The organism is Escherichia sp. KTE114, from assembly GCF_000407765.1.
Classification (GTDB): Bacteria; Pseudomonadota; Gammaproteobacteria; order Enterobacterales; family Enterobacteriaceae; genus Escherichia; species Escherichia ruysiae.
The window spans coordinates 2,409,130-2,466,800 of record NZ_KE136626.1; the positions used below are offsets into that span (position 1 = coordinate 2,409,130).

At 53.8% G+C, this 57,671-nt stretch carries 44 protein-coding genes, 1 tRNA gene and 3 pseudogenes (2 of these 48 only partly in view); 25 read left to right on the top strand and 23 right to left on the bottom strand.

Features of this window, described 5'->3' with window-relative positions:
• The 4 genes in view from siiEA to cueR are tightly spaced (at most 3 nt apart) and all read left to right on the top strand, a layout consistent with a single transcriptional unit that may run on beyond the window.
• Nucleotides 1-12,353, top strand: the 3' portion of a protein-coding gene (siiEA, locus tag WC5_RS09575; RefSeq protein ID WP_016231611.1) for a BapA-related adhesin SiiEA. 8,125 nt of this gene lie to the left of the window's left edge; 12,353 of the gene's 20,478 nt are visible here — the last part of the coding sequence; its start codon lies off the left edge, out of view; its stop codon occupies nucleotides 12,351-12,353.
• A 3-nt stretch (nucleotides 12,354-12,356) separates the two neighbouring features.
• Nucleotides 12,357-14,519, top strand: a complete 2,163-nt coding sequence (locus WC5_RS09570) for a type I secretion system permease/ATPase (protein ID WP_000739038.1) — start codon at nucleotides 12,357-12,359, stop codon at nucleotides 14,517-14,519.
• A complete protein-coding gene (locus WC5_RS09565; protein WP_001014327.1) occupies nucleotides 14,516-15,691 on the top strand; it encodes an HlyD family type I secretion periplasmic adaptor subunit in 1,176 nt (391 codons plus the stop codon). Before WC5_RS09570 ends, WC5_RS09565 begins: the two co-directional genes overlap by 4 nt.
• The gene (cueR, locus tag WC5_RS09560; protein ID WP_001026750.1) at nucleotides 15,688-16,095 is read left to right on the top strand and encodes a Cu(I)-responsive transcriptional regulator; all 408 of its coding nucleotides are present in this window, start codon (nucleotides 15,688-15,690) and stop codon (nucleotides 16,093-16,095) included. Before WC5_RS09565 ends, cueR begins: the two co-directional genes overlap by 4 nt.
• 4 nt (nucleotides 16,096-16,099) lie before the next feature.
• On the opposite strand, the gene WC5_RS09555 is transcribed toward cueR, so the two are convergent.
• The 3 genes and pseudogenes from WC5_RS09555 to WC5_RS26165 all read right to left on the bottom strand — a co-directional run.
• Complete coding sequence (locus WC5_RS09555) at nucleotides 16,100-16,303, bottom strand: hypothetical protein (protein WP_000650965.1); 204 nt, start codon at nucleotides 16,301-16,303, stop codon at nucleotides 16,100-16,102.
• On the bottom strand, nucleotides 16,300-16,722 hold the full coding sequence (locus tag WC5_RS09550) for a hypothetical protein (protein WP_016231612.1): 423 nt from the start codon (nucleotides 16,720-16,722) through the stop codon (nucleotides 16,300-16,302). The genes WC5_RS09555 and WC5_RS09550 overlap by 4 nt, the downstream gene beginning before the upstream one ends.
• A 117-nt stretch (nucleotides 16,723-16,839) precedes the next feature.
• A pseudogene (locus tag WC5_RS26165) lies at nucleotides 16,840-17,223 on the bottom strand (YadA C-terminal domain-containing protein); the annotation flags it as partial.
• Between the two features lie 1,424 nt (nucleotides 17,224-18,647).
• On the opposite strand from WC5_RS26165, the gene WC5_RS09540 reads away from it, so the two are divergent.
• A complete protein-coding gene (locus tag WC5_RS09540) occupies nucleotides 18,648-19,010 on the top strand; it encodes a hypothetical protein (RefSeq protein WP_001001641.1) in 363 nt (120 codons plus the stop codon).
• Nucleotides 19,011-19,194: 184 nt separating this feature from the next.
• On the opposite strand, the gene WC5_RS09535 is transcribed toward WC5_RS09540, so the two are convergent.
• Nucleotides 19,195-19,653, bottom strand: a complete 459-nt coding sequence (locus WC5_RS09535; protein WP_000571574.1) for an NfeD family protein — start codon at nucleotides 19,651-19,653, stop codon at nucleotides 19,195-19,197.
• Nucleotides 19,650-20,567 (bottom strand): SPFH domain-containing protein, encoded by a 918-nt coding sequence (locus tag WC5_RS09530; protein WP_000904498.1) that lies wholly within the window; start codon nucleotides 20,565-20,567, stop codon nucleotides 19,650-19,652. The genes WC5_RS09535 and WC5_RS09530 overlap by 4 nt, the downstream gene beginning before the upstream one ends.
• A 145-nt stretch (nucleotides 20,568-20,712) precedes the next feature.
• Between WC5_RS09530 and fetA the strand changes: the two genes are divergently transcribed.
• Nucleotides 20,713-21,390, top strand: a complete 678-nt coding sequence (fetA, locus tag WC5_RS09525; RefSeq protein WP_001157544.1) for an iron efflux ABC transporter ATP-binding subunit FetA — start codon at nucleotides 20,713-20,715, stop codon at nucleotides 21,388-21,390.
• A complete protein-coding gene (fetB, locus tag WC5_RS09520) occupies nucleotides 21,377-22,156 on the top strand; it encodes an iron efflux ABC transporter permease subunit FetB (protein ID WP_001295323.1) in 780 nt (259 codons plus the stop codon). The genes fetA and fetB overlap by 14 nt, the downstream gene beginning before the upstream one ends.
• Nucleotides 22,157-22,337: 181 nt before the next feature.
• Here the strand turns inward: fetB and cnoX are convergent, their stop codons facing one another.
• Genes cnoX through tesA form a run of 3 tightly spaced genes read right to left on the bottom strand, consistent with a single transcriptional unit; the run spans nucleotide 22,338 to nucleotide 24,675 of the window.
• A complete protein-coding gene (gene cnoX, locus WC5_RS09515) occupies nucleotides 22,338-23,192 on the bottom strand; it encodes a chaperedoxin (protein WP_001295322.1) in 855 nt (284 codons plus the stop codon).
• Nucleotides 23,193-23,252: 60 nt separating this feature from the next.
• A complete protein-coding gene (gene ybbO / locus WC5_RS09510; protein ID WP_000148956.1) occupies nucleotides 23,253-24,062 on the bottom strand; it encodes an NADP(+)-dependent aldehyde reductase in 810 nt (269 codons plus the stop codon).
• Nucleotides 24,052-24,675 carry a multifunctional acyl-CoA thioesterase I/protease I/lysophospholipase L1 gene (tesA, locus tag WC5_RS09505; protein WP_024192212.1) on the bottom strand — a complete coding sequence of 208 codons (624 nt, stop codon included), beginning with the start codon at nucleotides 24,673-24,675 and terminating at the stop codon, nucleotides 24,052-24,054. The genes ybbO and tesA overlap by 11 nt, the downstream gene beginning before the upstream one ends.
• On the opposite strand from tesA, the gene ybbA reads away from it, so the two are divergent.
• Nucleotides 24,646-25,332: a putative ABC transporter ATP-binding protein YbbA gene (gene ybbA, locus WC5_RS09500; RefSeq protein ID WP_001110581.1), complete on the top strand. Its 687-nt coding sequence runs from the start codon at nucleotides 24,646-24,648 to the stop codon at nucleotides 25,330-25,332. The genes tesA and ybbA overlap by 30 nt on opposite strands.
• A complete protein-coding gene (gene ybbP, locus WC5_RS09495; protein ID WP_000561863.1) occupies nucleotides 25,329-27,743 on the top strand; it encodes a putative ABC transporter permease subunit YbbP in 2,415 nt (804 codons plus the stop codon). Before ybbA ends, ybbP begins: the two co-directional genes overlap by 4 nt.
• Nucleotides 27,744-27,867: 124 nt before the next feature.
• On the opposite strand, the gene dinQ is transcribed toward ybbP, so the two are convergent.
• The 3 genes from dinQ to allS all read right to left on the bottom strand — a co-directional run bounded on the left by dinQ (nucleotide 27,868) and on the right by allS (nucleotide 30,437).
• Nucleotides 27,868-27,951, bottom strand: coding sequence for a damage-inducible type I toxin DinQ (gene dinQ, locus WC5_RS26025; RefSeq protein WP_349808740.1), 84 nt, complete (start codon nucleotides 27,949-27,951; stop codon nucleotides 27,868-27,870).
• Between the two features lie 396 nt (nucleotides 27,952-28,347).
• Nucleotides 28,348-29,442: a tRNA 2-selenouridine(34) synthase MnmH gene (gene mnmH / locus WC5_RS09490; RefSeq protein ID WP_001158161.1), complete on the bottom strand. Its 1,095-nt coding sequence runs from the start codon at nucleotides 29,440-29,442 to the stop codon at nucleotides 28,348-28,350.
• Nucleotides 29,443-29,510: 68 nt separating this feature from the next.
• Nucleotides 29,511-30,437, bottom strand: a complete 927-nt coding sequence (allS, locus tag WC5_RS09485; protein WP_000460123.1) for an HTH-type transcriptional activator AllS — start codon at nucleotides 30,435-30,437, stop codon at nucleotides 29,511-29,513.
• Nucleotides 30,438-30,666: 229 nt separating this feature from the next.
• On the opposite strand from allS, the gene allA reads away from it, so the two are divergent.
• The 9 genes from allA to glxK all read left to right on the top strand — a co-directional run bounded on the left by allA (nucleotide 30,667) and on the right by glxK (nucleotide 41,250).
• Entirely contained in the window at nucleotides 30,667-31,149 is a 483-nt protein-coding gene (gene allA, locus WC5_RS09480) for an ureidoglycolate lyase (RefSeq protein ID WP_000776382.1), read from the top strand.
• Nucleotides 31,150-31,226: 77 nt separating this feature from the next.
• A complete protein-coding gene (allR, locus tag WC5_RS09475; RefSeq protein ID WP_000141275.1) occupies nucleotides 31,227-32,042 on the top strand; it encodes an HTH-type transcriptional repressor AllR in 816 nt (271 codons plus the stop codon).
• A gap of 89 nt (nucleotides 32,043-32,131) precedes the next feature.
• Nucleotides 32,132-33,913 (top strand): glyoxylate carboligase, encoded by a 1,782-nt coding sequence (gene gcl, locus WC5_RS09470; RefSeq protein WP_010349523.1) that lies wholly within the window; start codon nucleotides 32,132-32,134, stop codon nucleotides 33,911-33,913.
• A 12-nt stretch (nucleotides 33,914-33,925) separates the two neighbouring features.
• The gene (hyi, locus tag WC5_RS09465) at nucleotides 33,926-34,702 is read left to right on the top strand and encodes a hydroxypyruvate isomerase (protein ID WP_000943548.1); all 777 of its coding nucleotides are present in this window, start codon (nucleotides 33,926-33,928) and stop codon (nucleotides 34,700-34,702) included.
• A 99-nt stretch (nucleotides 34,703-34,801) separates the two neighbouring features.
• Entirely contained in the window at nucleotides 34,802-35,680 is an 879-nt protein-coding gene (gene glxR, locus WC5_RS09460; protein WP_000765821.1) for a 2-hydroxy-3-oxopropionate reductase, read from the top strand.
• A 168-nt stretch (nucleotides 35,681-35,848) separates the two neighbouring features.
• Nucleotides 35,849-37,303 carry an allantoin transporter gene (locus WC5_RS09455; RefSeq protein ID WP_000401081.1) on the top strand — a complete coding sequence of 485 codons (1,455 nt, stop codon included), beginning with the start codon at nucleotides 35,849-35,851 and terminating at the stop codon, nucleotides 37,301-37,303.
• A 59-nt stretch (nucleotides 37,304-37,362) separates the two neighbouring features.
• Entirely contained in the window at nucleotides 37,363-38,724 is a 1,362-nt protein-coding gene (allB, locus tag WC5_RS09450; RefSeq protein ID WP_000006874.1) for an allantoinase AllB, read from the top strand.
• A gap of 56 nt (nucleotides 38,725-38,780) precedes the next feature.
• Nucleotides 38,781-40,082 carry a uracil/xanthine transporter gene (locus tag WC5_RS09445; RefSeq protein WP_010349519.1) on the top strand — a complete coding sequence of 434 codons (1,302 nt, stop codon included), beginning with the start codon at nucleotides 38,781-38,783 and terminating at the stop codon, nucleotides 40,080-40,082.
• 22 nt (nucleotides 40,083-40,104) lie between these two features.
• Nucleotides 40,105-41,250, top strand: a complete 1,146-nt coding sequence (gene glxK / locus WC5_RS09440) for a glycerate 3-kinase (RefSeq protein WP_000706364.1) — start codon at nucleotides 40,105-40,107, stop codon at nucleotides 41,248-41,250.
• Nucleotides 41,251-41,378: 128 nt separating this feature from the next.
• On the opposite strand, the gene allE is transcribed toward glxK, so the two are convergent.
• From allE to allD, 3 genes are read right to left on the bottom strand one after another with little or no spacing between them, the layout of a single operon-like run.
• Entirely contained in the window at nucleotides 41,379-42,164 is a 786-nt protein-coding gene (gene allE / locus WC5_RS09435; protein ID WP_000540971.1) for a (S)-ureidoglycine aminohydrolase, read from the bottom strand.
• A 10-nt stretch (nucleotides 42,165-42,174) separates the two neighbouring features.
• The gene (gene allC / locus WC5_RS09430; protein ID WP_010349517.1) at nucleotides 42,175-43,410 is read right to left on the bottom strand and encodes an allantoate deiminase; all 1,236 of its coding nucleotides are present in this window, start codon (nucleotides 43,408-43,410) and stop codon (nucleotides 42,175-42,177) included.
• A gap of 21 nt (nucleotides 43,411-43,431) precedes the next feature.
• On the bottom strand, nucleotides 43,432-44,481 hold the full coding sequence (allD, locus tag WC5_RS09425) for an ureidoglycolate dehydrogenase (RefSeq protein ID WP_000703922.1): 1,050 nt from the start codon (nucleotides 44,479-44,481) through the stop codon (nucleotides 43,432-43,434).
• 316 nt (nucleotides 44,482-44,797) lie between these two features.
• On the opposite strand from allD, the pseudogene WC5_RS0122305 reads away from it, so the two are divergent.
• The 4 genes and pseudogenes from WC5_RS0122305 (at nucleotide 44,798) to WC5_RS09410 (ending at nucleotide 49,449) form a co-directional block, all read left to right on the top strand.
• Nucleotides 44,798-46,464 (top strand): annotated as a pseudogene (locus tag WC5_RS0122305) (acyl-CoA synthetase FdrA).
• Nucleotides 46,465-46,473: 9 nt separating this feature from the next.
• Nucleotides 46,474-47,733, top strand: coding sequence for a YlbE family protein (locus WC5_RS09420; RefSeq protein WP_000495411.1), 1,260 nt, complete (start codon nucleotides 46,474-46,476; stop codon nucleotides 47,731-47,733).
• Nucleotides 47,734-47,743: 10 nt separating this feature from the next.
• The gene (locus WC5_RS09415; protein WP_010349514.1) at nucleotides 47,744-48,559 is read left to right on the top strand and encodes an oxamate carbamoyltransferase subunit AllH family protein; all 816 of its coding nucleotides are present in this window, start codon (nucleotides 47,744-47,746) and stop codon (nucleotides 48,557-48,559) included.
• Nucleotides 48,556-49,449 carry a carbamate kinase gene (locus WC5_RS09410; RefSeq protein WP_016231618.1) on the top strand — a complete coding sequence of 298 codons (894 nt, stop codon included), beginning with the start codon at nucleotides 48,556-48,558 and terminating at the stop codon, nucleotides 49,447-49,449. The genes WC5_RS09415 and WC5_RS09410 overlap by 4 nt, the downstream gene beginning before the upstream one ends.
• Nucleotides 49,450-49,575: 126 nt before the next feature.
• On the opposite strand, the gene purK is transcribed toward WC5_RS09410, so the two are convergent.
• The 4 genes from purK to ppiB form a co-directional block, all read right to left on the bottom strand.
• Nucleotides 49,576-50,643 carry a 5-(carboxyamino)imidazole ribonucleotide synthase gene (gene purK, locus WC5_RS09405; protein WP_000815577.1) on the bottom strand — a complete coding sequence of 356 codons (1,068 nt, stop codon included), beginning with the start codon at nucleotides 50,641-50,643 and terminating at the stop codon, nucleotides 49,576-49,578.
• Nucleotides 50,640-51,149, bottom strand: a complete 510-nt coding sequence (purE, locus tag WC5_RS09400; RefSeq protein WP_010349513.1) for a 5-(carboxyamino)imidazole ribonucleotide mutase — start codon at nucleotides 51,147-51,149, stop codon at nucleotides 50,640-50,642. Before purE ends, purK begins: the two co-directional genes overlap by 4 nt.
• 116 nt (nucleotides 51,150-51,265) lie before the next feature.
• Entirely contained in the window at nucleotides 51,266-51,988 is a 723-nt protein-coding gene (lpxH, locus tag WC5_RS09395; RefSeq protein ID WP_000212272.1) for a UDP-2,3-diacylglucosamine diphosphatase, read from the bottom strand.
• Nucleotides 51,989-51,990: 2 nt separating this feature from the next.
• Nucleotides 51,991-52,485 (bottom strand): peptidylprolyl isomerase B, encoded by a 495-nt coding sequence (gene ppiB / locus WC5_RS09390; protein ID WP_000256002.1) that lies wholly within the window; start codon nucleotides 52,483-52,485, stop codon nucleotides 51,991-51,993.
• Nucleotides 52,486-52,658: 173 nt separating this feature from the next.
• Here ppiB and cysS point away from each other — a divergent pair, with 173 nt between their 5' ends.
• Nucleotides 52,659-54,044: a cysteine--tRNA ligase gene (gene cysS / locus WC5_RS09385; RefSeq protein ID WP_000912345.1), complete on the top strand. Its 1,386-nt coding sequence runs from the start codon at nucleotides 52,659-52,661 to the stop codon at nucleotides 54,042-54,044.
• A 41-nt stretch (nucleotides 54,045-54,085) separates the two neighbouring features.
• On the opposite strand, the gene WC5_RS09380 is transcribed toward cysS, so the two are convergent.
• The 3 genes from WC5_RS09380 to folD all read right to left on the bottom strand — a co-directional run bounded on the left by WC5_RS09380 (nucleotide 54,086) and on the right by folD (nucleotide 55,805).
• The gene (locus tag WC5_RS09380) at nucleotides 54,086-54,616 is read right to left on the bottom strand and encodes a metal-dependent hydrolase (protein ID WP_001143526.1); all 531 of its coding nucleotides are present in this window, start codon (nucleotides 54,614-54,616) and stop codon (nucleotides 54,086-54,088) included.
• 108 nt (nucleotides 54,617-54,724) lie between these two features.
• On the bottom strand, nucleotides 54,725-54,937 hold the full coding sequence (ybcJ, locus tag WC5_RS09375) for a ribosome-associated protein YbcJ (protein ID WP_000190295.1): 213 nt from the start codon (nucleotides 54,935-54,937) through the stop codon (nucleotides 54,725-54,727).
• Nucleotide 54,938: 1 nt separating this feature from the next.
• Entirely contained in the window at nucleotides 54,939-55,805 is an 867-nt protein-coding gene (gene folD / locus WC5_RS09370; protein WP_000729175.1) for a bifunctional methylenetetrahydrofolate dehydrogenase/methenyltetrahydrofolate cyclohydrolase FolD, read from the bottom strand.
• Between the two features lie 260 nt (nucleotides 55,806-56,065).
• Here folD and WC5_RS09365 point away from each other — a divergent pair.
• Nucleotides 56,066-56,142 (top strand) — tRNA-Arg (locus tag WC5_RS09365).
• A gap of 15 nt (nucleotides 56,143-56,157) precedes the next feature.
• On the opposite strand, the pseudogene WC5_RS0122315 reads toward WC5_RS09365, so the two are convergent.
• Nucleotides 56,158-56,316: pseudogene (locus tag WC5_RS0122315) on the bottom strand (integrase); the annotation flags it as partial.
• 94 nt (nucleotides 56,317-56,410) lie between these two features.
• Here WC5_RS0122315 and emrE point away from each other — a divergent pair.
• Nucleotides 56,411-56,743, top strand: coding sequence for a multidrug efflux SMR transporter EmrE (gene emrE / locus WC5_RS09360; protein WP_001070440.1), 333 nt, complete (start codon nucleotides 56,411-56,413; stop codon nucleotides 56,741-56,743).
• A gap of 396 nt (nucleotides 56,744-57,139) precedes the next feature.
• Here the strand turns inward: emrE and WC5_RS09355 are convergent, their stop codons facing one another.
• Nucleotides 57,140-57,671 carry the 3' portion of a hypothetical protein gene (locus WC5_RS09355; RefSeq protein ID WP_000987172.1) on the bottom strand. Its footprint extends 146 nt past the window's final position, so the window shows 532 of its 678 coding nt (coding positions 147-678); the start codon falls outside the window, past its right edge — the gene reads right to left on this strand; the stop codon is at nucleotides 57,140-57,142.

Consider the following 57,671-nt stretch of genomic DNA (forward strand, 5'->3'; position numbering starts at 1 on the left):
TGTTGAACGGCCTGGCGTACAGCGCCACCACCGATAGTGCTGGCAACTGGAGCGTTACCGTGCCGGCTTCGGCAGTCGGCGCATTGGGCGAGGCTGTGTACCAGATTAGCGCCAGCGCCACCGACAGCGCGGGCAACAGCGGTGCTACCACCCATACGGTGAATGTCGAATCCCTCCTGCCTGGGGTAATCATTAATACCGTTTCGGGCGATGACATTATCAACGCCGCTGAAATCGCCGTTAACCAGACCATCAGTGGTCAGGTCACGGGAACGGCGCAGGCGGGGAATACGGTGACGGTCACGCTTGGTGGCAACCAGTACATCGCAACCGTGCAGCCAGATTTAAGCTGGAGCGTCAGCGTGCCTGCGGCAGATTTGCAGGCGTTAGGTAACGGTGAGCTGACCATCATCGCCTCGGTCACCAACACTACAGGCAATACCGGCACCACAACGCACGACATCGTGATAGACGCCAACCTGCCAGGTTTGCGCGTCGATACCGTAGCAGGCGATGATGTGGTCAATATTATCGAACACGGTCAGGCACTGGTGGTAACCGGCAGCAGTACCGGACTGGCGGTGGGCGCGGCGTTGACGGTAGTCATCAACAGCGTCACCTATGGCGCAACGGTATTAGCCGATGGCACCTGGAGCGTGGGCGTTCCGGCGACGGATGTGGGGAACTGGCCTGCGGGGACGGTCGATATTACGGTTTCAGGCACCAACACCGCCGGAACAACAACCAGCATTAGCCATCCGGTCACGGTCGATCTCGCTACTGTGGCGATCACCATCAACACTCTTTCTACTGACGATGTGATTAACGCCGCCGAAAAAGGCAGTGATTTACAGCTCTCCGGCACCACCTTCGGCGTGGAAGCGGGGCAGACCATTACCGTTATCTTCGGTGGCAAAAGCTACACCACCACGGTGGCAACGGGCGGGAGCTGGGGGCTGACGGTTCCGGCTGCGGATCTCGCGGCTTTACCGGACGGCACAGCAAACGTACAAGCCAGCGTCAGCAACGTAGCAGGCAACATCGCCCAGACAACACATGCTTACAGCGTCGATGCCACCGCGCCCTCCGTCACCATCAACACCATCGCCACGGACGATATTCTTAACGCCGCCGAAGCGGGTACTGCGCTGATCATCAGCGGCACCAGCACGGCAGAAGCCGGGCAGATGGTGACCGTGACGCTAAACGGCGTCAATTACAGCGGCAATGTGCAGGCAGACGGAAGCTGGAGCGTCAGCGTCCCGACTGGCGATTTAGCCAACCTCACCGTCAGCTCCTATACGGTGAGTGCGGCGGTCAGCGACAAAGCCGGAAATCCGGCCTCGGCAACGCATAATCTGGCGGTGGATATGCTTGCCCCGGTCGTGACTATCAACACGGTAGCGGGCGATGACATCATCAATGCCACTGAACACAGCCAGGCGCAGATTATCAGCGGCTCGGCAGCGGGTGCGACGACGGGTAATACGGTTTCCGTTACCATTGGCACGACCACCTACACCACCGTGCTGGACGCCAACGGCAACTGGAGCATCGGCGTGCCTGCCAGCGTGATTTCCGCACTGGCGCAGGGCGATGTGACCATTACCGCCACGGTTACCGACTCCGCAGGCAACAGCGGCACGACTTCGCACATTGTCAACGTGGCGCTCGGCGCGCCGGTGCTCGGTATCAACACCATCGCCGTCGATGACATTATCAACGCCACGGAGAAAGGCGCGGATCTGGCGATTTCCGGCAGCAGCAACCAGCCTGCGGGCACGCAGGTAACCGTTACGCTCAACGGGCAAAATTACACCACCACTGCCGATGCTTCCGGTAACTGGAGCGTGACCGTTCCGGCGTCTGCGGTTGGTACGCTTGGTGAAGCGACTTATACCGTGACCGCCGCCGCAACCGATGCTGATGGCAACAGCGGTTCCGCCAGCCATAACGTGCAGGTTAATACCGCGCTGCCGGGCGTCACCATTAACGTTGTGGCGACGGACGATATTATTAACGCTGCCGAAGCCGGGGCAGCTCAAACTATCAGCGGTCAGGTTACAGGCGCGGCGGCAGGCGACACGGTAACCGTAACGCTGGGTGGCGAGACTTACACGGCGACAGTGCAGGCCAATTTAAGCTGGAGTATTAATGTTCCGGCAGCCGCGCTACAGGCGTTGGGTAACGGCGAGCTAACGATTTCTGCGTCAGTCACTAATAGCGTGGGCAATACTGGCAGCGGTACGCGCGACATTACCATTGACGCTAATCTGCCAGGTCTGCGGGTCGATACGGTCGCTGGCGATGATGTGGTGAATATTATCGAGCACGGGCAGGCACTGGTGGTAACCGGCAGCAGTTCTGGTCTGGCAGCGGGTGCCGTACTTACGGTTTCGATTAATAGCCAGAACTATAGCGCAACGGTTTTAGCCGATGGCACCTGGAGCGTCGGCGTTCCGGCGGTGGATGTCAGCGCCTGGCCTGCGGGGACGGTCACGATTACGGCGAGCGGTAGCACCACAGCCGGAAATCCGGTGAGCGTCACGCACCCGGTCACCGTCGATCTCACGGCGATCGCTATCAGCATTAACACCATTACCGCCGATGATGTGATCAACGCCGCCGAAAAAGGCGCGGCGTTAACGCTCTCCGGCAGCACGTCCGGCGTGGCATCAGGGCAAACGGTCACCGTCACCTTTGGCGGCAAAAACTACACTGCAATCGTCGCGGCAGATGGTTCCTGGAGCACCACGGTTCCGGCGGCGGATATGGCAACCCTGCGTGATGGCGATGCCAGCGCACAGGCCAGCGTCAGCAACGTTAACGGCAACAGCGCCACCACCACCCACGTTTACAGCGTCGATGCCAGCGCGCCAACGGTGTCCATTAACACCATTGCGGGCGACGACATTCTTAACGCCACCGAAGCCGGAACGGCGCTGACCATCACCGGCAGCAGCACGGCAGAAGCGGGGCAGACGGTCACCGTCACGCTCAATGGCGCAAACTATACCGGCACGGTACAAACGGACGGTAGCTGGAGCGTCAGCGTGCCGCCAGCCGACTTAAGCGCCCTGACCGCCAGTAACTACACCGTCAGCGCGGCGGTGAGCGACAAAGCCGGAAACCCGGCCTCGGTTAATCACAACCTGACGGTGGATACTTCCGTTCCGCTCGTCACCATCAACACGGTGGCGGGCGATGATGTGATCAACGCGACGGAACACGCCCAGGCGCAGATTATCAGCGGTTCCGCCACTGGCGCGGCAACCGGTAGTACCGTCACGGTGACTATTGGCACAAACACCTTCACCACCGTGCTGGATGCCAGCGGTAACTGGAGCGTCGGCGTACCGGCGAGCGTTGTCTCGGCACTGGCGAACGGCACGGTCACCATCAACGCCAGCGTCACCGATGCCGGTGGTAACAGCGGCAGCGCCACGCATCAGGTGACGGTTAATACCGGGCTGCCGACCATTACCTTTAACGCCATCAGCGGCGATAACGTGCTGAATGCCGATGAAAAAGGCCAACCGTTGACCATCAGCGGCGGCAGTTCGGGGCTGGCGACAGGCGCACAGGTTACCGTCACGCTCAACGGTCATAACTACAGCGCCACCACCGACGCGGCGGGCAACTGGACCTTAACCGTTCCGGTCAGCGATCTGGCGGCTCTAGGCCAGGCCAACTATACCGTCAGCGCCAGCGCCACCAGTGCAGCAGGCAACACCGCCAGCGGCCAGGCGAATTTACTGGTCGACAGCGGCCTGCCGGGCGTCACCATCAATACTGTGGCGGGTGACGATATTATCAACGCCGCCGAAGCCGGGGCCGATCAAACCATCAGCGGACAGGTTACCCGCGCCGCCGCAGGCGATACGGTCACTGTGACGCTGGGCGGCAATACTTACACAGCGCAAGTTCAGCCCGATTTAAGCTGGAGCGTCAGCGTTTCGGCAGCCGATCTCCAGGCGCTGGGCAATGGCGATTTAACCATTAACGCCTCCGTCACTAACGCCAGTGGCAACACGGGTAGCGGCACGCGCGACATCACTATTGACGCCAACCTGCCAGGTCTGCGGGTGGATACCGTCGCGGGCGATGATATCGTCAACAGCATCGAACACGGGCAGGCGCTGGTGATCACCGGCGGCAGCAGCGGTTTGAATACAGGCACCATGCTGACAGTCACCATTAACAGCGTGGCTTATTCCGCCACGGTACAGGCAGATGGTAGCTGGAGCGTCGGTATTCCGGCGGCAAACGTCAGCGCCTGGCCTGCGGGGCAGTTAAACATTGAGGTAACAGGGCAAAGCAGCGCCGGAAACCCGGTAAGCGTCAGCCATCCATTTACCGTTGATTTAACGGCGGTGGCTATCAGCATCAACACCGTTGCCAGCGACGACGTAATTAATGCCGCCGAAAAAGGCACCGATCTGACCCTTTCCGGCAGCACCAGCGGGATTGAAAGCGGGCAAACCGTTACCGTCACTTTTGGCGGCAAAACCTACACCGCAAGCGTCGCCGCCAACGGGAGCTGGAGCGTAACGGTTCCGGCAGCAGATCTGGCAACTCTGTCAGACGGCGCGGCGAACGTGCAGGCCAGTATCAGTAGTGCGAGCGGCAATAATGCGTCGGCGACCCATGCGTACAGCGTCGATGCCAGTGCGCCGACGCTCACCATTAACACCATCGCCAGCGACGATATTCTTAACGCCACGGAGGCCGGAAGCCCGCTCACCATCAGCGGCACCAGCACCGCCGAAACCGGGCAGACGGTGAGCGTCACCCTTAACGGCGTAACCTACACCGGTAATGTACAGGCGGACGGTAGCTGGAGCGTTAGCGTCCCTGCGTCATCACTTGGTGCGCTGACCGCAAGCAATTACACCGTCAGCGCCACGGTCAACGACAAAGCGGGCAACCCCGGCAGCGCCAGCCATAATCTGGCGATAGACACCACCGCGCCGGTTCTCACCATTAACACCGTGGCGGGCGATGACATCATCAACGACGCCGAACATGCGCAGGCGCTGGTGATTTCCGGCACCAGCAGCGGCGGGGAAGCGGGCGATGTGGTGAGCGTTGTGCTCAACGGCAAAACATACACCACCACCCTGGATGCCTCCGGCAACTGGAGCGTCGGAGTACCGGCGGCGGATGTGACGGCGCTGGGTAGCGGTGCGCAGACCATCACCGCCAGCGTCAGCGATCGGGCAGGCAACAGCGACGACGCCAGCCGCACCGTGACCGTCAGCCTCAGCGCGCCAGTGATTAGCATTAACACCATCGCGGGCGATGATGTGATCAACGCGACGGAAAAAGGATCCGATCTGGCGCTTTCCGGCACCAGCGATCAGCCTGCGGGTACGGCGATCACCGTCACCCTGAACGGACAAAACTACAGCGCCACCACCGATGCCTCCGGCAACTGGAGCGTCACCGTTCCTGCCTCGGCGGTCAGTGCGCTGGGTAACGGTGAGTTAACCGTTAACGCCTCGGTGACCAACGGCGTTGGTAACACCGGCAGCGGTACGCGCGATATCATCGTTGACGCCAGTCTGCCTGGTCTGCGGGTCGATACCGTTGCGGGCGATGATGTAGTCAATATCATCGAACACGCTCAGGCGCAGGTGATCACCGGCAGCAGCTCCGGCTTTGCGGCAGGCACGGCGCTGACGGTGGTGATTAATAACCAAACTTACGCCGCCACAGTGCTGGCGAATGGCACCTGGAGCGTCGGCGTTCCGGCGGCAGATGTCAGTAACTGGCCTGCGGGAACGCTGAATATTACCGTTAGCGGCGCGAACAGTGCCGGAACGCAAACCAGCATTACCCATCCGGTGACCGTTGATCTCACTGCCGTCGCCATCAGCATTAACGCCATTACCAGCGATGATGTGATTAACGCCGCCGAAAAAGGTGCGGCGTTAACGCTTTCCGGCAGCACCTCCGGCGTCGAAGCGGGGCAAACCGTCACTGTGACCTTTGGCGGTAAAACCTACACCACCACGGTGGCGGCAAACGGTGGCTGGAGCACCACCGTTCCGGCTGCGGATATGGCGACTTTGCGTGACGGCGATGCCAGCGCCCAGGTGCGGGTGACTAACGTTAATGGCAACAGCGCCACGGCAACGCATGAATACAGCGTCGATAGCGCCGCGCCAACCGTCACCATCAACACCATTGCCAGCGATAACATCATCAATGCCAGCGAAGCGGCGGCGGGCGTAACGGTGTCCGGCACCAGCACTGCGGATACGGGGCAAACGCTCACCGTTACGCTTAACGGCACTAACTACCAGACCACGGTGCAGGCAGACGGCAGCTGGAGCTTAACGCTACCTGCCAGTGCTTTAACCACGCTTGCTAATAACAGTTACACGCTCACCGCAACGGTCAGCGATCTGGCGGGTAACTCCGGCAGCGCCAGCAAAGGCGTAACCGTCGATACCACCGCGCCGGTGATCAGCTTTAATACCGTGGCGGGCGATGACGTAATTAACAGCGTTGAACACACTCAGGCGCAGATTATCAGCGGCACCGCCACGGGCGCGATAGCGGGCGACCGCCTGGTGGTGACCATCGCCGGGCAGCAGTATGTCACCAGCACCGATGCCAGCGGCAACTGGAGCGTCGGCGTGCCAGCCAGCGTGATTTCCGGCCTTGCGGACGGCACGGTGACCATCAGCGCCACCATCACCGATAGCGCAGGCAACAGCAGCACGCAAACGCATAATGTGCAGGTGAATACGGCGGCGGTGTCGCTCTCGGTCAGCACCATCAGCGGCGATAACCTTATTAATGCCGCCGAAGCAGGCAGTGCGCTGACCCTGAGCGGCACCGGCACCAATTTTGCGACAGGCACTGTGGTGACCGTGCTGCTTAACGGCAAAGGCTACAGCGCCACCATTCAAAGCAACGGGAGCTGGAGTGTGAACGTGCCTGCGGCGGACGTCGCGGCACTGGCGGATGGCACCAGCTACACGGTTAGCGCCTCCGCCCAGGACAGCGCCGGAAACAGCGCCACGGCCTCGCGCAGCGTGGCGGTGGATCTCACCGCGCCGGTTATCAGCATCAACACCGTTTCGACGGACGACCGACTCAATGCTGCCGAACAACAGCAGCCGTTAACCCTTAACGGCTCGACCAGCGCGGAAGTGGGGCAGACGGTCACCGTGACCTTTGGCGGCAAAACCTATACCGCAACGGTAGCCGCCAATGGTACCTGGGCGCTGAACGTACCTGCGGCGGATCTGGCAACGCTCGGACAGGGCGCACAGACCATCACCGCCAGCGTGAACGATCGCGCCGGCAACCCCGGTCAAACCACGCACGCCCTGACCGTTGACACCGCTGCGCCGACGGTGACCATAGCCACCGTGGCGGGCGACGATATTATCAACAATGCCGAGCAGCTTGCCGGGCAGACCATCAGCGGCACCACCACCGCCGAAGTGGGTCAGACGGTCACTGTCACCTTTAACGGTCAGAGCTGGACCGCAACGGTCGCCAGCGGTGGAAGCTGGTCGGTATTTATTCCGGCGCAGCAGTTTGCCGGATTAAGCGACGGTAGCTACACCATTAGCGCGACGGTCAGCGATCAGGCCGGAAACCCCGGCAGCGCCAGCCGTGGCGTTACTCTGAACGGTGACGTCCCCACCGTCACCATCAACACCTTCGCGGGCGATGATGTGGTGAATGCGGCGGAACACGGCTCGTCGCTGGTGATCAGCGGCACCACCACCGCGCCGGTCGGGCAGACGCTGACTCTGACCTTAAACGGCAAAACCTACACCACCACCGTGCAGACCGGCGGTAGCTGGAGCTACACCCTCGGCAGCGCCGATGTCACCGCGCTGGCAGACGGCAACGCCTACGTGATTAACGCCTCGGTGAGCAACGCCATTGGCAACACCGGCAGCAGCGATCACACCATTACCGTCGATCTCAGCGCCCCGGCGATGGGGATTAATATCGATTCCCTGCAAGCCGACACCGGGCTTAGCGCCAGCGACTTTATCACCAGCGTCAGCCCGGTAGTGGTCAATGGCTCGCTCACCGCCGCGCTTGCCAGTAACGAGACGGCGCAAATCAGTATCGACGGCGGCGCAACCTGGAGCACGCTCACCGTGACCGGCACGACCTGGCGCTATAACGACAGCCGCACGCTGACTGATGGCAATTATCTCTATCAGGTGCGGGTGATTGATGCGGCGGGCAACGTCGGCGCGACTGACAGCCAGAATGTGGTGATCGACACCATCGCGCCAGATCCAGCGGTGAAAACCATCGCTATCAGCGCGATCACCACAGATACGGGCTTGATCACTAACGATTTTGTCACCAGCGACACGACACTGGCGGTGAGCGGTTCGCTGGGGGCGACGCTGGCTGCCGGTGAGTTCGCGCAAATCAGCATCGACGGCGGTACAACCTGGCAGAATCTTTCCGTAAGCGGTTTGACCTGGACGTACCTTGACGGGCGCACGCTGACCGATGGCAACTACAACTATCAGGTGCGGGTTATCGACACCGCCGGAAATATCGGCGCGACCGCCAGCCAGATTGTCACCGTTGACACCAGCGCGCCGCTGGCGAGCAAAACCATTGCCATTGCGGGCATCAGCGATGATACCGGCTTAAGCAGCAGCGATTTTGTTACCCGTGACACGACGCTGACCGTGCGCGGGACGCTCGGCGCGGCGCTGGCGGCAGATGAACGGGCGCAAATCAGCCTCGATGGCGGCGTCACCTGGACTACATTAACCGTCGTTGGCACCAACTGGAGCTATGCCGATGGTCGCACACTGACCGACGGCACCTGGAACTACACGGTGCGGGTAGTGGATCTGGCGGGGAACGTCGGGCAGACCGCGACGCAAAACGTGGTGGTCGATACCACCAGTCCCGAAGCGGCGAAAAGCATCACCATTACCGGTATCAGCGATGACACCGGCGCCAGCAGCAGCGACTTTATTACCAGCGATACCACGCTGACCGTGCGTGGCGTGCTGGGCGCGACGCTTGGTGCTAATGAGTTCGCGCAAATCAGTACCGACAACGGCGCAACCTGGGTGAACGTGACGCTGGCGGCAGACGGCCTGAACTGGACATACGCGGATGGGCGCACGTTGACTAACGGCACGACCACCTGGCAGGTGCGGGTGGTCGATCTGGCAGGCAACGTAGGCGCAACCGGTAGCCAGACGGCGCAAATCGACACCGTTAACCCGGCGCAGGTGTTGACCATCGCCAGCATCAGCACCGACACGGGGAGTTCAGCCACCGATTTTATCACCAGCGATACCACGCTCACACTGACCGGTTCGCTGGGGGCGGGGCTTGCCAGCGGCGAAGTGGCGCAGATTAGCCTCGACGGCGGCGCGACCTGGACTACGCTCACCACTAACGGCACGCAATGGACTTACACCGACAGCCGCACGCTGACCGACGGTAGCTATGTTTATCAGGTGCGGGTACTGGATCTGGCGGGAAATACCGGCCCGGTGGTGTCGAAAACGGTGGTGGTCGATACGATTAACCCCACCGCCACGCCAACTATTGTGTCGTATACCGATGATGTCGGGCAGCGGCAGGGGACGTTAAGCAGTTCGCAGGCTACCGACGACACCACGCCGCTGTTAAACGGCGTGCTCTCCGCTCCGCTGGCCAGCGGAGAAGTGGTTTACCTCTATCGCAACGGCTTATTGTTAGGCGCGGTGACGATGGTCGGCGCACTGAACTGGACCTACAGCGACAGTGGGCTGGTCAGCGGTGCCTATACCTACAGCGCGCGAGTGGTGGATCTGGCGGGGAATATCACCTCCTCTAGTGATTTTGTTCTGACGGTTGATACCTCTATTCCGACGACGCTTGCGCAAATCACCAATCAAACCACGCGCGACACTACGCCGATTATCAGTGGCGTAATCACTGCCGCACTTGCCAGTGGGCAGTATGTTGAAGTGGTGATCAACGGTAAAACCTACACCTCGCAGCCGGGCGGCGCGGTGGTGGTCGATCCGGCGCACAACACCTGGTATGTGCAATTGCCGGATACCGATGTGCTGGCGGCGTCCGCTACCGCCTATAACGTCACCGCGCAGGTGAAAAGCTCGGCGGGCAACGGCAACACCGCTAACGTCAGCAATGGCACGGTGACGGTCAACGCGGCAATTGATTACACGCCAGCCTGGACGACCGCCAATAAAACGACTGCCTGGGGGCTGACCTACGGCCTCGACACGCACGGGATGTGGACGGTGCTGGCCAACCAACAGGTGATGCAATCTACCGACCCGCTTACCTGGTCGAAGACCGCCCTGACGCTGTATCAGAGCGGCAACAATTACGCCACCAGTTCCATTGCCGATTACGACCGTAACGGTACGGGCGATCTGTTTATTACCCGTGATGATTACGGCACGGGCTATATCAACGGCTTTACCAATAACGGCGATGGCACCTTCTCCAGTGCCATTCTGGTCGCCGTTGGCACCCTGACGTGGTACGGCTCTATTGTGGCGTTTGATAAAGAGGGCGACGGCTATCTCGATTTCTGGATTGGCGACGCCGGGGGGCCAGACTCTAATACCTTCCTGTGGAATAACGCGGGCACCCTGGTAGGCAACTCTACCGTTGCCAACAACGGCGGGAGCGCCACGGTGGGCGGGGCGGTGACGGGATATCTTTCACTCAACGAGGGTTCTGGCGTTGATCTTAACAACGACGGCAGGATTGACCTGGTTCAGCACACCTTCAACCTGAACAACTATTACACGCTGTCTTCGCTTATCAGCCAGGGAAACGGCACGTTTGTCTGGGGACAAAATACCATCAACACCTTCCTCAGCACGGCGGGCAGCGGCGGCAACTCAACGTCTGTCTCCATGACGTGGGCGGATTTTGACGGCGACGGCGATATGGATCTCTTCCTGCCCGCCAGCCAGGGAAGAACTAACTACGGTTCCCTGTTATTCAACACCAACGGCGTGCTGGGAAGTCCGGTGGCAGTGGGGGCAACGGCAACGACCTATGCCAGCCAGTTTAGCCTGGCGGTGGACTGGAACCATGACGGCCTGATGGATATCGCCCGTATTGCCCAGACCGGACAATCCTACCTTTACACCAACGTTGGTGGTGCCAGTAACTGGACGCAGTCGGCTCTCGGCGGCAGCCAGAGCGGCACCACCAGCGGCGTGGCGGCAATGGACTACGACTGGGATGGCGCGGTGGATGTACTGGTAACCAAACAGTCGGGCAGCGTGTTCCTGATCCGCAACACCAACACGGTGAGCTACGGCACTTCGCTGCACCTGCGCATCACCGATCCTAACGGTATTAACGTCTATTACGGCAATACCGTAAAACTGTACAACTCGGCAGGTGTGCTGGTTGCCACGCAAATTATCAACCCGCAGTCGGGGATGGGGGTTAACGACACCTCGGCGCTGGTCAATTTCTACGGGCTGAATGCCGGAGAAACCTATAACGCGGTGCTGATCAAATCCACTGGCGCGACTGCCAGCAATATTGACCAGACGTTGAATACCACCTGGGGCGGCTTACAGGCCACCGATGCTACTCACGCTTACGATCTCAGCGCCGAAGCGGGCACGGCGGCCAACAACGGCAAGTTTGTCGGCACCGGTTATAACGACACCTTCTTCGCCACCGCAGGCACCGACACTTACGACGGTTCCGGCGGCTGGGTGTACAGCTCCGGCACCGGAACCTGGCTGGCGAATGGCGGCATGGACGTGGTTGATTTCCGCCTCTCAACGGTGGGCGTGACCGCTAACTTAAGCAGCACCGCCGCGCAGGCGACCGGCTTTAACACCTCAACATTCACCAATATTGAAGGCATTTCCGGCTCGAATTTTAACGACACTCTGACCGGCAGCACGGGCGATAACCAACTGGAAGGGCGCGGCGGTAACGACACGCTCAACATCGGCAACGGCGGGCACGACACCTTGCTCTATAAACTGCTCAACGTCAGCGACGCCACCGGCGGCAACGGCTCGGACGTGGTGAATGGCTTTACGGTAGGGACATGGGAAGGCACCGCCGACACCGATCGTATTGATATTCGCGAACTGTTACAGGGCAGCGGCTACACCGGCAACGGCAAAGCCAGCTACGTCAACGGCGTGGCGACGCTGGATGCGCAGGCCGGAAACATCGGTGATTTTGTCAAAGTTACCCAGAGCGGCAGCGACACCATCGTGCAGATCGATCGCGACGGCACAGGTGGCGGCTTTGCGACAGCTAACGTGGTCACGCTGACGGGCGTGCATACCGACCTCGCCACTTTGCTGGCGAATCATCAGTTGATGGTGGTGTAGATAATGAAAAAAAATGCCCAGTCCGTGGAAGCCTGGCTGGAGGCGATGATCGCCGTGGCACGCTATTATCGCCTCGATTTTTCTCAGGAGAACGTGCGCGCAACTGTCAACTGGGAGCGCGACAGCAAGCGGGAAGAGTTACTTACCGACATGGCGCGGCAGTTGGCGATGGGGCTGCGGCTGGTCGAGTTCTCCGCCGACTCGCTTAACCCGTGGCGGCTGCCGTTGATCGCGGTGTTTGATAATCAGCAGATTGGCGTGATCACCCGCCGCGATAACCACGACAATATCAGCATTCAGTTCAGCGGTGACGAAGGGCTGGAAACTACGCTTAACGTCGCGGATGTTGAAGATAAAATCGTCGAACTGGCGCTGCTGCGCCCGCTCAGCGCCATTCCCGATGCGCGGGTGGATGACTACATTCGCCCGTATCAGGCGAACTGGTTCTGGAATCTCTCGCTGAAAGACTGGCGGCGCTACGGCGATATTATGCTGGCGTCACTGGTGGCGAACGTGCTGGCGCTGGCGGCGATGGTGTTCTCGATGCAGGTTTACGACCGCGTCGTTCCGGCGCAATCCTACCCGACGCTGTGGGTGCTGTTCGCCGGGGTGATGATGGCGATCCTGTTTGAGTTTTGTATGCGCATGGTGCGCACACATCTTTCCGATGTGATTGGTAAACGGGCGGATTTACGGATTTCGGATCGCGTTTTTGGTCATGCATTACGGCTGAAAAATAACGTGCGATCGAAATCCACCGGCTCGTTTATCTCGCAGATCCGCGAACTGGAATCGGTGCGTGAGCTTATTACTTCCACCACCATCGGCGCGGTGGCGGATCTGCCGTTCTTCCTGCTGTTTGTCTTTATTTTGTGGATGATCGGCGGCTGGCTGGTGCTGGTTGTTTTGCTGGCGCTGCCGTTATTAGTGATCCCCGGCCTGCTGGTGCAACGCCCGCTGGCGCGGCTGGCGAACGAAGGAATGCGCGAGTCAGCGGTACGCAACGCGACGCTGGTGGAAGCCGTGCAGTCGATTGAAGATATCAAACTGCTGCGCGCCGAACAGCGTTTCCAGAATCAGTGGAATCACACCAACGATGTGGCGTCCTCCATCAGCATGAAGCAACGTTTTCTCACCGGGCTGCTGCTCACCTGGACGCAGGAAGTGCAATCCATCGTCTACGTGGTGGTGCTGCTGGTGGGTTGCTTTATGGTGATGAACGGCGACATGACCACCGGCGCGCTGGTCGGGACGACGATCCTGGCTTCGCGCACCATTGCGCCGCTGTCGCAGATTTCCGGCGTGCTCTCGCGCTGGCAGCAGGCTAAAGTGGCGCGTAACGGCCTTGATGAACTGATGAAGCGCCCGGTGGATCAGCCGGAACACGGCAAACTGGTGCATAAAGCGGTGCTGCACGGTAATTATCAGTTCAGCAACGCGGTGTTTTATTACGACGAAGAAGAGAAGATTGCCGATGTGGCGATTGGCAAACTCAACATTCAGGCCGGAGAGAAAATCGCCACTCTCGGGCGCAACGGCGCGGGTAAATCAACGCTGCTGCAAATGCTCGCCGGAATGCGTATCGCCCAGCAGGGGCTGGTGTTGCTGGATAACATTAGCATCGGGCAGCTTGATCCGGCGGATCTGCGCCGCGACATGGGGCTGCTCAGCCAGACCGGGCGACTGTTCTTCGGTTCGCTGCGTGAAAACCTCACCATGGGGATGCCAGAAGCCAGCGATGAAGATATCGAACGCGCATTAATCCTCAGCGGGGCGCTGCCCTTTGTGCAGAAGCAGAAAAACGGCCTCAACTACATGATTCAGGAAGGGGGATTTGGTCTTTCTGGCGGTCAGCGGCAAACGCTGCTGCTGGCGCGGCTCCTCATCACTCAGCCGAATATCGTCCTGCTTGACGAACCCAGCGCCTCGCTGGATGAAATGGCGGAAGCGCATTTAATCGAACAACTGAAACAGTGGATTGGGCATCGCACGCTGGTCATCGCCACTCACCGCACGGCGATTCTGCAACTGGTGGACAGGATAATCGTGATGGATCAGGGTCGCATTGTGATGGACGGCGCGAAAGAGACTATTTTGCGTGAACAGGGCGAACCCACGGCGCGACGCGTGGTGTTGCAGGAGAAGAATAAGGGGTCTGCCGCATGAACGGACAACTGCAATACAACCGTGGCCTGACTGAACCTCGCCTGCCGCGTTCGGCGCTGGCAGTGCGCGTGACTGCCGTAATGTTACTCTGTTTTCTCGGCTGGGCGTGGTACTTCCAGCTTGATGAAGTGACCACCGGCAGCGGCACGGTAGAACCCTCCGGGCGTGAACAGGTGGTGCAGTCGCTGGAAGGCGGGATTTTGTATCATCTCGACGTGAAGGTTGGCGATATTGTTGAACAGGGTCAGCCGCTGGCGCAGCTTAACCGCACCAAAACGGAATCCGACGTTCAGGAAGCGATGTCGCGCCTGTACGCGGCGCTGGCAACCTCGGCGCGGCTGCGGGCAGAAGTGAGCAATAAACCGCTGGTCTTCCCTGACGAACTGAATAAATTCCCCGAACTTATCGAGTCGGAAACGGCGTTGTACAACACTCGCCGCGACGGGTTGAACAAAGCCACCACCGGGCTGACGCAGGGGATTAGCCTGGTCAACCGTGAACTGGCGATGACCCAGCCGCTGGTGAAACAAGGGGCTGCGAGCAGCGTCGAAGTGCTGCGCCTGCAACGCCAGGCCAATGAACTGGAAAACAAACTTAGCGACGTGCGCACGCAATACTACGTACAGGCGCGGGAAGAGTTAGCGAAAGCTAATGCGGAAGTGGAAACCCAGCGTTCGGTGATCCGTGGGCGTGAAGACTCCCTCACCAGGCTCAACTTTACTGCGCCAGTGCGTGGCATTGTTCAGGATATTGATGTCACCACGGTTGGCGGCGTCATTGCCCCCGGTGGTAAACTGATGACCATCGTGCCGCTGGATGAGCAACTGCTGATTGAGGCAAAAATCTCCCCGCGCGATGTGGCGTTTATCCATCCGGGGCAAAAATCGCTGGTGAAAATTACCGCTTACGATTACTCCATCTACGGTGGTTTGCCGGGGGAAGTGGCGGTGATATCACCGGACACCGTGCAGGATGAAGTGCGGCGCGATGTTTATTACTATCGGGTGTACATTCGCACTTTCAGTAATCATCTGGAAAATAAAAGCAAACAGCAGTTTCCGATATTTCCCGGCATGGTGGCGACGGTCGATATCCGCACCGGCAAAAAGAGCGTGCTGGATTATCTGTTGAAACCCTTTAACAAAGCACAGGAGGCGTTGCGCGAACGATGAACATTAGCGATGTAGCAAAAATTACCGGCCTGACCAGCAAAGCTATTCGCTTCTATGAAGAGAAGGGGCTGGTGACACCGCCGATGCGCAGCGAAAACGGTTATCGCACCTACACGCAGCAGCATCTCAACGAACTGACCTTACTGCGCCAGGCGCGCCAGGTGGGCTTTAACCTGGAAGAGAGCGGCGAACTGGTGAATCTGTTTAACGACCCGCAGCGCCACAGTGCCGACGTCAAGCGGCGCACGCTGGAGAAGGTGGCAGAGATCGAGCGACATATCGAAGAACTGCAATCCATGCGCGACCAGTTACTGGAGCTGGCGAATGCCTGCCCCGGCGATGACAGCGCCGACTGCCCGATTATCGAAAATCTCTCCGGCTGCTGTCATCATCGGGCGGGGTGAAAAATCAGTTAATTCCCGTTTGCACAGAAAGAATGTGCTGCAAACTTTCTACCATAATGCGCCCAGACTGAAATAAGCCTTCCTGGATTTCATTGTTAACATTTACCGCATGAACCAGGGAGGCTAATAATACCACTTGCAAGAAAGCAAAAATAAAGGCGCCGATAATCAAAATATGTGTCAGGGATATTTTCTTTTCATCCTTCATTTTAAATAGCCTACAAACTGGCCTTCCTTCATTAATGCGACTTTTCCTGTGTGATGATAAACAATCACGTTATACAGACCCGACTGATAAACTGTGGCATCGGCATTATCTTCATCAATCGCACATAATGAATCATTGAGATAAGCAAAGTTCTTACTGCTCATTCTAAAGGTCATGCCAAATCCTTTATAAATGGCTTTCTTTGTCGCCTGGGCATGTTGTGCGGCTTCTGCATTTTTAAATGCCTGCGCTTCGGATGCACTTAAAATAGCCGCCTGACGCTGTTGTTCGGCAAGATAACAGGTGTCATGAGATACGCCTTGCGCCTGGCAATCTGCAATGCGAGACGCGGGAGAGCTACAACCAGCCAGCATGATTAACGCCAGCAGGGAAATCGATTTAATGGTGCTATTCATCATTGTTAACCTTAAATAATATGAGAATTAATGAAGAGGTGATATTAGGCAAACGTCCTTGCTCTAATTTATTCAATAGTTCTGTTTTTTATTGGTATTTATAAGGTGTCTGGTAAAATTTTAGAACGAATATCCCACACCGACACCCGCACCGAAATCAGATTGCGTATCCGCAGAAACTCCAGCTTTAATTACTGTGTGGATCCCGGCATTAAAAGACGTGCCGACAGATACCGCTGATTCACCATTAAACGTTCCTGCGCCCGCAGACACCATCATTAAATCACCGGTTTTCACCTGCGGCTGTGAGGCAATGGCAATAGCTGACGCGATCCCCGCATTGGCATCTTTACGGTTGTCTTCAACTTCGTTTTTCAGTGAGCTGAAATGGTTATTGAGCGTATTAATTTGTTGGCTGTTATCCGCTACTCGTTTTTGAGTGGTTGATAACTGCTGATGTGTATCGGTGGAATCCTGCACCAGGTTTTGAATTTGTTCACCGTAATGAACGCTATCTATCTGTTGTTGTGCCGCCAGCTTGCTTACTGCAGTGTTGGTTTTTGTTATATCGCCATGAATTTCTTCCAGTTCTTTTGTGTGGTTCTCGGTAGCAACACTTTGAGATACCGTCGTCATGGTAGAAGAAAGAGCGTCAATTTTTTTCCCTTGTTCCGCAGAAGCGCGCGTGCTGGCTTCATTTTCCGCAGCCAGTTTAGCGTTGACCATTCCCTGATAACGGGTGGCGGTCTGAACATCACCGGTAGCTGCGACCGTTTTTTGTGTGGCTTCGAGCTGTGCCTGTTGTTCCGCAATCTGCGTTTGCTGGGCTTCGGCTTGTGATTGCTGCGCATTGTCGGCGGCAGCCTGACGGGCATTAACCATGCTTTGATAACGGACGGCTGTCTGAACATCACCGGTAGCAGCAACCGTTTTTTGTGTAGCTTCGATTTGCTTTTGCTGTTCGGTAATCTGCGTTTGTTGAGCTTCGGCTTGTTGCTGCTGTGCGTTATCCGCAGCGTCCTGACGGGCGTTTACCATGCTTTGATAACGGGCGGCGGTCTGAACATCTCCGGTAGCAGCAATCGTTTTTTGCGTATCGGTAATTTGGTCTTGTTGTGCTCTAAGAATGTTCTTCTGTTCGATAATGTCGTCAGTATTTTTATGAATAGCCGCTTTGCTGGCGTCAATCTCGGTTTGCGCTGACGTAATGGCCTGGTGCGCTTCATTGGCGGTCGACACTGCTGTGTTAGCGGTGGTTTGCGCATTCTGGATGGCTGTATCCTGTGCCGCATCGCGGTCTGCCTGGGTCTGTTCTGGGGAGATATTTTCGCCCGTCTCTGAAGATATATACCCATGCGAAAACAGATAGTCTTGCGCGGCTTCTGTATTTCCAGTACGAATCATGAAGCGTCCAATTTTCTGGTCAACTTCTTCATGTGACATCCCAGGTTGGATTGCCTCCAGTTCTGTCGCTGCCGCCTCAATCGTATCACCCGCAAAGGCAGATGGACTGACAGTAGTAGCAATAACGACAGCCAGTAAAGATATCTTTACAGTTTTCATTCATTTTTTCTCAATCAAAGTAAGTCGCATTTATGTTTCTTATAGCAACATTAATTGTTGTTATAAGAAATATTATGCGTTTCGTATTGATCGAAATCTACGCTGGCATTTGTGTGATGTAAAGCGCGTTTTTATGCGGTGTAAGCGTAAACACTGCCTAATAGAAACTAAAAAAGTTTCCATTAGAAATAAAATGGAAAATCATTTTGTGCCGTTTCTCTGTAAGAAATCGTAAAGACTTGTTTTGATAAGCGAAATAAACTCCGTTTCTGGACTAAACGTGATGCTGTTGCTGATGTATGTTAGAATGCGTTTCTTTGATAAATCTCAATTTTTAAGAGGTTTACGCCAGGCAGGAAAATTAAATGAATGAATTTGAGAAGATTTTTAATGAAATGAATCTGGACAGGGCATTACTCCCTATCCTTTTTCGTTCGAATCGCTCCACGGTGTGGAAGTATTTAAGCGGCGATAGTACGGCTCCTGCCTCTGCTATGTCGCTGATCATGCTGTTGCAGTTGATCCAGAAGAGGAACCCCGATCTGTTAGCCGAATGGTTAACGCTTTCTGATTTCACTATTCCGCCAGAAGTTTACCTGGATCAGCCCGATTACTGGAAAGGGTGGGTGTATACCCAACATAAGGTCAATAAAAACGTCCTGGAATATTTAAAAAAACATTATCCGGATGAAGACCAGAAAGGTATGAATAAAGGCCAGGAAGAGTAAATTACCAATGCCAGATTACATGGTGGATGCGGCCTACGATTCGGGCACAGACTTGTTGGCATGATAAAACGCGTCAGTATCGTATCAGGCATTCGTGCATAATTGCCGGATGCGGCGAGAACGCCTTATCCGGCCTACAATCAGGCACAGACTTCCAGGCATGATAAGACGCGTCAGCGTCGCATCAGGCGATGACCGCACGGATGACCAGCGTTATCCCTTCAATCGCAATCACCTCAACATGCGTACCTGCGCCGAGATCTTCGCTGGCGCTGACCGGCCATGAACTGTCGCCGACGCGCATATGACCGCGTCCGTTGACTAACGGTGATTCCAGCACAAATCGTCTGCCAATCAACTGCTGGCCACGCTGGTTTAAATGGCTGTCGCTGTGCTTTTGTTCGCGTACCCGCCGCGACAACCATTTCCACCATAGCCAGGCAGCGAGCAGCGTCAGGACAGCAAACATCACCCCTTGCCATTCCCACCCCAGCGGCAGCAGCCAGACCACCAGGCCAGTAATCACTGCCGCGACACCGCTCCACAACAGATAACCGTTTCCGCCCAGCATCTCGGCAGCCAGCAATAAACCGCCGAGACTCAGCCAGAAAATATGCGGGTGTACTACCAGCAGCTCGATCATGATTTATTTCGCTCGTTGGCGCTGTCTTTCACCAGTTCGGCAATCCCGGCAATCGACCCCATCAGGCTGCTGGCGTCTAATGGCATCATCACCACTTTGCTGTTACTGGACGAACCGATCTGTTGCAACGCTTCGGTGTATTTCTGCGCCACGAAATAGTTCACCGCCTGAATATCACCGGAGGCGATGGCTTCAGACACCATTTGGGTCGCGCGAGCTTCCGCTTCAGCGGAACGTTCACGCGCTTCAGCCTGTAAAAACGCCGACTGACGTTCGCCTTCCGCTTTCAGGATTTGCGACTGTTTTTCACCTTCGGCTTTGAGGATTTCCGCCTGACGGATCCCTTCCGCCTCAAGGATGTAAGCGCGTTTGGTACGTTCCGCTTTCATCTGCGCGTTCATCGAAGAGATAAGCTCTGCCGGCGGGCGCACGTCGCGAATTTCAATACGGGTGACTTTAATCCCCCACGGGTTGGTGGCTTCATCGACAATATGCAGCAGGCGCGAGTTAATGCTGTCTCGCTGGGAGAGCATTTCGTCCAGTTCCATTGAGCCAAGCACGGTACGGATGTTGGTCATGGTCAGGTTGATGATTGCCAGCTCCAGATTGCTGACTTCATAAGCGGCGCGCGGGGCATCAATCACCTGAATAAAACAGACTGCGTCGATGGTCACGTTGGCGTTATCTTTCGAGATAACTTCCTGGGAAGGGATATCGAGCACTTGCTCCATCATATTGATCTTGCGACCAATGCGATCCATAAACGGCACCACCAGACTTAGCCCCGGTTGTAGCGTTTTGGTATAGCGACCAAAACGTTCTACCGTCCACTGATAGCCCTGCGGCACGATTTTGACGCCTGCGCCGACAATCACCAGCGCGACAAAAATGAGAATCGGGATAAAGATAAGCATCGGAAAAACCTCCTGTTGTACCGTCCATAATGAGCAAAGTTGCTGCTTGATTAAACAAATTATACCTGATTACTGAAAGGGAGTTCCCCCTTATTCTTGTGGAGGATAAACTGTTTTTATTAAAAATGAGATAAAGGGAACAGCGATGCAGGAAAATAGTCCTTTGCTTCAGCTACAAAACGTAGGATATCTGGCGGGTGATGCGAAGATTCTTAATAACATCAGTTTTTCGCTGCGTGCTGGCGAATTTAAGTTAATTACCGGTCCTTCCGGTTGTGGCAAAAGTACGCTGCTGAAAATTGTTGCTTCATTAATCAGCCCAACCAGCGGAGCATTACTGTTTGAAGGTGAGGATGTCAGCACACTAAAGCCAGAAACCTACCGCCAGCAAGTTTCTTACTGCGCCCAGACGCCAACGCTGTTTGGCGACACGGTATACGATAACCTGATTTTTCCCTGGCAGATCCGTAACCAGCAGCCTGATCCGGCTATTTTTCTCGATTTCCTCGAACGCTTCGCCTTGCCGGACACCATTTTGACGAAAAATATCGCCGAACTGTCTGGTGGTGAAAAACAACGCATCTCATTGATTCGTAATCTGCAATTTATGCCAAAGGTATTATTGCTGGATGAAATTACCAGTGCACTGGATGAAAGTAATAAACATAACGTCAATGAGATGATCCACCGTTATGTGCGCGAGCAAAATATTGCTGTGCTGTGGGTGACACACGATAAAGACGAAATTAATCATGCGGATAAGGTGATTACACTGCAACCGCATGCCGGAGAAATGCAGGAAGCACGCTATGAACTCGCATAATATTACTAACGAATCATTGGCACTGGCATTAATGCTGGTGGTGGTGGCAATCTTAATTAGCCATAAAGAAAAACTGGCGCTGGAGAAAGATATTCTCTGGAGCGTCGGGCGAGCGATAATTCAGCTGATTATTGTTGGCTATGTGCTGAAGTATATTTTCAGCGTGGATGATGCCAGCCTGACATTATTGATGGTGTTATTTATCTGCTTTAATGCGGCGTGGAACGCGCAAAAACGCAGTAAATATATTGCTAAAGCTTTTATCTCATCGTTTATTGCCATTACGGTCGGGGCGGGAATTACCCTGGCGGTGCTGATTCTCTCAGGGTCGATTGAATTTATCCCGATGCAGGTGATCCCTATCGCCGGGATGATAGCCGGTAACGCCATGGTAGCGGTGGGGTTGTGTTACAACAATTTAGGGCAACGGGTCATTAGCGAACAGCAACAGATTCAGGAGAAACTGAGTCTTGGCGCGACGCCGAAACAGGCTTCAGCGATATTGATTCGCGACAGTATTCGCGCTGCTTTAATTCCGACGGTCGATTCAGCAAAAACGGTTGGCTTAGTGAGTTTACCAGGAATGATGTCCGGGTTGATATTTGCCGGGATTGATCCGGTGAAGGCGATTAAATATCAGATTATGGTGACGTTTATGTTGCTCTCAACCGCCAGCTTGTCGACCATTATTGCCTGCTATTTAACCTATCGTAAGTTTTACAATTCGCGCCACCAGTTGGTGGTGACGCAATTGAAGAAGAAATGATGCGATGCTGGCGCGTCTTATCGTGCCTACAAGGAGCCTGCAATATATTGAATTTGCACGGTTTTGTAGGCCGGATAAGGCGTTCACGCCGCATCCGGCGGTTATGCTCGGATGCCTGATGCGACGCTGGCACGTCTTATCATGCCTACGAATCTAAGCAGCATCGCATCTCAACCGAATATCAATACAACAACGCATACAACTGGCGGCGATACTTCGACGCCAGCGCATCACCCGTACCCAGCGCAGCGAGGATCTCCTGGAACGTTTTACGTGTCTGACCGTCAGCGGCGGTGAGATCTTTACGCAGATGCCCAAACAGTAACTCCAGCGCCTCTTCATTGCGCCCAACCTGGTGCAGTTGCAGAGCCAGTTGCGTCGCCAGTGCGGCATCTTCTGGATTCTCCGCCACCTGCTGTTGCAACTGTTGAATTTCCGGCGTATCAGCCGCCTGCTTCAGCAGTTCGATTTGCGCCACCAGCCCCTGGTAGCGGGTGTCCTGATCCTGCAACGGAATGGTTTTCAGCACCGCTTCTGCATCTTCAGAACGGTTCAGCGCAATCAGCGTTTCTGCCAGCAGCAGGCCGATCTCCCCGTTCTGATTCGACAACTGCCAGGCGTCTTTCAGCAATGGCAGGGCGTCGGTGTAATTGCCTTCCTGCATCAGCTGCATCGCCTGCTGCGCTTTCAGCTCTTCTTCGCGCGGCAGCACTTTATCCAGCAGGGCGCGGATCGCCTCTTCCGGTTGCGGTCCCTGGAAGCCGTCTACCGGTTGCCCGTTCTGGAACAGATACACGGTCGGAATCGCGCGCAAACCAAACTGGGCGGCAATCATCTGCTCCGCGTCGCAGTCCAGCTTCGCCAGAATAAATTGCCCGTTATACTGCGCCGCGAGGCTTTCCAGGATCGGGGTTAACTGCAAACAGTGCTGGCTACGTTCAGACCAAAAATAGAACAGCACCGGAGTGGTCATCGACTGTTCAAGAACCTGTTGCAGGTTAGATTCGTTAATGTTGACAATATTTTCTACGGACATGGAGTCGCTCTCTGTTGTCGATATTTTCTTTGACATGGGGGCTTAAGCGCGCGCTTCAACTCACCCCTGCAATATTTTGTCCATCACGCGCCCCGGCAGCAGGCGCTTAAGCACCATTACTGCCCAGGTCACCAGCGTTACCGGATAGCGCATCTTCGGCTTCTCGCTAATAAAAGCATGGCGCACTTTGGCGACCACCGCTTCAGGCTCCAACGTAAAGCGGGCAGCAATGCCGGGGTTTTCGACCGGTTTATCACTTTGCGTCTGGTTGACGTTGTCGGTAAAGCGAGTACGAATAGGCCCCGGCTCAATGAGGCTGACTTTAATTCCGCTGTGGCGCAGCTCCATGCGCAGTGCGTCTGACCACGCCTCCAGCGCATATTTACTGGCCGCGTAAGCGCCACGACCCGGCGTGGAGATTAATCCCATCACCGATGAGGTCATCACAATACGTCCTTCACCGTGCGGTAACATCGCGGGTAACAGGCGCATGGTGAGCTGGTGTGCGCCGAAAAAGTTGGCGGAAAACTGCTGTTCCATCTGCGCACGGCTGATGGTGGAAAGGGGGCCATACATGCCGAATCCGGCATTGTTAAAGATCCCATACAGACAATTATCGGTCAGGGCGATCACTTCGTCGGCTGCGCGATCAACACTTTCTGGCGAATCCAGATCGATCAACACGCCGGTGAATCCCATGCTGTTCATACGCTCAACATCATCCGGTTTCCGGCAACCTGCCAGCACATGAAAACCCTGGCGTTTTAATTCGAGCGCGCTTTCCAGGCCAATTCCACTGGAACATCCGGTAATTAAGACCGATTTTTGCATAACTTTACCTGTCAGGATCTCCGTTGCTTTATGAGTCATGATTTACTAAAGGCTGCAACTGCTTTGCCATCCAGTCGGCAATAAACGGCTGGGCGTCGCGGTTGGGATGAATACCGTCATCCTGCATCCATTGTGGCTTGAGGTAGACCTCTTCCATAAAAAAAGGCAGCAGCGGAACATTAAACTCTTTGGCGAGTTTGGGGTAAATGGCGCTAAAGGCTTCATTATAACGGCGACCATAGTTTGCAGGCAGACGTATTTGCATTAACAATGGTTCAGCGTTGGCGGCTTTGACATCCTGCAAAATCTGGCGCAGCGTTTGCTCGGTTTGCTGTGGCTGAAAACCACGCAAACCGTCATTGCCGCCCAGTTCAACCAGCACCCAGCGCGGCTGATGCTGTTTCAGCAGCGCCGGAAGGCGCGCCAGCCCTTGTTGCGAGGTGTCGCCGCTGATGCTGGCATTGACTACCGACGTTTTACTCTGCCACTTATCATTCAACAAGGCAGGCCAGGCCGCGCTGGCAGACATTCGATACCCGGCGCTCAGGCTATCACCCAGAATTAATAACGTGTCCGCTGCGGCGGCACGGAAGGTTAACAGAACCAGGAACAGGAAGGGCAAATGCCAGCGGAAAACATTGTTGAAGTTCATCATCTTAAGAAGTCCGTCGGTCAGGGGGAGCATGAACTCTCCATCCTCACCGGAGTTGAGCTGGTTGTCAAACGTGGCGAGACCATCGCACTGGTGGGCGAGTCGGGATCGGGTAAGTCAACCTTGCTGGCGATCCTCGCCGGGCTGGATGACGGCAGCAGTGGCGAAGTGAGTCTGGTGGGACAACCTCTACATAATATGGACGAAGAAGCGCGGGCAAAGTTGCGCGCGAAGCACGTCGGCTTTGTTTTTCAGTCATTTATGTTAATTCCTACCCTTAACGCGTTGGAAAACGTCGAGCTTCCGGCGCTGCTGCGCGGTGAGAGTAGCGTAGAAAGTCGTAACGGAGCGAAAGCGTTGCTCGAACAGTTAGGGCTGGGTAAACGTCTTGATCATCTTCCGGCACAGCTTTCCGGCGGCGAACAGCAACGTGTGGCGCTGGCGCGAGCCTTTAACGGTCGGCCTGATGTGCTGTTTGCCGATGAACCTACCGGCAACCTTGACCGCCAGACGGGCGATAAAATTGCCGACCTGCTGTTTTCCCTCAACCGTGAACATGGCACCACGTTGATTATGGTGACCCACGACCTGCAACTGGCGGCACGCTGCGACCGCTGCTTACGGCTGGTGAACGGGCAGTTGCAGGAGGAAGCATGATTGCACGTTGGTTCTGGCGCGAATGGCGCTCGCCGTCGCTATTAATTGTCTGGCTGGCGCTAAGCCTGGCGGTGGCCTGCGTGCTGGCGCTGGGCAATATCAGCGATCGTATGGAGAAGGGCTTAAGCCAGCAAAGCCGGGAGTTTATGGCGGGCGATCGGGCGTTGCGCAGTTCGCGCGAAGTGCCGCAAGCGTGGCTGGAGGAAGCGCAAAAGCGCGGCCTGAAAGTCGGCAAGCAGCTGACTTTCGCCACCATGACATTTGCAGGCGATACACCGCAGCTGGCGAACGTCAAAGCGGTGGATGATATCTACCCGATGTATGGCGATCTGCAAACCAATCCCCCTGGCCTGAAACCGCAGGCGGGCAGCGTATTGCTGGCCCCACGCCTGATGGCGCTCCTTAACCTGAAAACGGGCGACACCATTGACGTGGGCGATGCCACCTTGCGGATTGCCGGAGAAGTGATTCAGGAACCGGACTCCGGTTTTAACCCCTTCCAGATGGCTCCGCGTCTGATGATGAATCTGGCGGATGTCGATAAAACCGGAGCTGTGCAGCCGGGGAGTCGGGTCACCTGGCGCTATAAATTCGGCGGCAACGAGAACCAGCTCGATGGCTATGAGAAATGGCTGTTACCTCAGCTTAAACCCGAACAACGCTGGTACGGTCTGGAACAGGACGAAGGCGCGCTGGGGCGATCGATGGAACGCTCGCAGCAGTTCCTGCTGCTTTCGGCGCTTCTGACCTTGCTGCTGGCAGTGGCAGCGGTGGCGGTGGCGATGAATCATTACTGTCGCAGTCGCTACGATCTGGTGGCGATCCTCAAAACGCTGGGGGCAGGGCGAGCGCAACTGCGTAAGCTAATCGTCGGTCAGTGGTTGATGGTGCTGACGCTTTCAGCCGTTACCGGTGGGGCGATAGGTCTGTTGTTCGAAAACGTGTTGATGGTGCTGCTCAAGCCCGTTCTGCCTGCTGCACTACCGCCAGCCAGCCTCTGGCCGTGGCTGTGGGCGCTTGGCACCATGACGGTCATCTCGCTGCTGGTGGGGCTACGACCGTACCGCCTGTTGCTGGCAACGCAGCCTTTACGCGTATTACGTAATGATGTGGTAGCGAACGTCTGGCCGCTGAAGTTTTATCTGCCGATTGTCAGTGTGGTGGTTGTGCTGCTGCTCGCCGGATTAATGGGTGGCAGCATGCTGCTTTGGGCGGTGCTGGCGGGCGCGGTAGTACTGGCATTGCTGTGCGGTGTGCTGGGCTGGATGTTGCTTAATGTACTTCGCCGCCTGACGCTGAAATCGCTACCTTTGCGTCTGGCGGTCAGCCGCCTGTTACGCCAGCCGTGGTCAACGTTAAGCCAGCTTTCGGCCTTTTCGCTCTCCTTTATGCTGCTGGCACTGCTGCTGGTGTTGCGTGGCGATCTGCTCGACCGCTGGCAGCAGCAGTTACCGCCAGAAAGCCCGAACTACTTTTTAATCAACATCGCCACAGAACAGGTTATGCCGCTAAAAGCGTTCCTCGCGGAACATCAAATAGTCCCGGAATCGTTTTATCCGGTGGTGCGGGCGCGGCTGACGGCGATTAACGGCAAGCCGACAGAAGGCAATGAAGATGAGGCGCTCAACCGCGAACTCAACCTCACCTGGCAAAATACGCGGCCCGATCATAACCCGATTGTCGCCGGTAACTGGCCGCCAAAAGCCGATGAAGTGTCGATGGAAGAGGGGCTGGCGAAACGCTTAAACGTTGCCCTCGGCGATACCGTGACTTTTATGGGCGATACCAAGGAGTTTCGCGCCAAAGTAACCAGCCTGCGCAAAGTGGACTGGGAAAGCCTGCGGCCTAATTTCTATTTTATTTTCTCGGAAGGGGCGCTGGACGGGCAGCCGCAAAGCTGGCTCACCAGTTTCCGCTGGGAGAACGGCAACGGCATGTTGACGCAACTCAACCGCCAGTTCCCGACCATTAGCCTGTTAGACATTGGCGCGATTTTAAAACAGGTCGGCCAGGTGCTGGAGCAGGTAAGTCGGGCGCTGGAAGTGATGGTAGTGCTGGTCACCGCCTGCGGTATGTTGCTGTTGCTGGCACAGGTGCAGGTGGGAATGCGTCAGCGCCATCAGGAGCTGGTGGTGTGGCGCACACTCGGTGCGGGCAAAAAACTGCTGCGCACGACATTGTGGTGTGAGTTCGCCATGCTCGGGTTTGTTTCTGGCCTGGTAGCCGCGATTGGCGCGGAAACGGCGCTGGCGGTACTGCAATCGAAAGTGTTTGATTTCCCGTGGGAGCCAGACTGGCGATTGTGGATTGTGCTGCCGTGCAGCGGTGCGCTGCTGCTGTCACTTTTCGGCGGCTGGCTGGGTGCGCGACTGGTTAAGGGTAAGGCGCTGTTCAGGCAGTTTGCGGGGTGATGACAGGCGTAGCGCATCCGGCATGAATAGTGCGCCCTTTGGCAACAATCTGAAACCGACTGTCATGCCGGTTTTGTTAAAGGCCGAAGGTGGTAAACCTTCGGCCTTAGCTACGTTTCCTCAGTTATTCAATAAACTGGCGGATCAGTTCCAGCAGCGCGATCAGCGCCTTAAGAACGATGAGAACTTTATCGAGAAAAGTTTTCATCCGTTGCTCCCTTAAGGGAGAAAGACAATCACAGCTTACCCTTACGTTGCCTGTAACTATGATTTTCCTTCATGTGCTAGATGAGGACTGCCTCTCTCCAAATCAGAGCACCAGAATCAGCACCACCTGTATCCTGACCAGGACTTAAAAGTACTTTTCCGCACTGCGGTAATCCCTTGAGGCAGTATCATTACTAGCGCCGGCATAGCTGTTTGAATATGTAGGTATCCTGACTTATAATTCACTTGCTAGATGAGGACTGTTTCATCTCTGCCCAGAACCACCAACTCTCGGGCGGAAAAATAAAAAACCGACTGTCATGTCGGTTTTTTTATATCTGTATTCTGTTGCAATCATTCTGTTCTCACGACAATCGCCGTTTCAGAATACCGCTCATCACTGCGCCTTAACCCACTCCATCACTTCCGCCCACTCACCGCGAAAGACAACTTTTTCTGCTTTTTTCTCAAGCTGATAGCGATACATCGGGTCGTAATACTCTTCAAGTAACGGCACCAGCCAGGCCAGATGACCGTCGGTGCTGCCGGTTGCGAGTTGCGTTGCCAGCGCCGCATCCAGTCGGGCAGCCAGTTCGTTATATCGTTGTAGCCCCAGCCGACGCTTAATCCCCGAAAGTCCGTGATGCAGGTACTCGCAATACTCTTGCCAGCCCTGTTCGTCGCCGTACGCGTGGGTAAAATCATGATGCATACGCAAGAAATATTCTTCGTTCAGGCGTTCAAGACGGATCTCAAACGGGTCTTCCACCACGGCAATCGCCGCCTGGGTCATTCGCTCGCGCAGACATTCCGGCAGGTGATTAGAACCAATCATCCGGCTTTCATCTTCCAGTACCCACAGGCGTAGATCCTGACGGGCGTCGGTTTTTAGCATTTCGGCAGCTAGCAGGTTTTCAAAACTCGCCTGGCTAAGTTGCGGTTGCAACGTACGACCAAAAGCAGAGCCGCGATGACGCGCCAGCCCTTCCAGATCGATACCGTTCGGCTGTTGCTGCACTAACAGCGTTTTACCACTGCCGGTACAACCGCCAATCAGTACTATCGGTTTTTGTGACAGTTCAATGGTCGCCTGAATCGCGGCCTGGCGCAGTGCCTTATAACCGCCTTCCACCAGCGGATAATCAATTCCCGCTTCATGCAACCAGCGTTGCACAATATGTGAACGTTGACCGCCACGGGCGCAGCAGAGAATACCTTGCGGATTTTGCAGGCACGCTGCCCGCCAGGCGTCCATGCGCTGCTGACGAATTTCACCCGCCACCAGTTTATGCCCCAGCGCCAGCGCCGCGTCTGACCCTTGCTGTTTATAGCAGGTGCCAACGGCGGCGCGTTCATCGTTATTCATTAACGGCAGGTTGATAGCGGCGGGCATTGCGCCTTGCTCAAACTCGATGGGGGCGCGAACATCAATAATGGGCGTATCAGCAATCAGCAGGGCACGATAGTCCTGTTCCGTGTATCTCTCTTGCATAGTTAAAAGTGAACCTCAAATCAGCTTGCGCGCTATTTTACGCGCCAACGCGCGAGGAAACTTGATTTTTAACTGTGTGAGTTGCCGAAAATTTCTAAAAATCCGCTGATTTCTGGTCTGCGCTGGGTAAACAAGGTCACAATATCTTCTACCGCTTTGCCGCTACCAAATTTGCGCCATGCCAGACTCAATGGCGAAGGAGGGCGCATCGTTGGAATGACCCGGCTGACCAGTTGTTGATTATCGATCATTGACTGGCAAAGTGATTTTGGCAAAAAACCGATACCAACGCCCGCCAGATGGGCAGCGATTTTCGTCTCCATGTCCGGAACGAGAATCTCTTTTTGCCCCGGCAATCGCCAGGCGACTCGCTTGGTTAAGGTGCGGGCGCTGTCTTCAATATTGACCGCCGGAAAGCGCCGTAACTGCGCTTCTGTGAGCGGCTCTTCAACGTTCGCCAGCGGATGATCCGCCGCCATGACAAAGCGCCATTGCACCGAACCTAAAGGATCAAGGCTAAAAGTATTTGCCAGCGCCTCGGTTCCTGCGACGCCGATAGCCAGTGAAAAACCTTCGTACAATAGTGAGTCCCAGACGCCCATATAGATTTGTCGGGAGATGTGAAACTGGGTAAACGGGTAACGTTCATTCAGCCACGCCAGCAACTGGGCGACGGCCTGGGAGTTGTAGAGCAGGTTGTTGATGACAATATTCACCTGGCGTTCCACGCCATCATTCACCTGTTGCAGCTCGCTGGGCATACTTACCAGCCAGCTCAGCCAGTCTCTGGCCTGACAAAGCAGATGCTCGCCAGCCGCTGTCAATGTCACGCTGCGAGTGGTGCGGAAAAACAGCGCCACCCCGGTATTTTCTTCCAGAAGTTTAATGCGATAACTGATGGTCGCCGTGGTTTTACATAATCGTTCTGCCGCTTTTGAAAAACTTCCTGTTTCAGCAACCGCAATGAAAGTACGCAAGGTTTCTGGATCGAACATCTTCAGGTATCCCCTTTTTAAATCAGCGAGTTGCGTTATTTTCTGTCCTTTTATTTACCTGTATTTTTACATGATAACCCTGCGTGATTTGTGGGCTAAATCTAGTTTTGGAAAAATATTCCAACTTTTGTGTTGATGTTGTTCTCTTAAGGTTTTAGATTGCCTGTTATTGAAACCAAGCTGACCGGTCGGCGCTGGTTGAACGGAATTATGTTACAAGGACAAAAAGATGAAACTTCAGGTATTACCGTTAAGTCAGGAAGCCTTCAGTGCTTATGGCGACGTAATCGAAACGCAGCAACGGGATTTTTTCCATATTAACAATGGACTGGTGGAGCGTTATCACGATTTGGCGCTGGTTGAGATTCTTGAGCAAGACCGTACGCTTATCAGCATTAACCGCGCGCAACCGGCGAATCTGCCGCTGACCATTCATGAACTTGAGCGTCATCCGCTGGGCACTCAGGCGTTTATCCCGATGAAAGGCGAAGCGTTTGTGGTGGTCGTGGCGTTAGGCGATGAAACTCCAGATCTGTCAACGCTGCGGGCGTTTATCACCAACGGTGAGCAGGGCGTGAATTACCATCGTAATGTCTGGCATCACCCGCTTTTCGCCTGGCAGCGAGTCACTGATTTTCTGACCATCGATCGCGGCGGCAGCGACAACTGTGATGTTGAAAGTATTCCTGAACAGGAACTCTGTTTTGCGTGACGCCTGAAACCGACTTGCATAAGATAAACGAATTGTTCATTGTTTATGCTCACTTGTAGGTCGGAGTTAACGTAGGTATGACGGAAGTTAGACGGCGCGGCAGGCCAGGACAGGCGGAGCCTGTGGCACAGAAGGGCGCACAGGCGTTAGAGCGGGGAATTGCGATTCTGCAATATCTGGAAAAAAGTGGGGGAAGTTCGTCGGTTAGCGATATTTCTCTCAATCTGGATTTGCCGCTCTCCACGACCTTTCGCCTGCTGAAGGTTTTACAGGCTGCAGATTTTGTCTACCAGGACAGTCAGTTAGGCTGGTGGCATATAGGATTAGGTGTCTTTAACGTCGGAGCGGCGTACATCCATAACCGCGATGTCCTCTCCGTCGCCGGACCGTTTATGCGCCGCCTGATGTTGCTTTCCGGCGAGACGGTCAATGTCGCGATTCGTAACGGCAATGAAGCGGTATTAATTGGTCAGTTAGAGTGTAAATCGATGGTCAGGATGTGTGCGCCGCTGGGCAGTCGTCTGCCGTTACATGCTTCCGGCGCAGGCAAGGCGCTGCTTTATCCGCTGGCGGAAGAGGAGCTGATGAGCATCATCCTGCAAACCGGTTTGCAGCAGTTTACGCCAACTACGCTTGTGGATATGCCCACCTTGCTGAAGGATCTGGAACAAGCGCGTGAACTGGGCTATACCGTAGATAAAGAAGAGCATGTTGTTGGCCTGAATTGCATAGCTTCAGCAATTTATGATGATGTGGGTAGTGTTGTTGCTGCTATCTCCATCTCCGGGCCTTCATCAAGACTGACAGAAGATCGTTTTGTCAGTCAGGGTGAGCTGGTAAGAGACACCGCCCGCGATATCAGCACGGCGTTGGGACTGAAAGCACATCCATAGTGTCTGTCGCATCCCGCTCTGCGGAGCGGGTTTTTTTGACAAAATTTGAAAGTTGGAAAATTTTTCCAATTAATAGAGGTAGGAATAAAATGGCAAAAATGAGAGCCGTTGACGCGGCAATGTATGTGCTGGAGAAAGAAGGTATCACCACCGCCTTCGGCGTTCCGGGAGCAGCAATCAATCCTTTCTACTCAGCGATGCGTAAGCACGGCGGTATTCGTCACATTCTGGCGCGTCACGTGGAAGGTGCGTCGCACATGGCGGAAGGCTACACCCGCGCAACGGCAGGGAATATCGGCGTATGTCTGGGAACCTCGGGACCAGCAGGCACTGACATGATCACTGCGCTCTATTCCGCTTCTGCTGATTCCATTCCTATTTTGTGCATTACCGGTCAGGCTCCGCGCGCCCGTCTGCATAAAGAAGATTTCCAGGCCGTTGATATTGAAGCAATTGCTAAACCGGTCAGTAAAATGGCGGTTACAGTACGTGAAGCGGCGCTGGTGCCTCGTGTGCTGCAACAGGCATTTCACCTGATGCGTTTTGGTCGTCCGGGGCCGGTACTGGTGGATTTACCGTTCGACGTACAGGTTGCGGAAATCGAGTTTGATCCTAACATGTACGAACCGCTGCCGGTCTACAAACCTGCTGCCAGCCGTATGCAGATCGAAAAAGCTGTAGAAATGTTAATCCAGGCCGAGCGTCCAGTGATCGTTGCCGGGGGCGGGGTTATCAACGCCGATGCTGCCGCGCTGTTACAACAGTTTGCTGAACTGACCAGCGTTCCGGTGATCCCAACGCTGATGGGCTGGGGCTGTATCCCGGACGATCATGAACTGATGGCCGGGATGGTGGGTCTGCAAACCGCGCATCGTTACGGCAACGCAACGTTGCTGGCGTCCGACATGGTGTTTGGTATCGGTAACCGTTTTGCCAACCGTCATACCGGTTCGGTAGAGAAATACACCGAAGGGCGCAAAATCGTCCATATCGATATTGAGCCGACGCAAATTGGCCGCGTACTGTGCCCGGATCTGGGTATTGTCTCCGACGCCAAAGCGGCACTGACGCTGCTGGTTGAAGTGGCGCAGGAGATGCAAAAAGCCGGTCGTCTGCCGTGTCGTAAAGAGTGGGTCGCCGACTGCCAGCAACGCAAACGCACTTTGCTGCGTAAAACTCACTTCGACAACGTGCCGGTGAAACCGCAGCGCGTGTATGAAGAGATGAACAAAGCCTTTGGTCGCGATGTTTGCTATGTCACCACCATCGGCCTGTCACAAATTGCTGCGGCGCAAATGCTGCATGTCTTTAAAGACCGTCACTGGATCAACTGTGGGCAGGCAGGCCCGCTGGGCTGGACCATTCCGGCGGCGCTGGGTGTGTGTGCTGCTGATCCAGAGCGTAATGTGGTGGCGATTTCCGGTGACTTCGACTTCCAGTTCCTGATTGAAGAATTAGCCGTTGGCGCCCAGTTCAACATTCCGTACATCCATGTGCTGGTCAATAACGCCTATCTCGGCCTGATTCGTCAGTCGCAGCGCGCATTTGATATGGATTACTGCGTACAGCTCGCGTTTGAAAATATTAACTCCAGTGATGTGAACGGTTACGGCGTTGACCACGTGAAAGTGGCGGAAGGTTTAGGCTGTAAAGCGATTCGCGTTTTCAAACCGGAAGATATTGCTCCGGCCTTTGAACAAGCGAAAGTCTTAATGAATCAGTACCGTGTCCCGGTGGTGGTAGAAATTATGCTGGAGCGAGTAACCAATATTTCTATGGGTAGCGAACTGGATAACGTCATGGAATTTGAAGATATCGCCGATAACGCAGTGGATGCACCGACTGAAACCTGCTTCATGCACTATGAATAGGGGAGATAAATAATGTTACGTTTCTCTGCTAATTTATCGATGTTATTTGGCGAATATGATTTTCTCGCCCGTTTTGAGAAAGCCGCGCAGTGTGGTTTTCGCGGCGTTGAATTTATGTTTCCTTATGACTACGACATTGAAGAATTAAAACAGGTGCTGGCGAGTAATAAACTCGATCATACGCTGCATAATTTACCTGCGGGTGACTGGGCGGCGGGCGAGCGGGGTATTGCCTGTATTCCTGGCCGTGAGGAAGAGTTTCGTGATGGCGTAGCAGCGGCGATTCGTTATGCTCGTGCGCTGGGTAATAAAAAAATCAACTGTCTGGTCGGTAAAACTCCGGCGGGTTTCAGCAGTGAACAGATTCACGCAACGCTTGTGGAAAACCTGCGTTATGCCGCGAATATGTTGATGAAAGAAGATATTTTATTACTGATTGAGCCTATCAACCATTTTGATATTCCTGGTTTCCATCTCACCGGAACTCAGCAGGCGTTGAAACTGATTGACGACGTAGGCTGCTGCAATTTGAAAATTCAGTATGACATTTATCACATGCAGCGGATGGAAGGTGAATTAACCAACACCATGATCCAATGGGCCGATAAAATTGGACATCTGCAAATCGCCGATAATCCACATCGTGGAGAACCGGGAACCGGAGAAATTAATTATGATTATCTCTTTAAGGTAATTGAAAATTCTGACTACAACGGTTGGGTTGGCTGTGAATATAAACCCAGAACCACCACGGAAGCCGGTTTAGGCTGGATGAAACCGTACCGTTAAAACGTAACGCTGTTCAGACAATGCTTTTTTAGGCCGCTACGTCGGCAGGGGATCGTGTTGTCTGCATTCAGGAATACCGATATTTAAAAGAGGTTAATTATGAAACTGGGATTTATTGGCTTAGGCATTATGGGTACTCCGATGGCCATTAATCTGGCGCGTGCCGGTCATCAACTGCATGTCACAACCATCGGTCCGGTGGCTGACGAATTACTGTCTCTCGGTGCCGTCGGTGTTGAAACTGCGCGCAAGGTAACAGAAGCGTCAGACATCATTTTTATTATGGTGCCGGATACGCCGCACGTTGAAGAAGTGCTGTTTGGTGAAAATGGTTGTACTAAAGCCTCGCTGAAGGGCAAAACCATTGTTGATATGAGTTCCATTTCACCGATTGAAACTAAACGTTTCGCCCGTCAGGTGAATGAACTGGGCGGCGATTATCTCGACGCGCCGGTCTCCGGCGGCGAAATCGGCGCCCGTGAAGGGACATTGTCAATTATGGTTGGCGGTGACGAAGCGGTATTTGAACGTGTTAAACCGCTGTTTGAACTGCTCGGTAAAAATATCACCCTCGTGGGCGGTAACGGCGACGGTCAGACCTGTAAAGTAGCAAACCAGATTATCGTGGCGCTCAATATTGAAGCGGTTTCTGAAGCCCTGCTGTTTGCTTCAAAAGCCGGTGCCGATCCGGTGCGTGTGCGGCAGGCGCTGATGGGCGGCTTTGCTTCCTCGCGCATTCTGGAAGTTCACGGTGAGCGCATGATTAAACGTACCTTTAATCCGGGCTTCAAAATCGCTCTGCACCAGAAAGATCTCAACCTGGCGCTGCAAAGTGCGAAAGCACTGGCGCTGAATCTGCCAAACACCGCAACCTGCCAGGAGTTATTTAATACCTGTGCGGCAAACGGCGGCAGCCAGTTGGATCACTCTGCGTTAGTGCAGGCGCTGGAGTTAATGGCGAATCATAAACTCGCCTGATACCCGCAATAAAAATGGCCGATATCAGAAAATGAATCGGCCAGCAATATTAAAAAAGAAAGCAGCCAAAGATGTTGCTTCAGTATTAAAAATAATATTTTTATTTTATTTGTTCCTCATAGCTAGATTAAAACAGCGTTATTCGATACGTGAAATTAAGAGGGATTTATGGAACATCAGAGAAAACTATTCCAGCAACGCGGATATAGCGAAGATTTATTACCGAAAACGCAAAATCAACGTACCTGGAAAACATTTAACTACTTTACCTTATGGATGGGTTCGGTTCATAACGTTCCCAATTATGTAATGGTCGGCGGCTTTTTTATTCTCGGCTTGTCTACCTTTAGTATTATGCTGGCAATTATCCTTAGCGCCTTTTTTATTGCTGCGGTAATGGTATTAAACGGTGCTGCGGGCAGTAAATACGGCGTACCTTTTGCCATGATCCTGCGAGCTTCGTATGGTGTGCGTGGCGCACTGTTTCCCGGACTATTAAGAGGCGGGATTGCCGCCATTATGTGGTTTGGTTTGCAGTGTTATGCCGGATCGCTGGCGTTTTTGATTCTGATTGGCAAAATCTGGCCGGGATTTTTAACTCTCGGTGGTGATTTCACTCTGTTAGGGCTTTCGCTGCCCGGCTTGATTACCTTCTTGCTCTTCTGGCTGGTGAACGTCGGTATCGGCTTCGGTGGCGGCAAAGTATTAAATAAATTCACCGCTATTCTTAACCCGTGCATCTATATCGTTTTCGGCGGCATGGCGATTTGGGCGATTTCGCTGGTAGGGATTGGTCCAATCCTCGACTACATTCCGAGCGGTATTCAGAAAGCAGAAAACAGTGGCTTCCTGTTCCTGGTGGTGATTAACGCGGTAGTTGCAGTCTGGGCGGCACCGGCGGTGAGCGCATCCGACTTTACGCAAAACGCCCACTCGTTTCGTGAGCAGGCGCTGGGGCAAACGCTGGGTTTAGTGGTTGCTTATATCCTGTTTGCGGTCGCTGGGGTGAGTATTATTGCCGGAGCCAGTATTCATTACGGCGCGGATACCTGGAACGTGCTGGATATTGTTCAGCGTTGGGACAGCCTGTTTGCCTCGTTCTTTGCGGTACTGGTTATTCTGATGACGACCATTTCCACGAACGCCACCGGTAATATTATTCCGGCCGGTTATCAGATTGCCGCTATTGCACCGACGAAACTGACCTATAAAAACGGTGTACTGATTGCCAGTATTATCAGCCTGCTGATCTGTCCGTGGAAATTAATGGAGAATCAGGACAGTATTTATCTGTTCCTCGATATTATCGGTGGGATGCTGGGTCCAGTAATTGGCGTGATGATGGCGCATTATTTTGTGGTCATACGCGGGCAAATCAATCTCGATGAGCTGTACACCGCAGCAGGTGATTTTAAATATTACGATAACGGTTTTAACCTCACTGCATTCTCAGTAACTCTGGTGGCGGTTATTTTATCTCTCGGCGGTAAATTTATTCCGGTCATGGAACCGTTATCGCGTGTTTCATGGTTTGTTGGCGTTATCGTCGCCTTTGCGGCCTACGCCTTATTAAAGAAACGCACAGCAGTAGAAAAAACAGGAGAGCAAAAAGTCACAGGTTAATTAATCCCGATATTGAACATTGAGTTAAAAAATAATCTGTATTTTACAAGGAGTTTGTTATGTCTTTTGATTTAATTATTAAAAACGGCACCGTCATTTTAGAAAACGAAGCTCGTGTTGTAGATATTGCCGTTAAAGGCGGAAAAATTGCCGCTATCGGTCAGGATCTGGGCGATGCAAAAGAAGTTATGGATGCGTCTGGTCTGGTCGTTTCTCCGGGTATGGTCGATGCGCACAGCCATATTTCTGAACCGGGTCGTAGCCACTGGGAAGGTTATGAAACCGGCACTCGCGCAGCGGCAAAAGGCGGTATCACCACCATGATCGAAATGCCGCTCAACCAGTTGCCAGCAACCGTTGACCGCGCATCGATTGAACTGAAGTTCGACGCCGCTAAAGGTAAGTTGACTGTCGATGCGGCACAACTGGGTGGCCTGGTGTCTTACAACATCGACCGTCTGCACGAGCTGGATGAAGTGGGCGTTGTCGGCTTCAAATGCTTCGTTGCGACCTGTGGCGATCGCGGTATCGACAACGACTTCCGTGACGTCAATGACTGGCAGTTCTTCAAAGGTGCGCAGAAGCTGGGCGAACTGGGACAGCCGGTGCTGGTGCACTGCGAAAACGCGCTGATCTGTGACGAACTTGGCGAAGAAGCGAAACGTGAAGGTCGCGTAACCGCACATGACTATGTGGCTTCTCGTCCGGTATTTACCGAAGTGGAAGCGATTCGCCGCGTATTGTACCTGGCGAAAGTTGCCGGTTGCCGTCTGCACGTTTGCCACATCAGCAGCCCGGAAGGTGTTGAAGAAGTGACTCGTGCTCGTCAGGAAGGTCAGGATGTTACCTGTGAATCCTGTCCGCACTACTTTGTTCTGGATACCGATCAGTTCGAAGAAATTGGCACCCTGGCGAAGTGTTCACCGCCGATCCGCGATCTGGAAAACCAGAAAGGCATGTGGGAAAAACTGTTTAACGGCGAAATCGACTGCCTGGTTTCCGACCACTCTCCATGCCCGCCGGAAATGAAAGCCGGTAACATCATGAAAGCATGGGGCGGTATCGCCGGTCTGCAAAGCTGCATGGACGTTATGTTCGATGAAGCGGTACAGAAACGCGGTATGTCTCTGGCAATGTTTGGCAAATTAATGGCGACTAATGCAGCAGATATTTTCGGTCTGCAGCAAAAAGGTCGTATTGCCCCAGGAAAAGATGCCGACTTTGTCTTCATTCAGCCGAATAGCAGCTATGTTCTTACCAATGACGATTTGGAATATCGCCACAAAGTCAGCCCGTATGTTGGCCGTACCATTGGCGCGCGTATCACGAAAACCATCTTACGTGGTGATGTGATTTACGACATCGAACAGGGCTTTCCTGTTGCGCCGAAAGGTCAATTTATCCTTAAACATCAGCAGTAATCTGGCCCCTGCAATGCCCGTCCTTGCGGCGGGCATTCTCCGGTTAAGGTGTGTTTATGTTCAATTTTGCAGTGAGCCGCGAAAGCCTGTTATCAGGATTTCAGTGGTTTTTCTTTATTTTTTGCAACACGGTTGTGGTTCCTCCTACGCTACTTTCGGCTTTTCAGTTGCCGCAAAGTAGCCTGCTTACACTCACGCAATATGCTTTTCTTGCTACCGCACTGGCCTGCTTTGCTCAGGCGTTCTGCGGTCATCGTCGCGCTATTATGGAAGGGCCAGGCGGCCTGTGGTGGGGAACTATCCTTACTATCACCCTTGGCGAAGCATCGCGCGGGACACCGATCAACGATATCGCTACCAGTCTGGCGGTGGGGATTGCACTCTCCGGCGTGCTGACGATGTTGATTGGTTTTAGCGGATTAGGTCATCGCCTGGCACGGTTATTTACGCCGTCGGTGATGGTCCTGTTTATGTTGATGCTGGGCGCGCAGCTGACCACTATCTTTTTCAAAGGTATGCTCGGGCTGCCGTTTGGCATAGCCGACCCAAATTTTAAAATTCAGTTACCGCCGTTCGCGCTCTCGGTGGCGGTGATGTGCCTGGTACTGGGGATGATTATCTTCCTGCCGCAACGTTTTGCCCGTTATGGCCTGCTGGTCGGCACCATAACCGGCTGGTTGTTGTGGTACTTTTGCTTTCCTGCTTCGCACTCGCTCTCCGGTGAGTTGCACTGGCAGTGGTTCCCGCTCGGCAGTGGCGGTGCTTTGTCGCCGGGGATTATTCTGACGGCGGTGATTACAGGTCTGGTAAATATCAGCAATACCTACGGTGCGATTCGGGGTACGGATGTTTTTTATCCGCAACAGGGCGCGGGGAATACGCGTTATCGTCGCAGCTTTGTGGCGACCGGATTTATGACGCTGATAACCGTGCCGCTGGCGGTAATTCCATTTTCACCGTTTGTTTCATCCATTGGTTTATTAACCCAGACCGGCGATTACACGCGGCGTTCGTTTATTTATGGCAGCGTTATTTGCCTGCTGGTGGCGCTGGTTCCGGCACTCACGCGACTGTTTTGTAGTATCCCTTTACCGGTGAGTAGCGCGGTCATGCTGGTTTCTTATCTACCTTTACTCTTTTCCGCGCTGGTGTTTAGCCAGCAAATAACCTTTACCGCTCGCAATATTTATCGACTCGCATTGCCGTTATTTGTTGGCATATTTTTAATGGCATTACCGCCTGTGTATCTGCAAGACCTTCCATTAACGCTTCGTCCTCTGCTCAGTAACGGCTTACTGGTCGGAATTTTACTGGCTGTTCTTATGGATAATCTTATTCCGTGGGAACGCATCAAATAATTTGTTGAAAAAAGGATTGATAATGAAAATTGTCATTGCGCCAGACTCGTTTAAAGAGAGCTTAAGTGCAGAAAAATGTTGTCAGGCAATTAAAGCCGGGTTTTCGACCCTCTTTCCCGATGCGCAATATATCTGTTTGCCGATAGCGGATGGCGGCGAAGGTACGGTGGATGCGATGGTCGCCGCGACGGGCGGCAAAATCGTGACGCTTGAAGTCTGTGGGCCGATGGGCGAAAAAGTGAATGCTTTTTATGGCCTTACCGGCGACGGGAAAACGGCGGTGATTGAGATGGCGGCGGCAAGTGGCCTGATGCTGGTCGCGCCTGAACAGCGTAATCCGTTGCTGGCGTCAAGTTATGGCACCGGCGAGCTGATTCGCCATGCGCTCGATAGCGGCATTCGCCATATTATTCTCGGCATTGGTGGCAGCGCGACGGTGGACGGCGGTATGGGCATGGCGCAGGCGCTCGGTGTGCGTTTCATTGATGCCGACGGTCAGGCGCTGGCGGCAAACGGTGGCAATTTAGCCCGTGTAGCAAGTATTGAGATGGAGGAATGCGATCCGCGTCTGGCGAGCTGCCATATTGAAGTGGCGTGCGATGTCGATAACCCGCTGGTAGGGGCACGCGGCGCGGCGGCGGTGTTTGGTCCGCAAAAAGGGGCAACGCCGGAAATGGTCGAAGAGCTGGAGCAGGGGCTGCAAAATTTCGCCCGTGTTTTGCAGCAGCAAACGGAAATCAATGTCTGTCAGATGGCAGGCGGCGGCGCAGCGGGCGGTATGGGTATTGCGGCGGCGGTGTTCCTCAATGCGGATATTAAACCGGGTATTGAGATTGTACTGCGGGCGGTCAACCTGGAGCAGGCGGTGCAGGGAGCGGCACTGGTGATCACCGGGGAAGGGCGCATTGATTCACAAACGGCAGGCGGTAAAGCGCCGCTGGGCGTGGCGTCGGTGGCGAAGCAGTTTAATGTACCGGTGATTGGGATTGCTGGCGTATTGGGTGATGGCGTGGAAGTGGTGCACCAGTACGGTATCGACGCGGTATTCAGCATTCTGCCGCGTCTGGCACCTTTAGCCGAAGTGCTCGCCAGTGGTGAAGCCAATCTCTTCAACTGCGCGCGTAATATTGCCTGCGCCATTAAAATAGGTCAGGGAATTAAACTCTGATTCTTACCTTTAAAGCGGATGCGATTTATTTCGCATCTTTTTTTACCTGAATTTATCGCAAAAAAAGCCACGGTATAAACCGTGGCAAAATCCAACATAGCTAAAAATAATCAGGCGAGCGGTATGACTTAAATCTCTACGTCGCGGTTGCAATCTTTCGAGTAAATATAGCTGAACGCTTCACCACGCCCTACGCCATAACCAGCCTGTAAAGAATAAGCGCCCATAAAGATGTAATCGCCTTTTTTCACCGGGATCCAGTTATTGTCGAGGTTATAAACCCCCTGACCGGAAAGAATATAGGCACCGTGTTCCTGAACATGTGTTTCGATATAACCATGGCTGGCACCTGGCGCAAAAGAGAGGATATGCATGTTCATATCAAAACCTAACTCTTTGGGCAGAAAATCCAGCAGAATAACATCGTCCATGCCTTCATAATGAATGCGTTCCAGTTCGCTGGCATTGCCAGAAACCAGCCACGGCGCATGACCTTCTACCGGAACATAGCGGCGCTTATATAAAAAGATTTGGCTGTCTTCGGCCTGGGCATTAACAAACGTCATTAAGGAGCCTGGTGGGCAATAAAGATAACCCCCTTCGCTTAAGGCAAATGTTTTTCCTTCGGCTTCGGCAGTGATATTTCCAGAAATGACATACAGGAACGTTTCAATTCCTTCACCGCCGAATCCCTGCTGATTACCGCCATTTTGATGCAGCGTCACCAGATAATCGACAAACGTAGCGCCCAGCTTTGGCGTGGACAGGATTGTCGCGTCACAATTCTCAAATCCCGGAATAATATTTTTTACCAGGCCGTCTGGCGTTAACAGCGCGAAATTACCGTGTTTCACAATCGCGCGGTTAGCCAGTAAATCATCGCGGTAACCGGTGACGTTATTTAAATATCCCATTTATAACTCCTTATTTCTGCCAGGCAAGTTGATAAAGCATGAGTGCCAACGTTTTGACCCCTTCGGCAAGGTCGTTAATATTGGTGCGTTCCGCCGGGTTATGGCTGATTCCGTTAATGCTGGGGATAAAAATCATGCAGGTTGGTACGCGAGGCGCGAAAATTTGCGCGTCGTGCCCGGCACCACTGTGCATCACCCGATAGTTCAGTTTTTCTGTTTCACACAGTTCCGTCAGGGTGGCGACCAGCTCTTTGTTCATCGGCACCGGTTCTTCGTCCATCCATAAATCGATATCAATACCAATGTCCATTTCATCGCAAATCGCCCGCATGTCGTTTTCTAACTGTTGGGTGAAATCGCGCAGCACGGCAGCGTCAGTATGGCGACAATCAATGGTGAACGTGGTTTTACCCGGCACTACGTTAACCGTATTTGGGCGCGGCTCCACTTTGCCAAAGGTCAGCACCAGTGGGTCGCCCATCTTTTTCGCTTTTTCAACCGATTGATGGCAAATGCGACTGAAAGCGTAAACCGTATCACGACGATAGCCCATCGGCGTGGTGCCTGCATGGTTTGATTCGCCGTTCAGCGTCACCGTATAGCGGCGCTGCCCGACAATAGCATTAACCACGCCAATTGACTGACCATTACTTTCCAGTACACAGCCCTGTTCGATATGCAGTTCGACAAAGGCATTAATATCCTGACGCGGAGTTAGTGGGGCGTTTGGCAGAGTAAATCCGCAAGCTTTCATCGCATCGACAAAACCATTTCCTTTGGCATCACAGATATTCCGCACGTCGTCGGGATTCGCCAGACCAAAAATATTTTTACTGCCCCAGAAGACATACGGGAAGCGGCTGCCTTCTTCTTCCGCCATCGCCACCACCTCGACAGTACGTAGCGGCGCGCCGTATTGCGTTTTCAGCCAGTCAATTGCCAGCCACGCCGCCAGCGCGCCAAATTGCCCGTCGAGGTTACCGCCGTTGACCACGGTATCGATATGCGAACCGCTCAGAACCACTTCCTGTGGATATTCGCTGCCGCTCAGGCGACCGTATAAATTCCCCACGTCATCGAAACGTGTTTCCAGCCCACTTGCTGCCATTCTTTTTTTAAATTGCTGCTGGGTTTCCAGCCATTCCGGCGAATAAAGTAAACGGGTCATCCCACCCGTAGGGTCAGCGCCAAAAGAGGAAAGCCAGGGCAGCGTTTCTTCTATAGCTTGACGAAAATGTGTAATCATAGGAAAGTCCTGTCTCAATAATTATTGCGCAAAGGGATTTTTCGTTTCGTATGACGTGTTATAAAGCGCGTCGGAAATTAAATACTGGTAAATATCATCAACAATTTCGATGCCTTCGACGGCGGCTTTGCGTTGTTTAATATCCTGATCCTGTCCGGGATAATAAACCTGATTAAAACCGGGCGCGGGGGTAATGGCATTTAATTCGCGCATGGTCTGGCTAAGATGTTGACGGAATAATTCGCTGGAGGAGAAAAAGTTCGGATTAATAACTATATGTAATTGCCCCAAATTACGCCCGGCGTGTAAATCGTCATACATCGAACTAACCTGTCGCCCGAACGGTAAGCCGAGTAAGACGCCTGAGAGGGCGTCAATCATCATCATCAGGCCATACCCTTTCGGCCCAGCGGCGGGGAGCAGAGCATGTACCGCGAACGGATCGGTTGTTGGTGCACCGTTTTTATCGACCGCCCAGGTATCCGGGATAGACATATTACGCGAGCGGGCGTCGAGCACTTTTCCCCATGCCTGTACGGTAGTCGCCATATCAAAGGTAAGGATCTCGTTGCCTTCTCCCGGCGCGGCAAAGGCCAGTGGGTTAGTACCGTAGTAAATTTCCGCGCCGCCAAACGGTACCACCATTGGATCGGACTGGCACATCGAAATGCCAATTAATCCGGCGCGGGCTGCCTGCTGCACAAAATAAGAGATTGCGCCGCTGTGACCCATCCGGCTGATACCGACCACCGCAACGCCATTTTGCTGGGCGGTTTTGATGGCATGTTCCATACCCATTTTCGCCGCGACCTGTCCGGCGGCATTGTCGGCATGTAAAATTGCCGAGCACGGCCCGGTTTCCTCAAGACGAAACTCCGGTTCGCGGTTGGTGCCGCCTTTTGAGATGCGTTCCGCGTAGTATTCCACGCGCACCGCGCCATGAGAGTGGATCCCTCTGGCATCGGCATAAACCAATACTTCAGCCACGGTTGCAGCGTGCTCACGTTTTAATCCAGCCTGGCAGAGTTTATTCTCGATTAGCTGGTGGAGTGTTTCCCGACTGATTTTCATCTGTCTTCCTTTTTAACGACGGTGTGAAGCATGACTGCAATTAACATACAGGGAAAATATCTGGATTATGTGATCCAGACAGGCAAAAAAATATAGTTAGAATTTATTTGATAATCTTCCTTCTTTTAACCTGATTTTTAAAACAACCACGCTTATTAAAAAATAATGAGTAATAGTCTGGTAGTTATTTGAATTCTTTTTCTAATAATCTCCGTGTGATATTCATCACCTTATTTGTCACCGTCCATCGATACCGTAATCGCCACATTAACACTGCTCGTGCAATTGCCATGGGTGCAATTTTTAAGGGGTTGTTATGATCCACGCCTTTATTAAAAAAGGGTGTTTTCAGGATTCGGTCAGTTTAATGATTATTTCACGAAAACTCAGCGAATCAGAAAATGTTGATGATGTTTCCGTAATGATGGGTACGCCCGCCAATAAAGCGTTATTAGATACCACAGGTTTCTGGCATGACGATTTTAATAACGCCACGCCGAACGATATTTGCGTGGCAATTCGTAGCGAAGCGGCGGATGCGGGGATCGCGCAGGCGATTATGCAGCAGCTTGAAGAGGCGCTAAAACAACTGGCGCAGGGAACGGGCAGCAGCCAGGCGTTGACGCAGGTGCGTCGCTGGGACAGTGCCTGTCAGAAATTACCCGACGCCAATCTGGCCTGATTTCAGTGGCTGGCGAGTACGCGGCAGAGCTGGCGAATCAGGCGCTGGATCGCAACCTCAACGTGATGATGTTCTCCGACAACGTCACGCTGGAAGATGAAATCCAACTCAAAACCCGCGCGCGGGAAAAAGGCTTGCTGGTGATGGGGCCGGACTGCGGTACGTCGATGATTGCCGACACGCCGCTGGCTTTCGCTAACGTGATGCCGGAAGGCAACATTGGTGTCATTGGCGCTTCTGGTACAGGGATTCAGGAACTGTGCTCGCAGATTGCGCTGGCAGGTGAGGGAATTACCCACGCGATTGGTCTTGGCGGGCGCGATCTCTGCCGTGAAGTGGGCGGCATCAGTGCACTGACGGCGCTGGAAATGTTAAGTGCCGACGCGAAAAGCGAAGTGCTGGCGTTTGTCTCAAAACCGCCTGCCGAAGCCGTGCGCCTGCGTATTGTTAACGCGATGAAAGCAACCGGCAACCCAACTGTGGCGCTGTTTTTAGGTTATACCCCGGCGGTGACTCGTGACGAAAATATCTGGTTTGCCTCCTCGCTGGATGAGGCCGCGCGTCTGGCTTGCCTGCTTTCACGCGTTACGGCGCGACGTAATGCGATAGCGCCTGCCAGCAGCGGATTTATTTGCGGTTTGTATACCGGCGGTACGCTGGCTGCCGAAGCGGCGGGATTACTTGCCGGGCACCTTGGCGTGGCAGCCGACGATACCCATCATCACGGCATGATGCTGGACGCTGATGGTCACCAGATCATTGACCTGGGCGATGATTTCTACACCGTCGGGCGTCCCCATCCGATGATCGACCCGACCTTACGCAACCAATTAATTGCTGAGCTTGGCGCTAAACCACACGTGCGCGTGTTGCTGCTTGATGTAGTGATTGGCTTCGGCGCGACCGCCGATCCTGCTGCCTCGCTGGTAAGCGCCTGGCAGAAAGCCTGTGCTGCGCGTTCAGACAACCAACCGCTGTACGCCATTGCCACGGTGACAGGCACTGAACGTGACCCGCAATGCCGCTCGCAACAAATTGCCACGCTGGAAGATGCGGGGATTGCGGTAGTGAGTTCGCTGCCGGAAGCCACCTTGCTGGCGGCGGCAATGATTCATCCGCTTTCGCCTGCCACACAGCAACACACACCGTCATTACTGGAAAACGTCGCCGTGATTAACATCGGATTACGCAGCTTTGCGCTGGAACTACAAGGCGCCAGCAAACCGGTCGTGCATTACCAATGGGCGCCAGTCGCTGGCGGCAATAAAAAACTGGCTCGTTTATTAGAACGTTTGCAATAAGGGGTTCCCATGTTTACATCAGTGGCGCAAGCCAATGCTGCGGTTATCGAACAAATTCGTCGCGCTCGTCCACACTGGCTGGATGTGCAACCGGCTTCTTCACTCATTAGCGAATTGAATCAGGGCAAAACACTGCTTCACGCCGGGCCGCCGATGCGCTGGCAGGAGATGACTGGCCCCATGAAAGGGGCGTGTGTAGGGGCATGTCTGTTTGAAGGCTGGGCGAAAGATGAAGCGCAGGCGCTGGCAATGCTTGAACAAGGGGAAGTGAACTTCATTCCTTGTCACCATGTGAATGCCGTCGGGCCAATGGGCGGCATTACTTCTGCCAGTATGCCGATGCTGGTGGTCGAGAACGTGACCGACGGCAACCGGGCGTACTGCAACCTCAACGAAGGTATCGGCAAAGTGATGCGTTTTGGCGCTTACGGCGAAGATGTCCTGACTCGCCATCGCTGGATGCGCGATGTGTTAATGCCAGTATTAAGCGCCGCGCTGGGGCGCATGGAGCGCGGTATCGATCTCACCGCGATGATGGCGCAGGGCATTACGATGGGCGATGAGTTCCATCAGCGCAATATTGCTACTTCAGCACTGCTGATGCGCGCGCTGGCGCCGCAAATTGCCCGCCTCGATCACGATAAACAGCACATCGCCGAAGTGATGGATTTCCTTAGCGTGACCGATCAGTTCTTCCTCAACCTTGCGATGGCCTACTGCAAGGCGGCGATGGATGCAGGCGCGATGATCCGCGCGGGCAGCATCGTCACGGCAATGACCCGCAACGGCAACATGTTCGGGATTCGGGTGAGTGGGCTGGGTGACCGCTGGTTTACTGCGCCGGTAAATACCCCGCAGGGACTGTTTTTCACCGGCTTCTCGCAGGAGCAGGCGAACCCGGATATGGGCGATAGCGCGATTACCGAAACCTTTGGTATTGGCGGAGCGGCAATGATCGCCGCCCCTGGCGTAACGCGCTTTGTCGGTGCGGGTGGTATGGAGGCTGCCAGGACAGTTTCTGAAGAGATGGCGGAAATCTTCCTTGAACGCAATATGCAGTTGCAGATCCCCGGCTGGGATTTCCAGGGCGCGTGCCTGGGGCTGGACATTCGTCGCGTGGTAGAAACCGGCATTACGCCACTCATCAATACCGGAATCGCGCATAAAGAGGCGGGGATCGGGCAGATTGGTGCAGGCACCGTGCGGGCGCCGCTGGCGTGCTTTGAACAGGCGCTGGAAGCACTGGCTGAAAGCATGGGGATTGGTTGAGGAACGCGCAATGACGATCATCCATCCACTGCTTGCCAGCCGTAGCGCACCGGACTATCGCCAGTGCTGGCGGTTAGCGGGCGTCTGGCGGCGGGCGATTAATCTGATGACGGAAAGCGGCGAACTGTTAACGCTGCATCGTCAGGGAAGTGGTTTTGGCCCCGGAGGATGGGTGCTTCGCAGCGAGCAATTCGATGCGTTACGCGGCGAGTTAGGCGGCAATGAACAACCGCAGGTTGTGGCTCAAGGGATTCGCCTCGGGCGTTTCACGGTTAAACAGCCACAGCGTTATTGTTTGCTGCGTATTACGCCGCCTGCGCATCCTCAACCGCTTGCAGTTGCATGGATGCAACGTGCGGAGGAAACCGGGCTTTTTGGACCACTGGCGATGGCGGTAAGCGATCCGCTGCCCGCTGAATTACGCCAGTTTCGCCACTGTTTTCAGACCGCGCTCAATGGCGTTAAGACCGACTGGCGGCACTGGCTGGGTAAAGGCCCCGGATTAACGCCGAGTCATGATGACACGCTGACGGGAATGCTACTGGCGGCCTGGTATTATGGCGCTTTAGATTTGCGCTCCGGTCGCCCGTTTTTTGCCTGTTCCGACAATCTTCAACTCGTTACCACAGCGGTGAGCGTCAGTTATTTGCGCTACGCCGCACAAGGATATTTTTCCTCGCCACTCCTGCACTTTGTTCATGCTCTGAGTTGCCCGAAACGTACCGCTGTTGCGATTGATTCGCTGTTGGCACTCGGGCATACGTCAGGGGCAGATACGTTGCTGGGGTTCTGGCTTGGCCAACAATTATTACAAGGAAAACCATGAAAACACTGGTTGTAGCTCTTGGGGGCAATGCCTTGCTTCAGCGCGGTGAGGCGCTGACGGCAGAAAATCAATATCGCAATATCGCCAGTGCTGTACCTGCGCTGGCGCGCCTGGCGCGTTCTTATCGGCTGGCGATTGTTCACGGCAACGGGCCGCAGGTGGGGCTGCTGGCGTTACAGAATCTGGCATGGAAAGAGGTGGCGCCGTATCCGCTGGATGTGCTGGTGGCGGAAAGTCAGGGGATGATTGGCTATATGCTGGCGCAAAGTTTGCGCGCGCAGCCGCAAATGCCGCCTGTGACGACGGTGTTGACGCGCATTGAGGTTTCGCCGGATGATCCGGCGTTTTTGCAGCCAGAGAAGTTTATCGGTCCGGTTTATCAGCCAGAAGAACAAAAGGCACTGGAAGCGGCTTACGGCTGGCAGATGAAACGTGATGGTAAATATTTACGCCGGGTGGTGGCGTCTCCGCAACCGCGTAAAATTCTCGACAGCGAAGCCATCGAGTTGTTGCTCAAAGAGGGGCATGTGGTGATTTGCAGCGGTGGCGGCGGCGTGCCTGTGACGGAAGACGGGGCAGGGAGTGAAGCGGTGATTGATAAAGATCTCGCCGCTGCGTTGCTCGCCGAGCAGATTAATGCCGATGGACTGGTGATCCTCACCGATGCTGATGCGGTATATGAAAACTGGGGAACGCCGCAGCAACGTGCCATTCGCCATGCCACACCGGATGAGTTAGCTCCATTTGCCAAAGCCGATGGTTCGATGGGGCCGAAGGTGACAGCGGTGAGTGGTTATGTCAGAAGCCGTGGCAAACCCGCGTGGATTGGGGCGTTATCGCGAATTGAAGAGACGCTGACGGGCGAGGCGGGGACCTGTATTTCGCTGTAGTCGTAGGCAGTAGACATTTGTGCCTGATGCGACGCTTGACGCGTCTTATCAGGCCTACGATGGGTAACGGATCGGTAGGCCAGATAAGGCGTTCACGCCGCATCCGGCAAGAAAATGAGTACCTGATTAACTGAACTTGCTCTGCGCCCAAATCACGCCGCTGGCATACTCCGGCGGCAGCAGCGGGATTAAGGCTTCCAGCGTCGCGGTCAGACGCGATGTGTCGCTGTCAGTTAAATTCAGATGGCCCACTTTACGCCCCGGACGGACTTCTTTGTCGTACCAGTGCAGATGCACCAGCGGCAGTTTCAGCCAGTCATAATTCACATCGCTACCAATCAGGTTGATCATCACCGACGGACTATTCACTACCGGTTGCGGTAACGGCAGATCGGTAATCGCCCGCAGATGCAGCTCAAACTGGCTGATGCTGGCGCCGTTTTGCGTCCAGTGACCGCTGTTATGCACACGCGGTGCCAGTTCGTTGATCAACAGACCTTGCGGGGTGACAAAACACTCCATCGCCATCACGCCCACATAGCCCAGCTCCTGCATAATCGCCGACAGCATCTCTTCGGCTTGCGCTTGCTGCTGCGCATTGGCCTGCGGAAAAGCGACGCTGGTGCGCAAAATACCGTCCTGATGCAGGTTATGCGTCAGCGGATAAAACACGGTGCTGCCATCAAAGCCGCGCGCGCCAACCAGCGACACTTCACCAGAGAAGTTTATGCCCTGCTCGACAATACATTCGCCGTAGCATTCAGCCGGTAACTGTTCGGTTTCATCGGCGCGTAAACGCCATTGACCGCGTCCGTCATAGCCACCAGTGCGGCGTTTAACAATCGCCAGCTCACCTAAACGATCAAACACCACAGGCCACTCGCTGCGATTAGCAAGTAATTGCCACGGTGCGGTCGGCAGGTGGAGCTTATCGAAAAGCTGCTTCTGAGTCAGACGGTCGGCAATAATCGGGAACACATCGCGGTTCACAAAGGCCGGATGGCGCGCCAGCTCGCGGGTTAATGCGGTTTCCGGCCAGCGTTCGATCTCAGCGGTAATCACGCTTTGTTGAAAAGGCACCGCCGCCGGTTCAGCGTCCAGTCCGACCGGCCAGACAGCAATGCCTAACGGTTCGCCTGCCTGACGCAGCATTCGGCCTAACTGCCCGTTACCGAGCACGCAAACCTGTTTCATGCCGCACCTCGCGGATCCGGGTTTTCCAGCACTTCGTCGGTCTGAGCTTTGCGCCAGTCATTCAGACGCTGGTGTAGTTCTTTATCGTGAGTCGCAAGAATTTGTGCTGCCAGTAACGCCGCGTTTGCCGCGCCCGCTTTACCAATCGCCAGCGTACCCACCGGAATGCCACGCGGCATTTGTACGATGGAGTAGAGACTATCGACACCGCTCAGTGCGGCGCTCTGTACTGGCACGCCCAGCACTGGCACCAGCGTTTTGGCGGCAATCATGCCTGGCAGATGCGCTGCGCCGCCTGCGCCCGCAATAATCACCTGATAACCGCTTTCTTCGGCGCTTTCGGCGAAGCTGAACAGTTTATCGGGGGTGCGGTGAGCAGAAACCACTTCAACGTGGTGCGGGACATTCAGGATTTCGAAGATTTCGGCGGCGAACTGCATGGTAGCCCAGTCGCTTTTGGACCCCATCACGATGGCGACACGCGCCGGATTATTGCGGGAAGACATGCGTCTAAAAACTCCTGTGGTGCACAACTCTCGGCTTTAGAGGGCACAGAGAATAGCACGGAAAGAGAGCAAGGAAAACGGTTGCGTGGTTGTGAAATCAGCAAACTTGCGCGTTTTTAAAACGGAAAACGGATTAGCTCAACGTCATCCGCCGTGACTTTCACCATCGAACCTTCGGTATGCCAGGCACCCAGCACGACGCGGAAAGCAGGTTGCTTATTGGCGATGAGTTCATGGACTACCGGGCGATGGGTATGCCCGTGGATCAGCCATTGCACCTGGTTTTTTTCCATTGCACTGACCACCGCGTTTTGGTTAACGTCCATGATCGCCAGCGATTTACTGCTGTTGGCTTCTTTGCTGTTCGCTCGCATTCGCGCGGCAATGCGTTTGCGCACAAACAACGGCAGGGCGAGGAACAGTGTTTGCAGCCAGGGTTTGTGGACTTTGGCGCGAAAAGCCTGATAACCCGCATCATCGGTGCACAGCGTGTCGCCATGCATAATCAGCACCCGACGACCATAAAGTTCGAGCACCTTTTCTTCCGGCAATAACGTCATGCCGCTTTCACGGGCAAAGCGTTTGCCGAGCAGAAAATCACGGTTGCCATGAATGAAATAACAGGGAACGCCGGAATCGGATACCGCTTTGATTGCTGCCGCCATCTGGCGATGGAGTGGGTTGGGATCGTCGTCGCCAATCCATGCTTCAAACAGATCGCCAAGAATATACAGCGCGTCGGCATTGCGGGCTTCCCCCGCTAAAAAACGCAGAAAACCGGCGGTGATCACCGGTTCTTCCACGCAGAGATGAAGATCTGCAATAAAGAGTGTCGCCACGATTACTCGCTAACGGTCACGCTTTCAATGATAACGTCTTCTTTTGGCACGTCCTGGTGCATACCGCTACGACCGGTTGCAACACCTTTGATTTTGTCTACCACGTCCATGCCTTCAACCACTTCAGCAAACACGCAGTAGCCCCAACCTTGCAGGCTTTCGCCAGAGAAGTTCAGGAAGTCGTTATCAACCACGTTGATGAAGAACTGTGCAGTTGCAGAGTGCGGAGCCTGAGTACGGGCCATTGCCAGCGTACCACGGGTATTTTTCAGACCGTTGTTGGCTTCGTTTTTGATCGGTTCTTTGGTGGCTTTTTGTTTCATGCCCGGTTCAAAACCGCCGCCCTGAATCATAAAGCCGTTGATAACACGGTGGAAAATGGTGTTGTTGTAAAAACCTTCGCGGCAGTAGTCCAGGAAGTTTTTAACTGTTTCAGGTGCTTTATCGTCAAAAGTTTTGATGACAATATCGCCGTGATTGGTGTGGAAAGTAACCATTTTTGCATCCTGTTCCGTTTGATTGGTGCTTCAACCCGGTTCGGGTCATATATAGGGTGGTGTTATAGCATAACCGCACGATCGGATCATCTCGCAATGTATGCTGAATCGCGCGGGAAATATGGGTATTATACGCAACTCAATTACCCACACATGTCTAAACGGAATCTTCGATGCTAAAAATCTTCAATACTCTGACACGCCAAAAAGAGGAATTTAAGCCTATTCACGCCGGGGAAGTCGGCATGTACGTGTGTGGAATCACCGTTTACGACCTCTGTCATATCGGTCACGGGCGTACCTTTGTTGCCTTTGACGTGGTTGCACGCTACCTACGTTTCCTCGGCTACAAGCTGAAGTATGTGCGCAACATTACCGATATCGACGATAAAATCATCAAGCGCGCCAATGAAAATGGCGAAAGCTTTGTGGCGCTGGTGGATCGCATGATCGCCGAAATGCACAAAGATTTTGATGCTTTGAACATTCTGCGCCCGGATATGGAGCCGCGCGCGACGCACCATATCGCAGAAATTATTGAACTCACTGAACAACTGATCGCCAAAGGTCACGCTTATGTGGCGGACAACGGCGACGTGATGTTCGACGTACCGACCGATCCGACTTATGGCGTGCTGTCGCGTCAGGATCTCGACCAGTTGCAGGCAGGGGCGCGCGTTGACGTGGTCGACGACAAACGCAACCCGATGGACTTCGTTCTGTGGAAGATGTCGAAAGAGGGCGAACCGAGCTGGCCGTCTCCGTGGGGCGCGGGTCGTCCAGGCTGGCACATTGAGTGTTCAGCAATGAACTGCAAACAGTTGGGTAACCACTTTGATATCCATGGCGGCGGTTCTGACCTGATGTTCCCGCACCACGAGAACGAAATCGCTCAGTCCACCTGTGCGCATGATGGCCAGTATGTGAACTACTGGATGCACTCCGGCATGGTGATGGTTGACCGCGAGAAGATGTCGAAATCGCTGGGTAACTTCTTCACTGTGCGCGATGTGCTGAAATACTACGACGCGGAGACCGTGCGTTACTTCCTGATGTCTGGTCACTATCGCAGCCAGCTGAACTACAGCGAAGAGAACCTGAAGCAGGCGCGTGCGGCGCTGGAGCGTCTCTACACTGCGCTGCGCGGCACAGATAAAACCGTTGCGCCTGCCGGTGGCGAAGCGTTTGAAGCGCGCTTTATTGAAGCGATGGACGACGATTTCAACACCCCGGAAGCCTATTCCGTACTGTTTGATATGGCGCGTGAAGTGAACCGCCTGAAAGCAGAAGATATGGCAGCGGCGAACGCAATGGCGTCTCATCTGCGTAAACTTTCTGCCGTGCTGGGTCTGCTGGAGCAAGAACCGGAAGCGTTCCTGCAAAGCGGCGCGCAGGCAGACGACAGCGAAGTGGCTGAGATTGAAGCGTTAATTCAACAGCGTCTGGATGCCCGTAAAGCGAAAGACTGGGCGGCGGCAGATGCGGCGCGTGACCGTCTTAACGAGATGGGGATCGTGCTGGAAGATGGTCCGCAAGGCACCACCTGGCGTCGTAAGTAACACCCTCACTCTTATCCTCTCCCGCAAGGGAGAGGATACGTTCAGCGCAATTTACGCCTGCTCCACCATAACATTCCCATTAGCACCATCCCCGGCAACCATACCCACATCAATTCAGAAATAATCACCTGATGCCCGTACGGCGTGGTGTAACGAGACAATGCAAACGGCGCGACTTTAATCACCTGCCAGGGAGCGAAAAAGCGTTCATCTGACCACGGCCACAGCCAACCAACCCCTTTACCGCCAGTGGTTACCGAATCCAGCAAGCTGTGCGATAGCAACGAGACGGTTAAAAACAGCCAGCAGCGAATCAGCCCAGCCCTGAACCATCGGCGTCCAATCAGCACACATAACAGCGGGACAACAAACGCAAACACCAGCGAATGGGTAAACCCGCGATGACCAAAAACATTGCCGTAAGCAACGCCAAATTTAAACGACAAGACGTCGGCATCTGGCAGCATCGCCAGGACGATTCCGGCAAATAACAGACGCGGTGGGATGATTTTCGACCCCAACCCTAAACCAATACAAAGGGGAACGGCGGCGTGAGTAATAACGGTTGGCATGATGATCGCTTCGGCAAAATATCGACGCTATCAGCATGGATGAAAGCGACGAAGAGGGCAAAGGTCTGAAAAGAGAATCGGCCTGCATACGGGCAGGCCGAAGTGGGATCAGGCAACAACCTGTACGCTGTGACCTGCAAAACTCACTGTCTGACCGGCGACGATTTTGCAACGTTTGCGCGTTTCAACCGCGCCGTCGACTTTCACCTGACCTTCGGCGATCACGATTTTCGCCTGCGCGCCGCTTTCGCTCCAGCCTTCCAGTTTCAGCAAGTCGCACAGCTCAACGTGCGGATGTTTACCTAAAGAAAATGTCGCCATGTTACTCACCCTGTGGATCATGATATTCAACGCACGCCTGTAGCGTGTTTTCAATCAGCGTGGCAACCGTCATCGGGCCAACGCCGCCGGGAACGGGCGTAATGTAAGAAGCGCGCTTAGCCGCTTCTTCAAACACTACGTCGCCCACAACTTTGCCATTTTCCAGACGGTTGATGCCGACATCAATCACAATTGCGCCTTCTTTGATCCAGTCACCTGGAATAAAGCCCGGCTTGCCGACGGCAACGATCAACAGATCGGCATTTTCTACGTGATGACGCAGATTTTTGGTGAAGCGGTGAGTCACGGTGGTGGTGCAACCTGCCAGCAGCAGTTCCATGCTCATCGGGCGACCGACGATATTTGATGCGCCAATCACCACAGCATTAAGACCAAAGGTATCAATGTTGTAACGCTCAAGCAGCGTGACGATACCGCGCGGAGTGCAAGGACGCAGACGCGGCGCGCGCTGGCACAGACGACCGACGTTATAAGGATGGAAACCGTCTACGTCTTTGTCCGGGTGAATACGTTCCAGCACTTTGATGTAGTCAATTCCCGCCGGAAGCGGCAACTGCACCAGAATGCCGTCAATGGTGTTGTCGGCGTTCAGTGCATCGATAAGCTCAAGCAGTTCTGCTTCAGTGGTGGTTTCCGGGAGGTCATAGGAGCGGGAGACGAACCCGACTTCTTCACAAGCCTTGCGTTTGCTTGCGACATAAATTTGCGATGCAGGGTTGCTACCCACCAGCACAACGGCCAGTCCTGGCGCTCGCAGTCCGGCCGCAACGCGCGCCTGAACTTTTTGAGCAACTTCAGAGCGCACCTGCTGCGCAATCGTTTTACCGTCAATAATCTTTGCTGCCATCAGAGAGAGGATTCCATCTGTTACGTAGGTCGAAGGGGATGCGTCTATTTTGTCAGAAGCGTGGCGCGCTGTCAGTTTTCGTTTTCTGAAAAGTAAAACCTTCTGTACCTGGCGATAATGATAACCGTCGTTGGTTTGCCGCTGTAGCGAGGTAAATCAGATGCGGTCGTACACTTGTTCAGCAACCGGTTCAAAAGCCATTGACTCAGCAAGGGTTGACCGTATAATTCACGCGACTACACACACATTGTGGTATCAATGCGCCCTTAGCTCAGTTGGATAGAGCAACGACCTTCTAAGTCGTGGGCCGCAGGTTCGAATCCTGCAGGGCGCGCCATTAAAATTCAATTAGTTACGCCTTCTTTATTTCCTCCATAATTTCACAGTGGGGCATCATCCCAAAGATGTCGTCTGTTTTCCTTGCGTGCTTCGTCAAATGATTAGGTGCAAGGTGAGTATATCTATGCACCATTTCTATGGATTCCCATCCGCCCATTTCCTGAAGCACTGATGAAGAACATCAATGAATGCACCAGAATGAATCCGGTGAGTTAAGTTCAAACTGTAGTACAATTCTCTTCGGTATTAACAGGAAAGAATATGCTATGAACCCTTATATTTATCTTGGTGGCGCAATACTTGCAGAGGTCATTGGTACAACCTTAATGAAGTTTTCAGAGGGTTTTACACGGTTATGGCCCTCTGTTGGTACAATTATTTGTTACTGTGCATCATTCTGGTTATTAGCTCAGACGCTGGCTTATATTCCTACAGGGATTGCTTATGCTATCTGGTCAGGAGTCGGTATCGTCCTGATTAGTTTACTGTCCTGGGGATTTTTCGGCCAACGGTTGGATCTGCCAGCCATTATAGGCATGATGTTGATTTGTGCCGGAGTGTTGGTAATTAACTTATTGTCACGAAGCGCACCACATTAAAAATAATTTCTTTTGAATCGAGTGAAATATGGCAGCCCGTATGTTTATACGGGCTGCTTTTTTATAGTGCGGGTAAATTTTTTTTGGCAAGTGGAGCAGGGGGATTACCACATTTGCGTTTTGAACAGTAGCAATAAAGTTTTCGGTGAGAAATGCCACCAGTATTTTGTGATGAAACGGATATTGGCGGTATAGGTGGGTATTTGATATCGAGAGTTGATAGTTTATAGAAAAATAAAAATGAAATATTAAGTTTGTTTATTTTTAACCTTCGTACACATCGCTGATAAAATGAGAACCACCCGCTGAACGGGTGGTTATGCGTAAGTTTAATTTTATAATTTCAGTGAATGTTTACGCTGTAATAATACAAATGATAGTGGACAAAAAGCACAATCAGTTGATCGATTCACCGTAGGATGCGACTGCCTGAGCGGTGTCTCCCCCGCTCAATACCTGTCTGACTCCATCATTTTTCAGCCAATAATAAGTATTATTTTCTTTATTAAAAGCGTAAATTCTACAAATACCGCCAATCTCATTATTTGTATTCCATCCACTATTAGCTACATTGCCCCACTCCTGGTAAAGACCTGCGTTAACTTCTCGCGAGATAATATGACCTGAATTATGATCATTATAATCGTAACTATCGATATCCTGTGCTTCAGGAAATTCTCCGTTCATGCTCTCAATCCATGGTAAAATCTTTTGAATTGAATCATAAGTTTCAATACTGTATTTAAAGAAACGCTTAACAGTAAAAATATAAATACCGGCAACTTTGTTCGTTGATTTATCAGTGGCGAAAATAGCAAAAATCTTCCCAATACACTTTTCGTCAACGCCAGGAAAAGTCACTGTGCCATCTTGACTGACCGCCAGAACATTATTGTCTGCATCAGTGCTACAGCTCCATTTTACTTTG

Bases quoted from the DNA above. Each gene is read 5' to 3' on its own strand.
- WC5_RS09570 (WP_000739038.1), top strand. From the start codon at position 12,357: ATGAAAAAAAATGCCCAGTCCGTGGAAGCCTGGCTGGAGGCGATGATC.
- WC5_RS09565 (WP_001014327.1), top strand. From the start codon at position 14,516: ATGAACGGACAACTGCAATACAACCGTGGCCTGACTGAACCTCGCCTG.
- cueR (WP_001026750.1), top strand. From the start codon at position 15,688: ATGAACATTAGCGATGTAGCAAAAATTACCGGCCTGACCAGCAAAGCT.
- WC5_RS09555 (WP_000650965.1), bottom strand. From the start codon at position 16,303: ATGAAGGATGAAAAGAAAATATCCCTGACACATATTTTGATTATCGGC.
- WC5_RS09550 (WP_016231612.1), bottom strand. From the start codon at position 16,722: ATGATGAATAGCACCATTAAATCGATTTCCCTGCTGGCGTTAATCATG.
- WC5_RS09540 (WP_001001641.1), top strand. From the start codon at position 18,648: ATGAATGAATTTGAGAAGATTTTTAATGAAATGAATCTGGACAGGGCA.
- WC5_RS09535 (WP_000571574.1), bottom strand. From the start codon at position 19,653: ATGATCGAGCTGCTGGTAGTACACCCGCATATTTTCTGGCTGAGTCTC.
- WC5_RS09530 (WP_000904498.1), bottom strand. From the start codon at position 20,567: ATGCTTATCTTTATCCCGATTCTCATTTTTGTCGCGCTGGTGATTGTC.
- fetA (WP_001157544.1), top strand. From the start codon at position 20,713: ATGCAGGAAAATAGTCCTTTGCTTCAGCTACAAAACGTAGGATATCTG.
- fetB (WP_001295323.1), top strand. From the start codon at position 21,377: ATGAACTCGCATAATATTACTAACGAATCATTGGCACTGGCATTAATG.
- cnoX (WP_001295322.1), bottom strand. From the start codon at position 23,192: ATGTCCGTAGAAAATATTGTCAACATTAACGAATCTAACCTGCAACAG.
- ybbO (WP_000148956.1), bottom strand. From the start codon at position 24,062: ATGACTCATAAAGCAACGGAGATCCTGACAGGTAAAGTTATGCAAAAA.
- ybbA (WP_001110581.1), top strand. From the start codon at position 24,646: ATGCCAGCGGAAAACATTGTTGAAGTTCATCATCTTAAGAAGTCCGTC.
- tesA (WP_024192212.1), bottom strand. From the start codon at position 24,675: ATGAACTTCAACAATGTTTTCCGCTGGCATTTGCCCTTCCTGTTCCTG.
- ybbP (WP_000561863.1), top strand. From the start codon at position 25,329: ATGATTGCACGTTGGTTCTGGCGCGAATGGCGCTCGCCGTCGCTATTA.
- dinQ (WP_349808740.1), bottom strand. From the start codon at position 27,951: ATGAAAACTTTTCTCGATAAAGTTCTCATCGTTCTTAAGGCGCTGATC.
- mnmH (WP_001158161.1), bottom strand. From the start codon at position 29,442: ATGCAAGAGAGATACACGGAACAGGACTATCGTGCCCTGCTGATTGCT.
- allS (WP_000460123.1), bottom strand. From the start codon at position 30,437: ATGTTCGATCCAGAAACCTTGCGTACTTTCATTGCGGTTGCTGAAACA.
- allA (WP_000776382.1), top strand. From the start codon at position 30,667: ATGAAACTTCAGGTATTACCGTTAAGTCAGGAAGCCTTCAGTGCTTAT.
- allR (WP_000141275.1), top strand. From the start codon at position 31,227: ATGACGGAAGTTAGACGGCGCGGCAGGCCAGGACAGGCGGAGCCTGTG.
- gcl (WP_010349523.1), top strand. From the start codon at position 32,132: ATGGCAAAAATGAGAGCCGTTGACGCGGCAATGTATGTGCTGGAGAAA.
- hyi (WP_000943548.1), top strand. From the start codon at position 33,926: ATGTTACGTTTCTCTGCTAATTTATCGATGTTATTTGGCGAATATGAT.
- glxR (WP_000765821.1), top strand. From the start codon at position 34,802: ATGAAACTGGGATTTATTGGCTTAGGCATTATGGGTACTCCGATGGCC.
- WC5_RS09455 (WP_000401081.1), top strand. From the start codon at position 35,849: ATGGAACATCAGAGAAAACTATTCCAGCAACGCGGATATAGCGAAGAT.
- allB (WP_000006874.1), top strand. From the start codon at position 37,363: ATGTCTTTTGATTTAATTATTAAAAACGGCACCGTCATTTTAGAAAAC.
- WC5_RS09445 (WP_010349519.1), top strand. From the start codon at position 38,781: ATGTTCAATTTTGCAGTGAGCCGCGAAAGCCTGTTATCAGGATTTCAG.
- glxK (WP_000706364.1), top strand. From the start codon at position 40,105: ATGAAAATTGTCATTGCGCCAGACTCGTTTAAAGAGAGCTTAAGTGCA.
- allE (WP_000540971.1), bottom strand. From the start codon at position 42,164: ATGGGATATTTAAATAACGTCACCGGTTACCGCGATGATTTACTGGCT.
- allC (WP_010349517.1), bottom strand. From the start codon at position 43,410: ATGATTACACATTTTCGTCAAGCTATAGAAGAAACGCTGCCCTGGCTT.
- allD (WP_000703922.1), bottom strand. From the start codon at position 44,481: ATGAAAATCAGTCGGGAAACACTCCACCAGCTAATCGAGAATAAACTC.
- WC5_RS09420 (WP_000495411.1), top strand. From the start codon at position 46,474: ATGTTTACATCAGTGGCGCAAGCCAATGCTGCGGTTATCGAACAAATT.
- WC5_RS09415 (WP_010349514.1), top strand. From the start codon at position 47,744: ATGACGATCATCCATCCACTGCTTGCCAGCCGTAGCGCACCGGACTAT.
- WC5_RS09410 (WP_016231618.1), top strand. From the start codon at position 48,556: ATGAAAACACTGGTTGTAGCTCTTGGGGGCAATGCCTTGCTTCAGCGC.
- purK (WP_000815577.1), bottom strand. From the start codon at position 50,643: ATGAAACAGGTTTGCGTGCTCGGTAACGGGCAGTTAGGCCGAATGCTG.
- purE (WP_010349513.1), bottom strand. From the start codon at position 51,149: ATGTCTTCCCGCAATAATCCGGCGCGTGTCGCCATCGTGATGGGGTCC.
- ppiB (WP_000256002.1), bottom strand. From the start codon at position 52,485: ATGGTTACTTTCCACACCAATCACGGCGATATTGTCATCAAAACTTTT.
- cysS (WP_000912345.1), top strand. From the start codon at position 52,659: ATGCTAAAAATCTTCAATACTCTGACACGCCAAAAAGAGGAATTTAAG.
- WC5_RS09380 (WP_001143526.1), bottom strand. From the start codon at position 54,616: ATGCCAACCGTTATTACTCACGCCGCCGTTCCCCTTTGTATTGGTTTA.
- ybcJ (WP_000190295.1), bottom strand. From the start codon at position 54,937: ATGGCGACATTTTCTTTAGGTAAACATCCGCACGTTGAGCTGTGCGAC.
- folD (WP_000729175.1), bottom strand. From the start codon at position 55,805: ATGGCAGCAAAGATTATTGACGGTAAAACGATTGCGCAGCAGGTGCGC.
- emrE (WP_001070440.1), top strand. From the start codon at position 56,411: ATGAACCCTTATATTTATCTTGGTGGCGCAATACTTGCAGAGGTCATT.